Source organism: Dietzia papillomatosis NBRC 105045, assembly GCF_001570845.1.
Classification (GTDB): domain Bacteria; phylum Actinomycetota; class Actinomycetes; order Mycobacteriales; family Mycobacteriaceae; genus Dietzia; species Dietzia cinnamea.
The window spans coordinates 1-57,671 of sequence record NZ_BCSL01000017.1; the positions used below are offsets into that span (position 1 = coordinate 1).

Annotated in this window: 51 protein-coding genes, 2 tRNA genes and 1 other RNA gene (1 of these 54 running past the window's edge); 18 read left to right on the top strand and 36 right to left on the bottom strand. The window is 72.3% G+C overall.

Going from position 1 to position 57,671, the window contains the following annotated elements:
- On the top strand, positions 1-640 hold a 640-nt coding region (locus DPA01S_RS16980), incomplete at its 5' end, for an HNH endonuclease (RefSeq protein WP_198150725.1).
- Positions 641-760: 120 nt separating this feature from the next.
- On the opposite strand, the gene ssrA is transcribed toward DPA01S_RS16980, so the two are convergent.
- The 8 genes from ssrA to prfB form a co-directional block, all read right to left on the bottom strand.
- Positions 761-1,134, bottom strand: a transfer-messenger RNA (tmRNA) gene (gene ssrA / locus DPA01S_RS07720).
- An 82-nt stretch (positions 1,135-1,216) separates the two neighbouring features.
- Positions 1,217-2,062 (bottom strand): DMT family transporter, encoded by an 846-nt coding sequence (locus DPA01S_RS07725; protein ID WP_061229891.1) that lies wholly within the window; start codon positions 2,060-2,062, stop codon positions 1,217-1,219.
- On the bottom strand, positions 2,062-2,571 hold the full coding sequence (gene smpB / locus DPA01S_RS07730; RefSeq protein WP_007633865.1) for an SsrA-binding protein SmpB: 510 nt from the start codon (positions 2,569-2,571) through the stop codon (positions 2,062-2,064). Before smpB ends, DPA01S_RS07725 begins: the two co-directional genes overlap by 1 nt.
- Before the next feature lie 97 nt (positions 2,572-2,668).
- Complete coding sequence (gene ftsX / locus DPA01S_RS07735; protein WP_007633868.1) at positions 2,669-3,571, bottom strand: permease-like cell division protein FtsX; 903 nt, start codon at positions 3,569-3,571, stop codon at positions 2,669-2,671.
- A complete protein-coding gene (gene ftsE, locus DPA01S_RS07740) occupies positions 3,571-4,260 on the bottom strand; it encodes a cell division ATP-binding protein FtsE (protein ID WP_061915206.1) in 690 nt (229 codons plus the stop codon). The genes ftsX and ftsE overlap by 1 nt, the downstream gene beginning before the upstream one ends.
- Before the next feature lie 105 nt (positions 4,261-4,365).
- Positions 4,366-5,115, bottom strand: a complete 750-nt coding sequence (locus tag DPA01S_RS07745) for a hypothetical protein (RefSeq protein ID WP_061915209.1) — start codon at positions 5,113-5,115, stop codon at positions 4,366-4,368.
- Complete coding sequence (locus DPA01S_RS07750; protein WP_061915212.1) at positions 5,115-6,011, bottom strand: mechanosensitive ion channel family protein; 897 nt, start codon at positions 6,009-6,011, stop codon at positions 5,115-5,117. Before DPA01S_RS07750 ends, DPA01S_RS07745 begins: the two co-directional genes overlap by 1 nt.
- A complete protein-coding gene (gene prfB, locus DPA01S_RS07755) occupies positions 6,011-7,117 on the bottom strand; it encodes a peptide chain release factor 2 (RefSeq protein WP_061915215.1) in 1,107 nt (368 codons plus the stop codon). Before prfB ends, DPA01S_RS07750 begins: the two co-directional genes overlap by 1 nt.
- A gap of 164 nt (positions 7,118-7,281) precedes the next feature.
- On the opposite strand from prfB, the gene DPA01S_RS07760 reads away from it, so the two are divergent.
- From DPA01S_RS07760 to DPA01S_RS07770, 3 genes are all read left to right on the top strand, one after another.
- Positions 7,282-8,091, top strand: a complete 810-nt coding sequence (locus DPA01S_RS07760; protein ID WP_061229887.1) for an inositol monophosphatase family protein — start codon at positions 7,282-7,284, stop codon at positions 8,089-8,091.
- Positions 8,092-8,212: 121 nt separating this feature from the next.
- Positions 8,213-9,619 (top strand): acyl-CoA dehydrogenase family protein, encoded by a 1,407-nt coding sequence (locus DPA01S_RS07765; RefSeq protein ID WP_061915217.1) that lies wholly within the window; start codon positions 8,213-8,215, stop codon positions 9,617-9,619.
- Positions 9,620-9,668: 49 nt separating this feature from the next.
- Positions 9,669-10,874 (top strand): acyl-CoA dehydrogenase family protein, encoded by a 1,206-nt coding sequence (locus DPA01S_RS07770; protein WP_061915221.1) that lies wholly within the window; start codon positions 9,669-9,671, stop codon positions 10,872-10,874.
- A gap of 119 nt (positions 10,875-10,993) precedes the next feature.
- Here the strand turns inward: DPA01S_RS07770 and DPA01S_RS07775 are convergent, their stop codons facing one another.
- Both DPA01S_RS07775 and DPA01S_RS07780 read right to left on the bottom strand, forming a co-directional pair.
- Positions 10,994-11,704, bottom strand: coding sequence for a chymotrypsin family serine protease (locus DPA01S_RS07775; protein ID WP_061915224.1), 711 nt, complete (start codon positions 11,702-11,704; stop codon positions 10,994-10,996).
- A gap of 151 nt (positions 11,705-11,855) precedes the next feature.
- Positions 11,856-12,500, bottom strand: coding sequence for a TetR/AcrR family transcriptional regulator (locus DPA01S_RS07780; RefSeq protein ID WP_007633883.1), 645 nt, complete (start codon positions 12,498-12,500; stop codon positions 11,856-11,858).
- 169 nt (positions 12,501-12,669) lie between these two features.
- Between DPA01S_RS07780 and DPA01S_RS07785 the strand changes: the two genes are divergently transcribed.
- Complete coding sequence (locus DPA01S_RS07785) at positions 12,670-13,797, top strand: acyl-CoA dehydrogenase family protein (protein ID WP_061915274.1); 1,128 nt, start codon at positions 12,670-12,672, stop codon at positions 13,795-13,797.
- Here DPA01S_RS07785 and DPA01S_RS07790 read toward each other — a convergent pair.
- From DPA01S_RS07790 to DPA01S_RS07810, 5 genes are all read right to left on the bottom strand, one after another.
- Positions 13,794-14,987, bottom strand: coding sequence for an FAD-dependent oxidoreductase (locus DPA01S_RS07790; protein WP_061915277.1), 1,194 nt, complete (start codon positions 14,985-14,987; stop codon positions 13,794-13,796). The two genes, DPA01S_RS07785 and DPA01S_RS07790, sit on opposite strands and share 4 nt — an antisense overlap.
- A gap of 220 nt (positions 14,988-15,207) precedes the next feature.
- Positions 15,208-15,284: transfer RNA gene (locus DPA01S_RS07795), tRNA-Met, on the bottom strand.
- Between the two features lie 206 nt (positions 15,285-15,490).
- A tRNA-Met gene (locus DPA01S_RS07800) sits at positions 15,491-15,567 on the bottom strand.
- A gap of 117 nt (positions 15,568-15,684) precedes the next feature.
- The gene (locus tag DPA01S_RS07805) at positions 15,685-18,762 is read right to left on the bottom strand and encodes a UPF0182 family protein (RefSeq protein ID WP_083961811.1); all 3,078 of its coding nucleotides are present in this window, start codon (positions 18,760-18,762) and stop codon (positions 15,685-15,687) included.
- A gap of 65 nt (positions 18,763-18,827) precedes the next feature.
- Positions 18,828-19,889, bottom strand: a complete 1,062-nt coding sequence (locus tag DPA01S_RS07810; RefSeq protein ID WP_061915227.1) for a YlbL family protein — start codon at positions 19,887-19,889, stop codon at positions 18,828-18,830.
- Positions 19,890-19,968: 79 nt separating this feature from the next.
- Between DPA01S_RS07810 and DPA01S_RS07815 the strand changes: the two genes are divergently transcribed.
- The gene (locus tag DPA01S_RS07815) at positions 19,969-21,357 is read left to right on the top strand and encodes a zinc-dependent metalloprotease (protein ID WP_061915230.1); all 1,389 of its coding nucleotides are present in this window, start codon (positions 19,969-19,971) and stop codon (positions 21,355-21,357) included.
- Between the two features lie 29 nt (positions 21,358-21,386).
- On the opposite strand, the gene DPA01S_RS07820 is transcribed toward DPA01S_RS07815, so the two are convergent.
- A complete protein-coding gene (locus DPA01S_RS07820) occupies positions 21,387-22,082 on the bottom strand; it encodes a M48 metallopeptidase family protein (RefSeq protein ID WP_232303062.1) in 696 nt (231 codons plus the stop codon).
- 134 nt (positions 22,083-22,216) lie between these two features.
- Here DPA01S_RS07820 and DPA01S_RS07825 point away from each other — a divergent pair, with 134 nt between their 5' ends.
- Both DPA01S_RS07825 and DPA01S_RS07830 read left to right on the top strand, forming a co-directional pair.
- Positions 22,217-23,266 carry a hypothetical protein gene (locus DPA01S_RS07825; protein WP_232303063.1) on the top strand — a complete coding sequence of 350 codons (1,050 nt, stop codon included), beginning with the start codon at positions 22,217-22,219 and terminating at the stop codon, positions 23,264-23,266.
- Between the two features lie 7 nt (positions 23,267-23,273).
- Entirely contained in the window at positions 23,274-24,590 is a 1,317-nt protein-coding gene (locus DPA01S_RS07830) for an ABC1 kinase family protein (protein ID WP_061228023.1), read from the top strand.
- 12 nt (positions 24,591-24,602) lie between these two features.
- On the opposite strand, the gene DPA01S_RS07835 is transcribed toward DPA01S_RS07830, so the two are convergent.
- Positions 24,603-26,747, bottom strand: coding sequence for an ATP-dependent DNA helicase UvrD2 (locus DPA01S_RS07835; RefSeq protein WP_174521517.1), 2,145 nt, complete (start codon positions 26,745-26,747; stop codon positions 24,603-24,605).
- Between the two features lie 138 nt (positions 26,748-26,885).
- On the opposite strand from DPA01S_RS07835, the gene DPA01S_RS07840 reads away from it, so the two are divergent.
- Positions 26,886-27,155: a mycoredoxin gene (locus DPA01S_RS07840; protein WP_043567235.1), complete on the top strand. Its 270-nt coding sequence runs from the start codon at positions 26,886-26,888 to the stop codon at positions 27,153-27,155.
- A gap of 65 nt (positions 27,156-27,220) precedes the next feature.
- Here DPA01S_RS07840 and nudC read toward each other — a convergent pair whose 3' ends face one another.
- The 8 genes from nudC to DPA01S_RS07880 form a co-directional block, all read right to left on the bottom strand.
- On the bottom strand, positions 27,221-28,147 hold the full coding sequence (nudC, locus tag DPA01S_RS07845; RefSeq protein WP_061228024.1) for an NAD(+) diphosphatase: 927 nt from the start codon (positions 28,145-28,147) through the stop codon (positions 27,221-27,223).
- 82 nt (positions 28,148-28,229) lie between these two features.
- Positions 28,230-29,309, bottom strand: coding sequence for a potassium channel family protein (locus DPA01S_RS07850; protein WP_061228025.1), 1,080 nt, complete (start codon positions 29,307-29,309; stop codon positions 28,230-28,232).
- 60 nt (positions 29,310-29,369) lie between these two features.
- On the bottom strand, positions 29,370-32,696 hold the full coding sequence (locus tag DPA01S_RS07855) for an ATP-dependent helicase (protein ID WP_061915237.1): 3,327 nt from the start codon (positions 32,694-32,696) through the stop codon (positions 29,370-29,372).
- Positions 32,693-35,956: a UrvD/REP family ATP-dependent DNA helicase gene (locus DPA01S_RS07860; RefSeq protein WP_232303064.1), complete on the bottom strand. Its 3,264-nt coding sequence runs from the start codon at positions 35,954-35,956 to the stop codon at positions 32,693-32,695. Before DPA01S_RS07860 ends, DPA01S_RS07855 begins: the two co-directional genes overlap by 4 nt.
- Positions 35,957-36,029: 73 nt before the next feature.
- Complete coding sequence (locus DPA01S_RS07865) at positions 36,030-37,325, bottom strand: MFS transporter (RefSeq protein ID WP_061915243.1); 1,296 nt, start codon at positions 37,323-37,325, stop codon at positions 36,030-36,032.
- Positions 37,322-38,212 (bottom strand): TIGR02569 family protein, encoded by an 891-nt coding sequence (locus DPA01S_RS07870; protein WP_063935684.1) that lies wholly within the window; start codon positions 38,210-38,212, stop codon positions 37,322-37,324. The genes DPA01S_RS07865 and DPA01S_RS07870 overlap by 4 nt, the downstream gene beginning before the upstream one ends.
- Positions 38,213-38,238: 26 nt before the next feature.
- Entirely contained in the window at positions 38,239-39,486 is a 1,248-nt protein-coding gene (moeB, locus tag DPA01S_RS07875) for a molybdopterin-synthase adenylyltransferase MoeB (protein WP_061915286.1), read from the bottom strand.
- The gene (locus DPA01S_RS07880; protein ID WP_083961812.1) at positions 39,483-40,493 is read right to left on the bottom strand and encodes a DUF3152 domain-containing protein; all 1,011 of its coding nucleotides are present in this window, start codon (positions 40,491-40,493) and stop codon (positions 39,483-39,485) included. The genes moeB and DPA01S_RS07880 overlap by 4 nt, the downstream gene beginning before the upstream one ends.
- A gap of 163 nt (positions 40,494-40,656) precedes the next feature.
- Here DPA01S_RS07880 and DPA01S_RS07885 point away from each other — a divergent pair, with 163 nt between their 5' ends.
- Positions 40,657-41,316, top strand: a complete 660-nt coding sequence (locus tag DPA01S_RS07885; protein WP_061228030.1) for a TetR/AcrR family transcriptional regulator — start codon at positions 40,657-40,659, stop codon at positions 41,314-41,316.
- A gap of 77 nt (positions 41,317-41,393) precedes the next feature.
- Here the strand turns inward: DPA01S_RS07885 and DPA01S_RS07890 are convergent, their stop codons facing one another.
- Positions 41,394-41,621 carry a DUF3107 domain-containing protein gene (locus tag DPA01S_RS07890; RefSeq protein ID WP_061228031.1) on the bottom strand — a complete coding sequence of 76 codons (228 nt, stop codon included), beginning with the start codon at positions 41,619-41,621 and terminating at the stop codon, positions 41,394-41,396.
- A gap of 217 nt (positions 41,622-41,838) precedes the next feature.
- Between DPA01S_RS07890 and DPA01S_RS07895 the strand changes: the two genes are divergently transcribed.
- Positions 41,839-43,452 carry a DEAD/DEAH box helicase gene (locus DPA01S_RS07895; protein ID WP_061915291.1) on the top strand — a complete coding sequence of 538 codons (1,614 nt, stop codon included), beginning with the start codon at positions 41,839-41,841 and terminating at the stop codon, positions 43,450-43,452.
- A gap of 29 nt (positions 43,453-43,481) precedes the next feature.
- The gene (locus tag DPA01S_RS07900) at positions 43,482-44,825 is read left to right on the top strand and encodes an Rv3212 family protein (RefSeq protein ID WP_061915248.1); all 1,344 of its coding nucleotides are present in this window, start codon (positions 43,482-43,484) and stop codon (positions 44,823-44,825) included.
- Between the two features lie 25 nt (positions 44,826-44,850).
- Here the strand turns inward: DPA01S_RS07900 and DPA01S_RS07905 are convergent, their stop codons facing one another.
- Positions 44,851-45,279, bottom strand: coding sequence for a hypothetical protein (locus DPA01S_RS07905; protein ID WP_153038751.1), 429 nt, complete (start codon positions 45,277-45,279; stop codon positions 44,851-44,853).
- A gap of 386 nt (positions 45,280-45,665) precedes the next feature.
- Here DPA01S_RS07905 and DPA01S_RS07910 point away from each other — a divergent pair, with 386 nt between their 5' ends.
- On the top strand, positions 45,666-45,914 hold the full coding sequence (locus DPA01S_RS07910) for a WhiB family transcriptional regulator (protein WP_007630625.1): 249 nt from the start codon (positions 45,666-45,668) through the stop codon (positions 45,912-45,914).
- Between the two features lie 78 nt (positions 45,915-45,992).
- Here DPA01S_RS07910 and DPA01S_RS07915 read toward each other — a convergent pair whose 3' ends face one another.
- Entirely contained in the window at positions 45,993-46,208 is a 216-nt protein-coding gene (locus DPA01S_RS07915; RefSeq protein WP_061915251.1) for a biotin/lipoyl-binding carrier protein, read from the bottom strand.
- A gap of 104 nt (positions 46,209-46,312) precedes the next feature.
- Here DPA01S_RS07915 and DPA01S_RS17660 point away from each other — a divergent pair, with 104 nt between their 5' ends.
- Positions 46,313-46,387 carry a 50S ribosomal protein bL37 gene (locus DPA01S_RS17660; protein WP_370650909.1) on the top strand — a complete coding sequence of 25 codons (75 nt, stop codon included), beginning with the start codon at positions 46,313-46,315 and terminating at the stop codon, positions 46,385-46,387.
- A 98-nt stretch (positions 46,388-46,485) separates the two neighbouring features.
- Here the strand turns inward: DPA01S_RS17660 and DPA01S_RS07920 are convergent, their stop codons facing one another.
- Both DPA01S_RS07920 and DPA01S_RS07925 read right to left on the bottom strand, forming a co-directional pair.
- A complete protein-coding gene (locus DPA01S_RS07920) occupies positions 46,486-46,812 on the bottom strand; it encodes a zf-HC2 domain-containing protein (RefSeq protein WP_061228034.1) in 327 nt (108 codons plus the stop codon).
- Positions 46,812-47,489 (bottom strand): sigma-70 family RNA polymerase sigma factor, encoded by a 678-nt coding sequence (locus DPA01S_RS07925; RefSeq protein WP_061228035.1) that lies wholly within the window; start codon positions 47,487-47,489, stop codon positions 46,812-46,814. Before DPA01S_RS07925 ends, DPA01S_RS07920 begins: the two co-directional genes overlap by 1 nt.
- A gap of 105 nt (positions 47,490-47,594) precedes the next feature.
- Here DPA01S_RS07925 and DPA01S_RS07930 point away from each other — a divergent pair, with 105 nt between their 5' ends.
- On the top strand, positions 47,595-48,149 hold the full coding sequence (locus DPA01S_RS07930; RefSeq protein WP_061915254.1) for an aminoacyl-tRNA deacylase: 555 nt from the start codon (positions 47,595-47,597) through the stop codon (positions 48,147-48,149).
- Here DPA01S_RS07930 and DPA01S_RS07935 read toward each other — a convergent pair.
- Complete coding sequence (locus DPA01S_RS07935) at positions 48,146-48,949, bottom strand: SOS response-associated peptidase (protein ID WP_061228036.1); 804 nt, start codon at positions 48,947-48,949, stop codon at positions 48,146-48,148. The genes DPA01S_RS07930 and DPA01S_RS07935 overlap by 4 nt on opposite strands.
- Before the next feature lie 40 nt (positions 48,950-48,989).
- Here DPA01S_RS07935 and aroA point away from each other — a divergent pair, with 40 nt between their 5' ends.
- Both aroA and rsgA read left to right on the top strand, forming a co-directional pair.
- On the top strand, positions 48,990-50,309 hold the full coding sequence (gene aroA / locus DPA01S_RS07940; RefSeq protein WP_061228037.1) for a 3-phosphoshikimate 1-carboxyvinyltransferase: 1,320 nt from the start codon (positions 48,990-48,992) through the stop codon (positions 50,307-50,309).
- Positions 50,310-50,318: 9 nt separating this feature from the next.
- Entirely contained in the window at positions 50,319-51,368 is a 1,050-nt protein-coding gene (gene rsgA / locus DPA01S_RS07945; RefSeq protein WP_061915257.1) for a ribosome small subunit-dependent GTPase A, read from the top strand.
- Positions 51,369-51,429: 61 nt separating this feature from the next.
- On the opposite strand, the gene DPA01S_RS07950 is transcribed toward rsgA, so the two are convergent.
- The 4 genes from DPA01S_RS07950 to DPA01S_RS07965 all read right to left on the bottom strand — a co-directional run bounded on the left by DPA01S_RS07950 (position 51,430) and on the right by DPA01S_RS07965 (position 55,056).
- Entirely contained in the window at positions 51,430-52,548 is a 1,119-nt protein-coding gene (locus tag DPA01S_RS07950; RefSeq protein ID WP_061915259.1) for a ferredoxin reductase, read from the bottom strand.
- Between the two features lie 108 nt (positions 52,549-52,656).
- The gene (locus DPA01S_RS07955) at positions 52,657-53,178 is read right to left on the bottom strand and encodes a DUF6912 family protein (RefSeq protein WP_007630255.1); all 522 of its coding nucleotides are present in this window, start codon (positions 53,176-53,178) and stop codon (positions 52,657-52,659) included.
- Positions 53,179-53,243: 65 nt separating this feature from the next.
- Positions 53,244-54,641, bottom strand: a complete 1,398-nt coding sequence (locus DPA01S_RS07960) for a wax ester/triacylglycerol synthase family O-acyltransferase (protein ID WP_007630257.1) — start codon at positions 54,639-54,641, stop codon at positions 53,244-53,246.
- Between the two features lie 4 nt (positions 54,642-54,645).
- The gene (locus DPA01S_RS07965; RefSeq protein ID WP_061228039.1) at positions 54,646-55,056 is read right to left on the bottom strand and encodes an HAD family hydrolase; all 411 of its coding nucleotides are present in this window, start codon (positions 55,054-55,056) and stop codon (positions 54,646-54,648) included.
- A 128-nt stretch (positions 55,057-55,184) separates the two neighbouring features.
- Between DPA01S_RS07965 and DPA01S_RS07970 the strand changes: the two genes are divergently transcribed.
- A complete protein-coding gene (locus DPA01S_RS07970) occupies positions 55,185-55,751 on the top strand; it encodes an Rv3235 family protein (protein ID WP_232303065.1) in 567 nt (188 codons plus the stop codon).
- A gap of 31 nt (positions 55,752-55,782) precedes the next feature.
- Here the strand turns inward: DPA01S_RS07970 and secA are convergent, their stop codons facing one another.
- On the bottom strand, positions 55,783-57,671 hold the 3' portion of the coding sequence (gene secA, locus DPA01S_RS07975; protein ID WP_061228040.1) for a preprotein translocase subunit SecA. Its footprint extends 889 nt past the window's final position; only the last 1,889 of its 2,778 coding nucleotides appear in the window; its start codon lies off the right edge, out of view; it ends in the stop codon at positions 55,783-55,785.

The window sequence follows — 57,671 nt, forward strand, 5'->3', positions numbered from 1 at the left end:
TGACCTGGATCATGTGGTGCCGTTCAACCACGCCGACCCCGCCGCCGGTGGCCTGACCATCGAGGCGAACCTGGTGGCCCAATGCCGGCGCCACCACCGGTTCAAAACGTTCTCCGACTGGACCTACAAGCTGGAGCCCGACGGCACGCTGATCGTGACGACCCCCGACGGCACCGTCATGCTCACCCGGCCCGACGGGCCGCTGGCCCAGTACCGGCGCGAGCAACAACGTAGCGAGGCCGAGGCCTGGGCGCGTCAGCAACGCCGCAATCCCAGCCCCGTCTACGGGGCCGGGGTCCTGGACGAGGCCACCTACTTCGCCCGCCGCGCACAACGCCTGGCCCGCGAACGCGCCCGCACCGCCGCCCGCAACGCCACCGAGGCCCGCGCCGCGACCTCGCCGCCACCTGAGACCGCGGAGACGCCCACCGGCAGCGCACCCGCACCCGAATCCACCGCCAACACCACCCCGGACGCGAACGCGACGCCGGACTCGGGATCGCGTGAGCGCATGACCCCCGCCGCGGCCAGCCGCTGGTGGCAACGCAACAAACCCACCGACAGCGCCCAGGAAAAAGCCATCCTCCACGCCCTCCACGAGCACCTCGACGAACTCCTCCAACCACCACCACCCTTCTGAGGCAGGAGGGGGCCAGCGCCGGCGGCCGGCGCGCGGACGGGCTCTGCATCGATGGTTCCGAGCAGCACTATGAAATGCGCTGAACCCCCGGTCGTCGAGACGACCGGGGGTTCAGCCCGATTGTGGAGCTGCCGGGAATTGAACCCGGGTCCTCCGCAGCATCGGCAGGACTTCTCCGTGCGCAGTCCGCGTTGGCCTCTACTCGGATCTCGCCCTCATGCGGACGTGTTGGCGATGACGATCCCAGTCACTGTGAGTTGTCCCGACCCACCCCGTGACCGGGTGAGCCGGTGATCCCTCTAGATGATGCCGGGTTCCGGGGCGAGAGCGACCCCGGGCCGACAGACTACGGGCTCGCTATCAGGCAGCGAGGGCGTAGTCGCGCTGATTGGTATCGGCGCGTAATTGGTTGCCACGACGCTTACGGTGGTCTCTGGCCTGCACCGGCACGCTTCCCCTGCGTCAGCTCACGTAGTCGAAACCACATCAGCCCCTCAGGAGCCGCCGACTTCCGCCGACGGACCTCCAACCATACCCCCGGGGACCGTCGAATACCAGGGTGACGTCCGTCTCCGGTCAGCCAAGCGTGAGGAGGACGATCGCGACGCCGGCCAGGCCCAGCCCGGCCAGTTGGACCGCGCGCATCCGCTCGCCCCCATGCGTGACCGCCAGCGCGACGGTGAAGGCGGGGTACAGGGCGGCGATGACGCTGACGAGGGAGAGCATCCCTGCCTGGGAGGCGAAGTAGAACGCACCATTCGCGATCGCGTCGAACACGGCGATCACCACCCCGATCGCGATGAGACGGCGCGGGAAGCGGAACGACTCACGCGCGGCCACGGCAGCGGCGAGCAACATCACCGTCGCGCCTACCCGCGACGCCGCGACCGGCCAGAGCCCCTCGCCCGCGGGCACCCGCGACAACAGGACGAAGAAGGCGGCGAACGCCGAGCCCGACACCACCGACATCACCAGGAGCGACGCCGTCAACCGCCCGTGCGCGGCGGACGAGCCGTCCGCGCCCTCCAGGGACACGAGGACGGTGGCCACGAGCGCCACCGCCATCCCCGCCATCGCCGCGGACCCGGGCCGCTCCCCCGCCGCCAACCCGAAGGCCAGAGGTCCGGCGGCGGCCAGGACCGCCGTGATCGGCGAGATGACGCTCATCGGCCCCCGGGACAGCGCCACATAGAACGTCCACACCGCGGCGCCGGATGCGAGCCCGGACGCCAACCCCCACCCCAGGCCCGCCGGAGTAGGTGACCCGCCCGCGACGAGGGCCGCGACCCCCACGAGCACGATCGAGACAGGGTAGGCCACGCTGACGACGCGCAACGCCCGCGCGCGGCGGGACGCCACGCCACCGAGATAGTCACTGATGCCGTACGCCACCGCCGAGGTCGACGCCAGCGCGACCGGCATCACGCCCGCATGCCCTTGATCTTCCTGCCCAGCTCGCGGACCGCTTCGCGCTCGGCCGTCCGCCGGGCGATGTCCTGCCGCTTGTCGTGGGCCTGCTTACCCCGCGCGACGGCCAGTTCGACCTTGACGCGACCGTTCACGAAGTAGAGCGACAACGGGACGAGCGTCGCGTTCCCGTCGCGCACCTTGCCCACGAGCGAGTCGATCTCCCGGCGGTGTAGCAGGAGCTTCCGCGCCCGCTTGGGGGCATGATTCGTCCAGCTCCCGTGCGAATACTCGGGGATGTGGAGCCCGCGGAGCCACACCTCGCCGTCGTCGACCGTCGCGAACGCGTCGACCAGCGAGGCCTTACCCTCCCGCATGCTCTTGATCTCGGTGCCCACGAGGGCGATCCCGGCCTCGTAGGTGTCCAGGATGTGGAAATCGTGCCTGGCCTTGCGGTTACTCGCGACGATGCTCCCGTCGGAGCCGAGGGAGGACGCGCCCTTCTTCTTGTTTTTCTTGGCCACGTCGGTTCACCTCCTCGTTGCTGTTGCGCAGCCCCCAGAGTCTAGACGAGCCGGAAGGGGCGGCGGCCGTCAGTGCCGGGCCATCAGTACCGGGCCATCAGTGCCGGACCGTCAGCCTCAGGGTCACCCACGCCGTCAACGCGGAGGCCACCGCGCCGGCGACGACGAGCCCCGGGGCGAGAACCAGAATGTCGGAGGTCGTGATCCTCTCGACGAGATTCGCCCGGTACGCCTCGTCCAGCACCCTGTCGAGGAACACGCTCTTGGCCACCAACAGACCCCCCACCGCAAGGACGGCGCCGGTGATCGCCGCGATCACCGCTTCGAGCACGAACGGCAACTCGGTGTACCACCGGCTCGCGCCCACCAGGCGCATGATCCCGACCGCGGTGCGTCGCGTGAACGCCGCGATCTGGGTCATGTTGGCGATGAGCAGGACGGTCGCCACGAGCTGAACCACCGCTATGGCGAACGCCGCGTTGCGGATGCCGCCGAGAACCGAGAAGACGCGCTCGACCAGCTCACCCTGCCCCTGCACGACCTCGATCCCGGACACGTCCGCCAGATCCACCGCGACCTCCTCCGCCCGCGTCGGATCGGACAGAGTGAGGGTGAACCGCGAGCCGAGAGCGTCCGGCGACGTCGACTCCACCAGAACCGGGTCGGTCGAGGCGAACAGCTCGACGAACTCGGAGTAGGTCTCCTGCGGGTTCTTGTACTCCACCGACGCCACGCCCGGCGTCTCCTCGAGCTGCTCGCGAATTCCCGCGCACTCCGCCGCACACTCCGGGTCCTCGACGGAGATCGAGCGGTCCACGTAGACGCGGAACTCGTTGAGGTAGTCGTACTTGGCCTGGCTCGCGGACGCGGTCATCGCCACCAGCAGCCCGGCGCCCAGCATCCCCAGCGCGACGGCCGTGGTGATGATCATGGCCAGCGTCATGGAGAGGTTCCGGCGTAGTCCCTGCGCGACCTCCGACGCGATGAACCTGACGGCCATCAGCGATCCACCCCGTAGGTCCCGCGTGCGTCATCCCGCACGACCGCACCGTCGACCAGTTCCACGACCCGGCGGCGCGACCGATCCACGATGTGGCGGTCGTGCGTAGCCATGAGCACCGTGGTGCCCGTCCTGTTGATCCGGTCGAGCAGCAACATGATGTCCTCACTGGTCTCCGGGTCGAGATTGCCCGTCGGCTCGTCCGCGAGCAGCAGCACGGGACGGTTCACGAACGCCCGGGCGATGGCGACTCGCTGCTGCTCTCCCCCGGACAACTCGTGCGGCCGACGATCCGCCTTGGTACCCAGTCCGACCATGTCGAGCGTCTCCGGGACGAGCTTCTCGATGGTCCGGCGGGACTTGCCGATGACCTGGAGCGCGAACGCCACGTTCTCCGCGACCGTCTTGCCCGGCAGGAGGCGGAAATCCTGGAACACGCAGCCGAGCGAACGCCGCAGCCCGGGCACATCCGAGTTCTTCATGCGTGTGAGATCGTGGCCGGCCACGACGAGCCGACCCGAGTCCGGCCGCTCCTCCCTCAACAGCAGCCGCAGGAAGGTCGACTTACCGGAGCCGGAGGCACCGATGAGAAAGGCGAACTCGCCGTCGTCGATCTCCACGCTCACATCGGACAGAGCCGGACGCGTCACGGACGCGTACGACTTGGTCACACGGTCAGCACTGATCACGCCAGTAGCCTAGCGCCACACCCGTCACTGTCGGCGCTGCTGGCCGAACACCGTGGTCCGCCGGCGGGACCGCCGAAGCGCCACCCGGTGCCCGAGCGATAGGCGTCACCCCTCGAGGGCGCCGCCGCTCGGAACAGAGGTCGGAACGCCCTCGGGTGCCTGCTGACCAGTCTGCTGTTGCGACTGCTGCTGAGGCTGCTCCTGCGGCACCTGTTGCTGCGGTGCCTGCTGCTGCGGCGCCTGCGTCTGCTCCTGCCGGGTGGGAGTCGATCCCGCCGTTCCGCGCAAGCCACCCGGGCCCGGGCTGGTGCTGGCGGTGCCCTCGGGGCCGGTGGTCGTCGTCCCGGTCGTCGCGGTCCCCGTCTGATCCGGCCCTGTCGTGGGAGTGGGATCGGTGGTGCCCGTAAGCTCCGACGGCCCGGTCTGCTCGGACGATGACTCAGCCGGCTCGGTCGGCGCACTGGTCGCGGGCGGGGCCGGCGGACCGAAGGCGACGACCGGCTGCTCACGGACGAGCAGATACAGCACCCCGGCGACGACGAACGCACCGAGAAGGATCGCGGTCGTCCGCGACATCGACAGGAACTCCCCGATCAGCGCCACGATCGCGGGCTTCGGCCGGCGTGAGGGCGCGTCGGGCGGTGGCGTGCCGCCGAGGCCCAGCGGATCGGGCTGTTCACGGGCGGACGGGTCCTGGCGCAGCACGGGCTCCTGACGCGTGGCGTCATCCTCCCGGGTCGTGCCGGCGTCGGGGGTCGCGTCGGCGCCCCGGGCCACGTCACCGTCGCGGGTCGTGTCGTCGTTCCGGATCGTGTCGTCGTTCCGGGTCGTGTCGTCGTCACTGTGCCGTGCCATCAGACGCTCCCCTCTCCGGTCTGCGGGCGGAGCATCCCCGCCCGGATGGCCGCGAGCGCCTCCGGCTCCAGGACGATGCCCTCCTGCCTGAACCGGCGCAGGATCACCGCGCGCATGCGCCGGCCGACCTCCCACTGCATCCCCGGCTTGGTGCGGGCGAGCAGGCGGATGATGGTCTGCTCCAGCTTGATGGACTGCACGCCCATCACGGATGGCTCGTCGAGCACGTACTCACCCACACGGTCGTCGTCGACGATGTCCCGACACACCTCGGCGAGCACCTCGTGCGCCTTGTCCATGTCGGCGTTGTTGGGTACCGGCACGTCGATGATGGCGCGCGCCCAGTCCTGCGACTGGTTGACCGCGGTGACGATCTGACCGTTGGGAACGATCACGGCCTCACCGTCCAGCGTGCGCAGCCGGGTGACGCGGAGAGTGACGTCCTCGATCGTGCCGGCGGCGACGCCGGTCGCGGTCGTGAGCTCCACGATGTCGCCGTACCCGTACTGCCTCTCGGCGAGGACGAAGAACCCCGCCAGGAAGTCCTGGACGACCTTCTGCGCGCCGAAGCCGAGCGCCGCGCCGAGGACGGTCGCCGGCGCGACCAGGGCGACGAGGTTCACACCGAAGCGCAGGAGAATCTGGATCCCGAAGAGGACGTACAGGACGGCGACGGCGACATAGGAGAGCACCTGGATCAGCGAGTGCAGGTGCTTTGACTCCTCGGACCACAGCTCCTTGTCCGCGTTCTTTGCGTCGATCCGGCCGGTCCACATCCGGGCGATCTTGCCGATCACGCGGGTCAGCAGGGCCGCCCCCAGGACGAGGAGGACGACCTCCAGACCCTCGTTGCTCAGCCAACGGAGAATTCCGCTGAAGTCGGTCTGGACCCTCACTAGGCGTCGGCCCCCTCCCGCATCCGCCACCGGATGCCGGCCTCGATGAATCCGTCGATGTCACCGTCGAGCACCACCGACGGGTTGTTGACCTCGTGCTCGGTCCGGAGGTCCTTGACCATCTGGTACGGGTGCAGCACGTAGGAGCGCATCTGGTTGCCCCACGACGCGTTGCCGCCCGAACCGAGGGCGTCCATCGCGGCCCGTTCCTCCTGCCGCTTGCGCTCGAGCAGCTTGGCCTGCAGCACCTTCATGGCCGCGACCTTGTTCTGCAGCTGCGACTTCTCGTTCTGACACGTCACGACGATCCCCGTGGGGATGTGCGTGAGGCGCACCGCGGAGTCGGTGGTGTTGACCGACTGCCCACCGGGACCCGACGAGCGGTACACGTCGACGCGGACCTCGTTCTCCGGGACCTCGATCGAGTCGACCGTCTCGACCACGGGAAGCACCTCGACCTCGGCGAAGGAGGTCTGGCGGCGCCCCTGGTTGTCGAACGGCGAGATGCGCACGAGGCGGTGGGTGCCCTGCTCGACCGAGAGGGTGCCGTACATGTACGGGTCCTTGACGATGAAGGTGGCGGACTTGATGCCGGCCTCCTCCGCGTACGAGGTGTCGTAGACCTCGACCTTGTGGCCGTTCTTCTCCGCCCAGCGCACGTACATCCGCATGAGCATCTCCGCGAAGTCCGCGGCGTCGACACCGCCGGCGCCCGCGCGGATGTTCACGACGGCCTCACGCTGGTCGTACTCACCGCTGAGCATCGTCTTGACCTCCATGGCCTCGACGTCCTCACGCAGGCTCGCCCGCTCGGCATCCGCCTCCTCGACGGCGTCGCCGCCTTCCTCCTCCGCGAGCTCGTACATCAGCGGCAGATCCTCGATCCGCTGCCGCAGTTCGCGGCAGCGACGTAGGTCCGCCTGGATGTACGACAGCTCGCTGGTGACCTTCTGAGCCCGGTCCTGGTCGTTCCACAGGTCCGGGTCGGCGGCCATCTGCTCGAGCTCGTCGACGCGGCGGGCGAGCTCGTCGATGTCGAGAACCTTCTCGACGGTGGTCATGGTCGCGTCGAGGGCTGCGATGTCGGCGGAGACTTCAGGGTGCACGAGATCCGAGTCTACGCGGCCCGGGCGTCGCCCACCGTTTCCCCGCCCGTCGCCCCGACGTGACCCGCCACATCACCCGTGGTCGCCCGCCGCGGGTAGCGTCGAGAGCCGCGGACCCGCTGCCGCCCGTGGTCAGCGCGCCGCGACCCCAGCGGAGGAAGTGCATGTCCATCGACACCGGCCACCCGCGCCCCCCGTCCGACGAGCTCACCGGGCGACTGTCCGACGTCGACCTGGCCGCCCGCCTCGTCGTCGACGCCGGCACCCTGGCGCGCCGCCTGCGCGAGGACGGACTCGACGTCCGGCGCAAGACGTCCGTCTCGGACGTCGTCACCGAGGCGGACGACGCCGCCGAACGACACATCACCGCGCTTCTCGCCGCCCACCGGCCGGACGACGGCGTCCTCGGCGAAGAGGGAACCCTGGTCGCCGGCGGCCACGACCGGCGGTGGGTCGTGGACCCCGTCGACGGCACCTACAACTTCGTCTCCGGCTCCGACTACTGGTGCTCGGCAGTGGCACTCAGCGGCCCCGACGACTACCTGCTCGGCGCGGTCCACCGCCCCGCCACCGGCGAGACCTTCGTCGGCGGCTCCGAGACGCCCACCCGCCGCAACGGCGTCCCCGTGACCCCGCTGTCCCCCGGCGACCTCGCCGCCGGCAGTCTCGCCACCTACCTCCACCCGCCGTTCCTCACCGACCCCGATCTGGCCGAGCCGTTCCACCGCGTGAGCCGGGGCGCGGCGACCATCCGGATGCTCGGATCCGGATCGGTCGACCTGGCCTCGGTCGCCTGCGGGATCCACACCGTGTGGTGCCAGCACTCCTGCCCGGAGTGGGACTGGCTGCCCGGCCGCGCACTCGTCGAGGGCGCGGGCGGGGTCTGCGCGACCGTGGAGGTCAACGGCTACGACTGGTTCGTGGCGGGCCGCCAGGGTGCCGTCGACCAGGCGGTCGCCCTGCTCCGCGGCTGAACCAACCCCCGCCGAACAACGGTGCCGAGAACTTCAGGGGAAAGTGTGGCGCTCGGAACTTACTCCGAAGTAAGGTGTTGGCGACCACACCGCCCACCGTCCGTCACGAGAACAGCTGGTGATGATGAGTAAGAACCCCACGACCCCGCCCACGACGGGACGCGCGAAGACCTCCACACCGGGCAAGAACCCCACACGCATCGACGCCATCGGCGCCGCGATGCGTGCGCTGACCACGATCACCGGGTCGGAGTTCGCCGAGCGGTTCGGACTGCGCCAGACGGTCGACCGGGTGACCTACGAGGCCACCAAGACCGGATTCAAGACCCTCGGGGCCGCGACCAAATCGTTCAAGAAGGTCTCCGGAGGCGGCGCGCCCAAGCGCCTACCCGACGCCGACACCGAGGCGCGGCCAGACCTGTTCGACCTCACGCTGGACGAGGACCAGCAGATGATCTCCCAGACCGTGCGCGAATTCGCCACAGAGGTCATCCGCCCGGCCGCCCACGACGCCGACGCCGCCGCTGAGGCCCCCGCCTCGCTTCTCGAGCGGTCCGCCGAGATCGGCGCCACCATGCTCAACGTCCCCGAGGAGTTCGAGGGCATCGCCTCCGAGCGCGGCGTGGTGACCAACTCCCTCGTCGCCGAGGCCCTGGCCTACGGAGACATGGGCCTGGCCCTGCCTATCCTCGCGCCATCCGGCGTGGCAACCACGCTGACACAGTTCGGCTCCGACGCCCAGCAGAAGTCCTACCTGCCGGCGTTCGCCTCCGAGAAGGTCCCGGCCGCCGCCGTGGCGGTGGCCGAACCTCGCCCGCTGTTCGACCCGTTCGACCTGAAGACGACCGCCGTACGCACCCCCGGGGGCTTCACGCTCAACGGCGTCAAGTCGATGGTGCCCACCGCCGGCACCGCCGAGCTCTTCGTCGTCGCCGCCATGCTCGACGGCGCGCCGACCTACTTCGTCGTGGAATCCGACACCGAGGGCCTCGTGGTCGAGGCCGATCCGTCCATGGGCCTGCGCGCCGCCGGCCTGGGCCGGCTCGTCCTCACCGACGTGACCGTGCACGCCGACGCGATCCTCGGCGGCCCGGACGTCTCCCCCGACGACCGCGCCGCCGCCTACGCCGACGTGATCCGTCTGTCGCGCCTCGGCTGGGCGTCGCTGGCCGTGGGCACCTCCCACGCCGTCCTCGACTACGTCACGCCCTACGTCAAGGAGCGCCACGCGTTCGGCGAGCCCATCGCCCACCGACAGGCTGTCGCCTTCGCCGTGGCCGACATGGCCACCGAGCTCGACGGCATGCGCCTGGTCACCTGGCGTGGCGCCTCCCGCGCCGAGCAGGGCCTGTCGTTCGCCCGGGAGGCCGCCCTGGCCCGCAAGATCGCCGCGGACAAGGGCATGAAGATCGGCCTCGACGGTGTCCAGCTGCTGGGCGGGCACGGCTTCACCAAGGAGCACCCGGTCGAGCGCTGGTACCGCGACCTGCGCGCCGTGGGCGTGGCCGAGGGCGTGGTGGTCCTGTGACCCCCGCCCGCGCCGCCACCCTCCCGAACCGGACCAAGGACACCCAGCGATGATCAACCTCGAACTACCCAAGAAGCTCCAGGCGGGTGCGAACCAGGCCCGCCAGGTAGCCACCCAGATCTTCCGGCCCATCTCCCGCAAGTACGACCTCGCCGAGCACGAGTACCCCGTCGAGCTCGACACCCTCAAGGCCATGATGGAGGCCATGGAGGACGCCGGCCAGGCCGCCTCCGGCGCCACCATGGGGTCCGGCGGCGCACCCAAGCGCGAGGGCGTGGCCAACGGCGGCAACATGAAGTCGCTGCTCAACATCATCGAGACCTGCTGGGGCGACGTCGGCCTGACCCTGTCCATCCCCCGCCAGGGCCTGGGCAACTCCGCCATCGCCGCCGTGGCCAACGACGAGCAGATGGAGAAGTTCGGCCGCGTGTGGGCCTCCATGGCCATCACCGAGCCCGACTTCGGCTCCGACTCCGCCGCCGTGTCGGCCACCGCGCGCCTCGACGGCGACGAGTACGTCCTCAACGGCACCAAGATCTTCGTCACCTCCGGTGCCCGCGCCGACCACATCGTGGTGTGGGCGACCCTCGACAAGAGCAAGGGCCGCGCCGCCATCAAGTCCTTCGTCGTGCCGCGCGACCATCCCGGCGTGTCCGTTGACCGGCTCGAGCACAAGCTCGGCATCCGCGCGTCCGATACCGCGCAGATCACCTTCACCGACTGCCGCGTCCCCAAGGAGAACCTCCTGGGCGACCCGGAGATCCGCGTGGACAAGGGCTTCGCCGGCGCCATGCAGACGTTCGACAACACCCGCCCGCTGGTCGCCGGCATGGCGGTGGGCGTCGCACGCGCCGCGCTCGAGGAGATCCGCACGCTCCTCGAGGAGGCCGGTATGGAGATCGACTACGACCGGCCCGCCACCAGCCAGCCGGCCGCCGTGGCCAAGTACCTCGAGCTCGAGGCCGACTGGGAGGCCGCGTACCTGCTCACGCTGCGCGCGGCGTGGATGGCCGACAACAAGATGCCCAACACCAAGGAAGCGTCGATGTGCAAGGCCAAGGCCGGGCGCACCGGCTCTGCCGTGACACTGGGCGCCGTCGAACTCGCGGGCAGCTACGGCTACTCCGAGCGCAGCTTCCTCGAGAAGTGGTCGCGCGATTCCAAGATCCTCGACATCTTCGAGGGCACCCAGCAGATCCAGCAGCTGGTCATCGCCCGGCGCATCCTCGACCTGTCGAGCGCCGAGCTGAAGTGAGCTGACCCGCCGGACGGGGCGACGAGACCCGTCGGATCAACGAGAAGAGCGTTCCGCACACCACGCCGAGCGGGTGTGCGGAACGCTCCTCTCGATGGATCCCGGGGCCGGCCGGGCCGTCAGGCCATCCGGAAGCCGCTTCCGGGCCAGTTGCGCGCGGTGGCGTCGGCGACGATCGCGTCGAACGAGTACCCCAGCGCGGGCAGGAAGAACGGCGACTGGGCCGGGTGCAGGCACGAGGGCAGAACAGGGCCGAGGCTGCCGGCCGCCCCGGCCGCCGGCGGCATGTGGCCGCCCGAGACCAGGCCCACGAGCCGGCCGTCGCGGGTGATGGGCCCGCCGGAATCCCCGTACCCGGCACAGGCGTGGCTCCAGAACCTGTCACCCTCGCGCTGCCAGGTGATGCCGCACGTGTGGCCGGTCGACAGGCCGTCCTTGCAGACGACGTCGCCGAACTCCGGCGCCGGCCCGCGGCCGACCACGCCGGCCTGGCGGACGGGGACCGCGACGCCCGGGTCCAGGCGGATGACCGAGTAGTCGAGGATCTCGTTGCGGGTGGCGACCGTGCCGATCACGCCCGCGCCCTGGTTGTCGCGGAGGATGACCGGGACGTTTATCCGATCGCTGCAGTGGGCGGCCGTGAACGCGACCGGGGTGCCCGCCGCGTCGTAACCGGCGGCGGTGATGGTGCATCCCGCCACTCCCCCGACGAGCACGGGGGTCGCGCCGCCGACGGGCACCGCCGCCTGGGCGGCTGCGGGCACCATCAGCGTGGCGGCGCCGACCATCACGGCCGTCGCGGCGAGTTTCGCCAGACGGGTGAACCTCATGAGCGTGTCCTTCCCACCCCTGGCGGAATGCCCGGGTCTACGCTCCGTCAGACTAGCGGCTGGGGCCCCGCCGTGCACGACGCACGCGCGCGTCACCGGCGCGCCTCCCGAATCCGGGTGCGGCGCCACCGCCCCAGCGGCACACCGCCGGTCAGTGCTCCCCGACCGTGATCCGGATGGTGGGACGTCGGTCGTCGGCACCGCCGATCCGACACCAGATCGCGGCCACGATCGGTTCGAGGAACAGTTCGCCGACCTGCCCCATGAGGGTGCGCACCACCTGGACCTTCTCCGAGGAGCGCGTGGAGGCGTGGCCGCCGCGGCGCAGACTCTCGACCTCCCTGGTGGTGAGGTCGACGATCGCCGCGAGCAGCGGAGCGCCCCGGCCGTCGGGCTCGATGAGGGCGCGGTTAATGTACTTCACCACCATCGGGTTGCGCTCGAGCATGTCGCGCACGGCGGCGTCGCGGGCCGCGACCACCTCCGCCGGGGACCCGGTGTGCTCGACGGTCGCCAGCGCGTCGACGACGTGCTCCACCACGAGGTCGTCCACCGCGCGGCGCAGCCCCTCCTTGGTGCCGAAGTGATGCTGGATCAGCCCGATGGTCACGCCGACCTCGGCGGCGACGCGGCGCATGGAGACCCGGTCCTCGCCGTGGTCCGAGTACAGCTCCAGCGCGGCGTACCGGATCCGCGCGCGGGCGGTGAGGTCGCCGTCGGCGGAGCGCCGCGGGCCGGAGTCGCCCGCCTCTGCGCCGCCGCCGGACCCGGGGCCATCTGAACCCACCTCGCCCATCACGCACACCTCTCGCCGCGACGTGCGGCGCCCGAGGCGACCGCCGGAATGATGACCATACACCTGTATGCCATGCGGTTGTATGGTGGTGCTCGACAAGGCCACGCCGGCCCCCACCTCACTCTGGAGTCGCCCCGTGTTAGAGCCCGCCCCCTTCCGCTCCCCCTGGATGACCGACGACCTGGACGCTCTCCGAGCGCACACCCGCGCCTTCCTCGAGAAGGAGACCGCCCCGCACCTCGAGCGGTGGGCCGAGCAGGGCGCGGTGGACCGCGAGTTCTGGAACAAGGCCGGCGATGCGGGCTTGCTGTGCATCTCGATCCCCGAGGAATACGGGGGCGGCGGCGGCTCGTTCGCCCACGAGGCCGTCATCGCGGAGGAGCAGACCCGGGCGCTGGACGACGGCTGGGGCAACTCGGTCCACAGCACGATCGTCGCCCACTACATCCTCCAGTACGGCACCCAGGAGCAGAAGCAGCGTTGGCTGCCGAAGCTCGCGACCGGCGAGATGGTGGGCGCCATCGCCATGACCGAGCCCGGCGCCGGGTCGGACCTGCAGGCACTGCGCACCACGGCCACGCGCGACGGCGACGACTTCGTGGTCAACGGCTCCAAGACGTTCATCTCCAACGGCATGCACTGCGACCTGCTCGTCATCGTGGCGCGCACGGGCGGCGAGGGCGCGCAGGGTCTGTCACTGCTGGTGGCCGAGACGCCGGGGCTGGAGGGCTTCAACCGCGGCCGCAAGCTCGACAAGATCGGCCTGAAGTACCAGGACACCATGGAGTTGTTCTTCGACGACATGCGCGTCCCGGCGGGCAACATCCTGGGCGGCGAGGGCCAGGAGGGGCAGGGCTTCATCCAGCTGATGCAGCAGCTCCCGCAGGAGCGCCTCATCATCGCGGTGACCGCGGTCGCCGCCGCCGAGACCGCCGTGCGCCTGGCGACCGACTACGCCAAGGAGCGCGAGGCGTTCGGCAAGCCGATCCTCAAGTTCCAGAACCTGCGCTTCGAGCTGGCCGAATGTAAGACCGAGGCGCTGGCCGCCCGCACTCTGCTGGACCACTGCATCTCGCTGCATCTCAAGGGCGAGCTCGACCCGGCGACGGCGTCCATGGCCAAGTACTTCTGCACGGACAAGCAGTGCGAGATCATCGACCGCTGCCTGCAGGTCTTCGGCGGCTACGGCTTCATGACCGAGTACCCGATCGCCCGCATGTACGCCTCGGCGCGCGTGCAGAAGATCTACGGCGGGACCAACGAGATCATGAAGGAGCTGATCTCCCGGACGCTCTAGAGTCGCGAGCCCTCCCGCAGGTCCGCGACGATCTGGCGCACGGCGTCACGGCCCGCCCGGTTGGCCCCCACGGTCGACTGGGACGGGCCGTAGCCGATGAGGAACAGTCTCGGCTCGTCGAGCGCCCGTCCGTCGGCGACGCGGATCCCGCCCTCGGCCGTCCGCAGCCCGAGCGGGGCGAGATGGGCGATCGCGGGCCGGAACCCGGTGGCCCAGAGGATGACGTCCGCCGGCTCGAGCCGCCCGTCGGGCATCCGCACTCCGTCGGGCTCGATGCGGGTGAACATCGGGTGGCGCACGAGGACGCCGCGCGCGTCGGCGCGGTCGATCCACGGCGCGCGGTACATGCCGGTGACGCGGATGACACTCTCCGGCGGCAGCCCCCTCGCCGTGCGCTCGGCGACGCGGTCGATTGCGGCGGAGAAGTTGTCCGGCGGCGGGCCCGTCTCCCACTCGATCTCCCGCCGCGTCACCCACAGGGTGTCGGCGACGAGGGAGATGTCCTCGAGCAGCTGTGTCGCCGAGATGCCGCCGCCGACGATCACGACGCGCTGTCCGGCGAACTCTTGGGCCGAGACGTAGTCGTGGACGTGGAGCTGTCGTCCGCGGAAGGTCTCCTGACCTGGGTAGTACGGCCAGAACGGCCGGGTCCAGGTGCCGGTGGCGTTGATGACGTAGCGGGCCGCCCATGTCCGTGGGTCTCCGGGGCGAAAGGTGCCGCGGCGGGGCGCACCGGTCGGTTCGGTGACGACGACGAGGTGGTCTCCGGCCGGGTCGACCCTCCCAGGGACCGGTCTGCGTACCGAGCGGACACGGACCGGTCGCCGGACGTCGAGGCCGTGGCGGATCTCGTAGTCGGCGAAGTAGCGGGGCAGGATCTCGCGGCTGGGCGTGTCCGGGTCGACGTCGGGGACCGGGTGGTCCGGGAGGGCGAAGATCCCGTTGACCGTGCGCATGGTGAGCGACTCCCAGCGGTGCTGCCACGCGCCGCCCGGGGCCTCGTCGGCGTCGAGCATGACGAAGGTGCGGTCGCTCCGGGCCTCTCCGGCTGCCCGACCTGCCGGGACGAAGCCACGGCGTCGCAGGTGGTGTCCGGCCGACAGGCCGGCCTGCCCGGCCCCGATGACGAGCACGTCGACGGGCGCGGCGGGTGTCCCGGGTTCGAGTGTCACGCCCCCATGGTCGGTCATCCGGGCCGTCCGAGTCGACGAGGGCCCTTCGTCGATGGCGGCGCGGGTCTTCATACCGGTGTCCTCCAGGGTCCGCAGCAGGTCCCCGGGGGGTTCGACGCCGGCGGGCGTGCGGTGGTCGCCGACGCGGATCGGAAACCGACCCAGCGACCGCCCCCGACGGGGTTCCTCCCGAAATGGGCTCGGGCCCGGCTCCCTGAGGGAACCGGGCCCGAGGGCGTGGTAGCGGGGACAGGATTTGAACCTGCGACCTCTGGGTTATGAGCCCAGCGAGCTACCGAGCTGCTCCACCCCGCGTCGATCATCCGGGTGGTACCGGGTGATATCGGACCGTCCGAAGGTCGAGTGGTCTCCCCCTCGGCTCCGCTTCGGTCTGCTTGAACCTTAGCAAAGAGCAACCGAGAACCACGAATCGGTGCGGCGCTAGACGGCGGCGGCGCCGGAATCGGCGCCCGGGAACGACGAAGGGCCCCTCCGTGAGGAAGGGCCCTTCGTCGTGCACGTGGTAGCGGGGACAGGATTTGAACCTGCGACCTCTGGGTTATGAGCCCAGCGAGCTACCGAGCTGCTCCACCCCGCGTCGATTGCATCTATGACACTACGTGCCACTGAACCGACAAGGCAAATCGGCCGGCCGTACGACGACGCCCGGGCCGGTCACACGGGGAGACCGGCCCGGGCGGACGGAGTCGGGTCGTCAGTTGCCGTTGCCGAGCGCCTGGTAGGCGTCGACGGCGGCCTGCAGGTCCTCGAGCGCCTGCCCGAGATCGGAGAGGTCTCCCCCGCTCTGGGCCGAACGGACGGCGTTCAACGCCTCGTTGAGCTCGCGCACCGCGGCTTCACGGGAGGCCTCGTCGCCGCCACCACCGCCACCGCCGGCCGCGGGTGCGGACGGGCGGGGGGCCGTGCCCTCGGCGGGCCGCGACGTGCCGCCCTCCGCCTGGGCCTCGGCCTGACCGGTCTCGTCGATCCGCACGGTGTCGGGATCCGTCTCGATACCGACCTGCTGCAGCGCCTCGTACAGGGTGGGCGCGTACCCGACCGCGCGGTCGTAGCTCACCATCACGCGCAGCAGACGCGGGAACGCGGAGTCCTGGTCCTTGCGCTGCGTGTAGATCGGCTCGACGTACAGCACCGAGTCCCCGGCCAGCGGCAGCGCCAGAAGGTTGCCCTCGGTGATCTCCGCCGTCTCACCCCACAGGCGACGGTCCTGGGCGATCGCCGGCGAGGCGATCATGATGTCCTGCGCCTGGTTCGGGCCCTGCGCCAGCGGCTCGGTGCGCCGCTGCACGCGCACGGTGATCTCGCCGTACGTCTCCGGGTCCGAGCTCGCCGACATGTGCGCGGCGAGGAACTCGCGCTCGTACCCGCGGAACGCGGAGATGAGCTGGAACGAGGGCTCGTCGGACTCCGGGTCCGTCGGGTCCGAGACCACCACGTAGTACGGCGGCTGGCTCGGGCCGTCGCGGTCCACGGTCTGTGCCCCGGCCGGGCCACCCGCGGTCCCGGGAGCGGGGGCGGTGCCGGGCCCGGCCGCCGGCGGGGTCTGCGGGTTCTGGATGGACGAGGTCACCGTCGGGTCGGACGGCACCGACCAGAAGGCGTCGTTCGTGAAGAACTGACCCGGATCGTCGACCTGGTACTTGGCGAGCAGCTCGCGCTGCACCTTGAACAGGTCCTCGGGGTAGCGCAGGTGCTCGGAGAGCTCCTCGGAGATCGCGTCACGCGGCTGCACGATGCCCGGCAGGGCCTTCATCCACGTCTGCAGCACCGGGTCGGACTCGTCGAACGCGTACAGGTCCACCGTGCCGTCATAGGCGTCGACGGTGGCCTTGACCGAGTTGCGGATGTAGGAGACCTCCTCGTCCGGCAACACGCGGCCGCTGCCGTCGCTCAGGGAGTCCGAGGTCATGGCCTCCAGCGAGCTGAGCTCGGCGTACGGGTAGGTTTTGAGCGTCGTGTAGCCGTCGACGATCCACTTGATGCGCCCGTCGATCACCGCCGGGTACGTGTTGGTGTCCGTGGTCAGCCACGGGGCGACCTTCTGCACGCGGTCACGCGGGTCGCGGTCATAGAGGATCTTCGAATCGTCACCGATGAGGCTCGACAACAGGATGTTCCGCTCGGCGAACTTCAGCGCGTACGCAATTCGGTTGACCCACCCGCCGATCGGCACGCCGCCGGAGCCGGTGTATGTGTACTGCTCGGCATCGGTGTCGTACTCACGGGGGCCGTCGCCGTTGTCGCCGACGATCGCGTAGTCGGGATCCGACTGGGCGATGAGCTCGCCGAAGTAGATCCGCGGCTGCGTGACCGGGATCATCATGTCCTCGCCGTTGTTGATCGCGTCGAGGTCCGAGACCTGGTAGTTGGGCAGGCCACCGCGGTCCGAGCCCGCGTCGTCGGCGATCTCGTTGACGCGGTTCGCGGGAGCGGCCACGAAGCCGTTGCCGTGGGTGAAGACGGTGTGGCGGTTGATCCAGTCGCGCTGGTTGGCCTGCAACGACGCCGGGTTGAGCTCGCGCGCGGCCACGAGGAAGTCCTGCATCTCGCCGTCGATCGTGTACCGGTCGATGCTCAGGGTCTCGGGGAAACCGTAGAAGTTGCGCAGCTGCTGCTGCTGGGTGAAGGTCGGCGCCAGGACGTTGGGATCCAGAACGCGGACGTTGGACAGCGTGGTGATGTCCGAGGCGGCCTCGCGGGGGTTCGGGTCGGCCGAACCCCAGTTGTCGATGTAGGTCACCCGGTCGTCACCGATATCGTATGCGGCACGCGTCGCCTCGATGTTGCGGGCGATGTACTCCCGCTCCTTCTCGGCGCGGTTGGGGTTGACCGAGAACTGCTCGACGGCCAGCGGCCACGCCGACCCCACCACGAGGGCGGAGAACAGGAGCAGGACCGTGGCCAGCGCGGGGATCCGCAGGTCCCGGATGACGATGGCGGAGAAGAACGCGACAGCACACACCAGGGCCACCGAGAACATGAAGATCTTGGCCGGCATGAGGGCGTTGACGTCGGTGTAGCTGGCGCCCGTGAACGTGGCGTTCTCGCTGAACAGCAACTCGTACCGGTCGAGCCAGTACGCCGCCGCCTTGGCGAGGACGAACAGGCCCGCGAGGCTCACCAGCTGAATGCGGGCCGCCCGGGTCAGCGCACCCTCTCGGGCGCCGGGCCGGAGGCCACCGAAGATGTAGTGCGTGAAGAGGTTGGCCATGAACGCCAGAACGATGGCGATCATCAGCCAGGTCACGAGCGCGCGCCACATCGGCAGCTCGAACGCGTAGAAGGAGATGTCGAGCCCGAACTGGGGGTCCGTCTCACCGAACGGCGTCGAGTTGAAGAACGCGAGCACCGTCTGCCAACCGGTCTGCGCGACCGAGCCGGCCAGGATCGCGAGCACGGCCGGGATCCAGAACACCGTCCGACCGGGCGAGGAACCCATGGCCGCGCGGTACCGGGCCAGCGCGTCCGGCATGCCCGGCTGCGAGAGGAACACGGGGCGGGCGCGGTAGGCCAGCATGATGCCGGCGGTCACCGCCAGCCCCACCAGGAGCGCCACCACGACGAACACCCCGAGCCGCGTGAGCAGTTCGGTGCGGAACACGCTCGAGGCGTCGACGCTGCCGAACCAGAGCCAGTCCGTATAGGCCGTGTTCAGCCTCGGCAGGACCTGGATCAGGAGGATGAGGACGACGACGGCGACGGCGACGGCCCGACCGCGACGCGAGATCGCGATTGGCCGACCGGGGGGGTTACCGGGTGGGCGGACGGACACCTGGGATGCTCCTGCACTGCTGGGGCGGACATGCTCGTGGGCCCCACCTTACGGAAAACCCCGCCTCAGCCGCAGGTCGGTGGCCGCCCCCCGGAAGCGGCCGTCTCCAGCGCCTCCACCGCGCCGCCCAGTGTCGACACCTCGATGAGCCGGATGCCCTCGGGAGGGTCCTGCACAGCCTCCGCACAGTTGGCGGCGGGAACGAGGAACTCGCTCGCCCCGGCCTCGTGGGCGGCCCGGATCTTGTGCCGGATGCCGCCGATCGACCCGACCGTCCCGTCGGGCAGGATCGTCCCCGAGCCCGCGACCCGCGCCCCCCCGGTCGTCTCCCCCGGTGACAGCTTGTCCACGATCGCCAGCGCCAGCACCAGGCCCGCCGAGGGGCCGCCCACACCCGGATCCACCGTGATGTCCACGTCGGTGCCGTCCGCCGGGGAGTCACCGACCAGGATGCCCAGCCGGCCCTGGTCTGGATCGCCGTCCGGCCCGGCTGACTGCAACCTCGTCGTCGTCGACCCCTCCCGGCCGTCCCGGGTGTACCCGATCGTGATCTCGTCCCCCGCGCGGCGCTCGCCGACCCGCTCGACCACGGACGTGGCGTCCTCGACCGGCTCCCCGTCGATCGACGTCAGCACGTCGCCCTCCTCCAGACGCCCGGCGACCGCGCCGTCGGGCTCCACACCCTCGACGCGGGGCTGCATCGGGATCCCCAGGTGGCGGTAGGCGGCCGCCTCGGCCGAGTTCTCCGACCCCACCATCTGCGCGGCGTTGGACTCACGCACCTCGTCGCGCGACCGGTCCGGCGGGAACACCTGGTCCCGCGGCACCACGACCTGCGCCGGATCCAGCCAGAAGCGCGCCGCGTCGACCAGGGTGAGACGATCCCGCACCGCCACCGTCGTCATGAGCAGCGATCCCGCGGTCTCGTCGGCCGGCCTGCCGACCACGTCGATCACCGGGACCCGCTCGACCTCACCGTTCCCGGTCTCCACCTCAGCCGTCCCGAATGTGTCATACGTGGGCCCCGGGCCCATCGACACCAGCGGGACGGTGGCCGATGTCGCCAGGACGAGCAGCAGGACCGCCGGGACCAGCGCGGCGAGGACGGTGAAGAGGCGGCGGCTCACGGGGGCAAGGGTAGTCCGCGCCCCGCCGCCACCGCGTCGCGGCCGGGCCCCGCACCCCTGCACGCTGTACCGTTGTGGCATGAACCAGCCCTTCGGTTTCTCCGCCTCCGACGACGACGGGCGCGACGACGACCGGGACCGTAACCCCGGCGGATCGGGCGGCCCCGGTGGCCCCGGCGGATTCGACCCCTCGCAGTTCGGCAACCTCGGCCAGATGCTCTCCCAGTTCGGGCAGATGCTCGGGTCCATGGGATCGGCCATGTCCGGCCCCGGCAGCTCCGGCCCCGTCAACTACCAGCTGGCGCGGACGGTCGCCCTGCAGGCGCTCGGCCGCACGCCCGTGATCACCGACTCCTCGCGCGCGGCCGCCCAGGAGTCCGTCCGCCTCGCCGAACTGTGGCTCGACGACACCACCCTGTTCCCGTCCGGCGTCCACCGCACCGAGGCGTGGACCCCCCAGCAGTGGGTCGAGCAATCCCTGCCCACCTGGGAGAAGATCTGCACCCCGGTCGCCGAGCAGATGAACGCGGCCACCAGGGGCGCCATGCCCGAGGAGGCCCGCCAGCTCGCAGGCCCGCTCCTCGGCATGCTCGACCAGATGGGCGGCATGGGCTTCGGCATGCAACTCGGCCAGGGGCTGGGCAAGCTCGCCCCGGCGGTCCTCTTCTCCTCCGAGGTGGGCATCCCGTTCGGCGCCGACGGGGTGGCCGCCCTCTCACCGGCCGCGATCGACGCGTTCGCCGACGAGCTGGAGCTGCCGCGCCAGGAGGTCGTCGTGTTCCTCGCCGCGCGCGAGGCCGCCCACCTGCGGCTGTTCAACGGCGCCCCCTGGCTGCGCGCCCGCTTCCTCGCCACGGTCGACGAGTACGCGCGCGGCATTCGCGTGGACACCTCCGGACTCGACGACCTCGCCTCCGGGCTGGACCCGTCGATGCTGCAGGACCCGGCCAAGCTGCAGGAACTGCTCTCGGGCGGCGCCGGCGCGATCGGCCCCAAGGTCACGAACGTCAACGAGGCGGCCCTCGGCCGCCTCGAGACACTCCTCGCCCTCGTCGAGGGCTGGGTCGACGCCGTGGTCACTGCCGCCGTCGGCGACCGGCTCCCCAGCGCCGACAGACTCCGCGAGATGTGGCTGCGCCGCCGCGCCACCGGCGGGGCCGCCGAACAGGCGTTCGCCAGCCTCGTCGGGCTCGAACTGCGCCCGCGGCTCGCCCGCGAGGCGTCCGAACTGTGGCGCCGGGTCGGCGAGGCCGTAGGCATCGAACGCCGCGACGGTCTGTGGAGCCACCCCGACCTGCTGCCCGTCGGCGAGGACCTCGAGAACCCGGCCGCCGTGATCGATCGCCTCCTCGACGAATCGACCGGCGACTCCGGCGGCGTCGACGAGATCGAGCGGTTCCTCCGCGAGTCCGGCGGCGGGGACGGTGGGGACGACACCGGCTCCGAGGGGCCGCGCGACGCGGACTGACCCGTCTGACCGACCCCGGGCGGGGCCGGTCAGGGCGCGTCGACCTCGTCGTCGTCACCCTCGATCAGGTCACCCACTCCCTCGCCGGCCCCGTCGCCGCGAGCGTTTTCCGCACCCCCTGGCGCCCCCGCCGCGCCACGGAGGACCCGCGAGTACGCCTCGAGATAACCCATCGCGCGCTCGGCGCGCGGGAAGCGGCGCACCACCTCCCAGAACTCCGGCGGATGCCCGCCCGACACCACGAGGTGGGCCAGTTCGTGAACGAGGACGTAGTCCAGCACGTACGCCGGGACGTCCCGCAGCGCCTCGCTGATCCGGATCTCCCCCGACGCCGGAGAGCACGATGCCCACCGCGTGGTCATCGACGGCACCCACCGCACCGACGACGGCCGCGGGCACCCCTCCACCCACCGGTCCGACAACCCGGAGGCCCGCCGCATCAGATCCTCGTCCGAGGCCATCGGGCCCCGACGGCGGCCCGAGCGCGCCAGACGGCCCAGCATGTCCGAGACCAGGCGCCGCTCCTCGGTCCGGGGCAGACCCGCCGGCATGAGCACCACCACCGTCTCCCCCTCCACCCGCGCGGACACCGTCCGCTTGCGACGCCTCGACCGCCGGATCTCGATCCGCGGGTCGTCGGGGTCCGTGGGCAGTGCCGTCCGCGGGGCCGGGCCGCCGGGGGCGGTGTCCTCGGATCGGCCGGCGGGGCGAGGGGCTGACGGCACGCCGACCACGGTAGACCACCCGACGGCGCGGCCTCCCGGGCCGCCGTCCACACACCCGGCCCGCCCTCGCGAGCCTGTGGATAACCCCGCCGACGGGGCCGGGGCCCCGGTGATCGCGTGCCACGATGACACCTGTGACCCCGCCGACCCCACTCACCGCGCCCGCCGACGCACCCCGGCGCGCCACGGAGCCGCCGCGCGCCGTCGTCATCGCCGCGCCCGCCGAGGTCGAGGCCACCGCGCCAGGGCCCGCCCGTCCCGGTACCTCGTCGATCCGCGCGGCGCTGAGTCCGGGCACCGTCGTCGTCGCCCGAGACGGCCGCACCGTGCAGGTCGGACTCGCGCCGGACAGGGCGGTGGTCGTCGACGCGCCGGCCACCGTCGACGCCCGCAGCCTCGCCGCCCTGCTCGCCGGGCTCGAGGGCGGGGCCGATCTCGACTCGGCCGCCAGCCGCGCCGGGATCGACGCCGCCGGGCGGGCCGCCGTCGCACGGATCCTCGTCCGCCTGGCAGACCTCGGGCACGTCCGCCTCGAGGCCCCCGGCCCGGGCGCACCCGCTCTCGCGCCATCCACACCCGCTCGGGCGCGGCCCGCCCCCGTCCGCCGGGTCCACATCCTGGGTTCCGGTCAGGTCTCCGAGGTCCTGCGCGGACCACTGTCCGTCAACGGATGCCGGGTGAGCACCGGCCCCACCCCCGGATTGGCGCTCGACGCCGAACGGCCACCCTGGCACCGCCGGGGGCAGCCACCCGACCTCGTGATCCTCACCGGCACCGTCTCCGTGGACCCCGTCATCACGACCGCCCTGGGCCGCGCCGGGCAGACGCACATGCACGTGTACTGCCGCGACGGCCGGGTCGTGGTCGGACCGACCGTCGTGCCGGGACACAGCACCTGCCTGCGGTGCACCGACATGTTCCGTGCCCGCAGGGACCCACGCTGGCCGTTCGTCGCCGCCCAGCTCATAGGACACTCCCCCGACGCCGGCGTGCCCGCCCTCACCGCCGCGGCCGCGCTCGTGCTGGCCGAGGTCTCCGCGACCCGCGATCCGGCCGGCCGGGTACAGACGATCGGCGCCACCGTCGAGATCAACCCGGCCGAAGGACTATGGCGTCGACTCGAATGGCCGGCCGTCGAGGGCTGCGACTGTGGCGCCGCCCCGGGGGCCCGTCCTCTGTCATGATTGGGGCGTGTCCGATCTACCCCGTACCTCGTCCCGCCGCGCAGCGCGCCTCGCGGGACTACCACTGGGCATCGCCGGCCGCGCTGCCGGATCGCTCGGCCGCCGCGCCTTCGGGCGGGGCGAGGGGGATCTGACGGAGGAACTCGCCGACCAGGCCGCCGAGCAGGTCTTCGCCGTCCTCGGAGAGCTCAAGGGCGGCGCCATGAAGGTCGGGCAGGCCCTGAGCGTGTTCGAGGCCGGCATGCCGGACAAGTACGCCGAGCCCTTCCGCGAGGCGCTCACCAAGCTCCAGTCCGAGGCCCCGCCCATGCCCGCCGCCGAGGTGGAACGCGTCCTGGACGCCCAGCTCGGGCTGCGGTGGCGGGAGCGGTTCTCGGAGTTCGACGGCGAGGCCGCCGCGGCGGCCTCGATCGGCCAGGTGCATCGCGCCGTCTGGTCCGACGGCCGCGAGGTGGCCGTCAAGGTGCAGTACCCGGGGGCCGACGAGGCCCTGCGCTCGGACCTGCGCCAGCTCCGCAGACTGGCCCCGCTGTTGCGCCCGCTCAACCCGGGGACCGACATCAGGGGCATCATCGACGAGCTGTACGACAGCACGGTGAGCGAACTCGACTACCGCACCGAGGCCGACACCCAGCGCATCTTCTCGGCCGCGTTCCGCGACGACCGCCAGTTCCACGTCCCCTCCGTGCTGGCCTCCGCGCCCAAGGTGCTGGTCACCGAGTGGGCGGACGGCCGCGCGCTGAGTCGGATCTCCGCCGACGGCAGTCCCGAGGAGCGTAATCTCGCCGGGGAACTACTGACCGAGTTCCAGTTCAGCTCCCCCGTGCGGGCGCGGTTGATGCACGGCGATCCGCATCCGGGCAACTTCCTGCTGGCCGACGACGGTCGCCTGGTGGTGCTGGACTTCGGCGCGTCCATCCCGCTCCCCGAGGGCATACCGACCGTGCTGACCTCGATGATGCGGCACGCGCTGGCCGATGACGCGGATGAGCTCGTGAGGGTGATGACCCGCGCGGGCTACGTGGGGCGGGGCGGGCTGGATCCCGCCGACGCGATGGCGTTCCTCAACCCGTTCATCGAGCCGATGCGCGAGCCGGTGTTCCACTTCGACCGCGCGTGGATGCAGGGCATTATGGCCGTCTACGGGGACGTCTCGGGTCGGGAGTTCCGGACCTCGCGCTCGTTCGCGCTGCCCCGGGAGTTCGTGCTGATCCACCGGGTGCTGTCGGCGTCGGTCGGCATGCTGTGCCAACTCCAGGCGTCCGCGCCCTACCGGGAGATCGTGCGGCGCTGGATGCCCGAAATCTTCCCCGACGAGGACTGAGGCCGCCGGTCGTCAGGTCCCGCGGACCAGCTTCAGCACGTCGTCGCCGTACTCGCCGAGTTTGTGCGCGCCGATTCCGCCGATCCGGCCCAGGGCCCTCGTGTCGGCGGGACGGTCGCGGGCGATCTGCGCGAGGGTCTCGTTGGTGAACACCGTGTAGGCGGGCTTGCCGATCCGCTCCGAGGTCTCGCGACGCCACTCGCGTAGCCGCTCGAACAGTTCGGTGTCTATCTCCATCGAGCACTCGGGGCACAGCCCGAGCGCCCGGTGCATGGGCCCGTTGAGCCTCTCCCCGCAGCCGCGGCAACGTCCCTTGTCGGACGAGTCGGTGGACCGCCGGGCGGCTGCCGGGGCCTGCGCCGGACGGACGGGATCGAGAAAGCGACTCGGCCGCCGGGTGGCTCGCCCCCCGGCGCGGCGGCTGCGACTCCACGAGAGCGACAGGTGCTCGCGGGCGCGGGTGATGCCCACGTAGAGAAGGCGGCGTTCCTCCTCGATCGCGTCGGGCCCGGCGTTGATCGCGTGGCTGATCGGCAGGCTGCCCTCGTGCACGCCGATGAGGAACACCGCGTCCCATTCGAGGCCCTTGGCGGCGTGGATCGACGCCAGCGTCACCCCCCGCTCGTCCGGCGCGTGCCGAGCGGCAGCGCGTTCCCTCAGGCCGGCCACGACCGGGAGCAGTCCCGGGCGGCTCTCGGCGGTGGCGATCTCCTCCGCCAGTCCCACCAGCGCGCTCAGGGAGTTCCACGTCTCGCGGGCCTGGGTGCCGGAGGGTTCCGCGGCGGTCAGGCCGAGGGGCTCGAGCGCCTGCCGGATGACCGCGACGATGTCCGCCGGGTCGGTCAACCCGGCGTGGGCGCCGGCCATCGCCTCGTCCGAGCCGTCGACGAGGCGGTCGATCGCCGACATGGCCCGGCGCACGACGGGGCGTTCGAAGAAGCCCTCGCCACCCTTGAGCCGGTACCCGATGCCGGCTTCGTCCAGAGCCGCCTCGATCCTCTCCGACTGGGCGTTGACCCGGTACAGCACGGCGATCTCCGCGGGATCGGTCCCGCCGTGCACTAGGTCGGCGACGGCCGCCGCGACGGCGTCGGCCTCCGAATCCTCGTCCGCGTACTCGGCGAGCACCGGCTCGGGCCCGGGCGGCCGCATACCGCGCAGCGTGAGGCCGGCGCTGCGGAACCGACCGGCTCCGGCGCCGATCACCGCGTTCGCCAGGTCCACGACCTGCGGGGTCGAACGGTAGTCGGACTCCAGCTTCACGACGGTCGCGCCGGGGTAGCGGTCGGCGAAGCCGAGGAGGAAGTCGGGCTCGGCGCCGGCGAAGGAGTAGATCGTCTGGTTGACGTCGCCCACCACCGTGAGGTCGTCGCGATTACCCAGCCATGCGGTGAGCAGCCGCTGCTGGGCCGGCGTGACGTCCTGGAACTCGTCCACGACGAAGCAGCGGTACCGGTCCCGGAACTCCTCCGCGATGGCCGGCACCTCCTCCACGAGCTCCGCCATGTGCGACAGGAGATCGTCGAAGTCGAGCATCCGGACCGGGCCGGAGACCTTGAGGTCCTCGTACGCCCGGAACGCCCGCGCCACCTCGGGCGCGGGAACCGGCAGGTCCCGTCCCAGAGCGACCGCCTGCTCCGCGTAGCTGTCGGGGGTGAGCAGGCTCGACTTGGCCCACCCGATCTCGGTCAGCACGTCGCGGATCGTCTCGGTGGCGGGATCGAGTCCGGCTCGCCTGACCGCCTGGGCGACCGCACGGAACTGACCGTCCAACAGCTGCCACGGCTCCTCGCCGTAGACCCGGGGCCAGAAGTAGGACAGGTTGCGCAGGGCAGCCGAGTGGAAGGTCCGCGCCTGGACCGGCCCGGTCCCGGCGTCCGCGACGCCGAGGCTCGCCAGGCGCATGCGCAGCTCCCCCGCGGCGCGGGCGGTGAACGTCACCGCCAGCACCTGGTCCCCGCGGACGTGTCCGGTGGTGACCAGGTGTGCGATGCGTCTGGTGATGGTGCGGGTCTTGCCCGTTCCCGCACCCGCGAGGATGCAGACGGGTCCGCGGGGCGCCAGCACGGCGCGACGCTGCTGCGGGTCCAGGCCCTCCAGAGCCGACTCCGCACCGCCTCGGCGCCCGACTCCCCGTCCGCCGACCTGGCCGCCCATCCGGCCGCCTTCCTGGCCACTCTCCCGGCCGCCGCGCCCCGTCTCACTCACGCCCCCATCGTGGCATCCGGGTCGGACACCGCGCCGGGGGCCTCCCCCCGGGGATGATTCCCACCGGCGTGGGCGTTACACCCCGTCATGAGCGATGTGACGACCAACGACGCCCTGACCCTGTACACCACCTCGTGGTGCCCGTTCTGCACGCGGCTGAAGAAGCTGCTGGACGAGAAGGAGATCGGCTACACGGAGATCGATGTGGACGCCGACGCCGAGGCGGCGGCGTTCGTCGAGAGCGTCAACGGCGGCAACCGGGTCGTGCCCACGGCCCTGTACTCCGACGGCACCACGGCCACCAACCCCCCGGCCTCCCAGGTTCGCGCGAAGCTCGCCGAGCTCGCCGGCGCCTGAGGCGCGATAGGCCCGGCACACGGGGCGCCGCCGGCCCGGGACAGGGCCGACGGCGCCCCCTCGCGTCAGGCGCCGCCGTCGCGGTCGACGGCCGCGACCCAGGAGCGCAGCATGACGTGCGCGATGGACACCGGCGGGGCCACCATGAGGTCACCGCGACCGGCCAGCGCATCCCGAACCCGGTCGACATCGAACCAGGCGGCCTCACTGATCTCCTCGTCCTCGAGCAGGATCGGCGCCTCCGGGTCGGCGACGGCCTGGAACCCCACCATGAGTGAGCGCGGGAACGGCCACGGCTGACTGCCCAGGTAGCGGACGCGGTCCACGACCACACCGACCTCCTCGGCGACCTCGCGGCGCACGCACCCCTCGAGGGACTCGCCCGCTTCGACGAAACCGGCCACGTGCGAGTACATCCCCGCCGGCCACACGGGTTGCCGCGCGAGGAGGACCTGCCGGCCGCCGTCGTGGACGAGGCAGATCACGGCGGGATCGGTCCGCGGGTACTCGAGTCCGCCGTGGAAGGGGTCCTCGATGGCCCACCCCGCCTCCTTCCGGCGCGGGTGGTGGTCCGGCTGCCGGCCCCTGACGTTGTCGCGGTGCCACCCCAGCAGCGCCATGGCCTGCGCGGCCAATGATCCGTCGCCCTCGACCAGATCCGCCCCGCACGCGCGGAGGTTACTCACGGCGGGGCTGTCGGGCAGCTCGTCGACGAGCACGGCCCAGATGTGCCGGGCGTCGTCGGTGCGCCCGAGGAAGACCGCGTCCTCGGGCAGGCGATCGGCGTGGTCGCGGGCCGGCTCGAGCCGGATCCGCTTGCGGTCCCCCGCGGTCGGTTCGGTCGCGAACCGGTTCCGCCGGTCGACCCTCATGATCCGCGCCGAGGCCCATCCCGCCGCGAGTCCCTCCGCGTCCCGCCGGAGCGGGGCGGCCCTGTCGGGCGCGGCCACAGACAGCACAGGGTCGGAGTCCAGGGTGAAGTCCAGCGGCATTGTGAGGGGTCCGTTTCGCCGGTCGTGAGGGGCGCCGATCAGCGTAGTCCCGCGGGCCGATCGAACCGCGCCGACCCGGTGATCAGCCGGAGACCATCCGGATGTAGAGCAACCGGTCGCCGGCCTCCAACGCGTCCGCCTCCGGCTCATTGACCTTGATCAGCTGGCCCTTGCGCACCACGCCCAGCACGAGCTCGGCCAGGTGCCGCGGCGAGCCGCCGACCTCGGACTCCTCCACGCGGCGCTCGGCGATCGAGAAACCTTCATCGGGCGTGAGCAGGTCCTCCATCATTCCCACGACTGTCGGGGTGATGGTGGCCAGGCCCAGTAGCCGGCCGGTGGTCTCGGCGGAGACCACGACCGAGTCGGCGCCGGACTGCTTGAGCAGGTGCTTGTTGTCGCTCTCACGGACAGTCGCGACGATCTTGGCATGGGGTGCCAGTTCGCGGGCGGTGAGCGTGACCAGCACCGCGGTGTCGTCGGAATTGGTGGCGACCACCACCGCCGAGGCGCGGGTGAGCCCGGCCAGTTTGAGCACGTCGGACCGGGTCGCCGACCCGTGGACGGTGACGAGTCCGTGCGCGGCTGCGGCTTTGATCGCCTGCGGGTCGGTGTCCACGACGACGATGTCGTCGGGAGCGATCTCGTCGGCGAGCATGGCGGCGACGGCCGACCTGCCCTTGGTGCCGTAGCCGACGACGACGGTGTGGTTGCGCACGACGCTCCTCCAACGCTGGATCTTCAGGGCCTGACGGGATTGTTCGGTGAGGACGGCGAGGGTGGTGCCGACGAGCAGGATGAGGAACACCAGGCGCAGGGGCGTGACGACGAGAGTGTTGATCAGACGTGCCTGCTGCGTGATCGGGGTGATGTCCCCGTAGCCGGTCGTGGAGAGCGAGACGGTGGCGTAGTAGAAGCAGTCGATCAGCGTCATCTCACCGTTCGGACCACCGCCTCCGGTGTAGCCGCCGCGGTCGGTCCACACGACGAGCACTCCCAGACAGAGCGCGACGAGGGCCATGAGGACGCGCTTGCCGATCAGCCGCCACGGGCTTCCGGCGTTCTCGGGGATGCTGACGACACCCACCAGGGCGTGGTCGGGGCTCTCGTCCAGTGGATCGTTGCCACGGAACCGGGACGCCAGTGCGCGCTTCTCGACCATGGGACTCCGTTTCCGCTGAGGACCCCCGCTGGGCCCGCCGTCATCGAGGAGAATCGTCGCCTATCGATCGCTGTCGGACAACAACCGACCCCGGCCGGGGCCCTCGGAGAGGATACGCAGCAATTCCTCGGCGTCGGGCAGGTCCGCCGGTTCGATGGTCCGGCCGGAGCGCACGTAGTGGAACGCGGCGCGGACGGAGCCCAGCTCGACGGTCCTTCCCAGGCGGGCCCCCACGACCTGCGCCCACGCGTACCGGTAGACCGCCAACTGGAGGGCGACGGCGGGCATGTCCCGCTCCGCGGGCACGCGCCCGGTCTTCCAGTCCACGACGATCCATCCGTCGCCGTCGGCGAACACGGCGTCCATCCGGCCGCGCAGGAGGTGTCCGCCCAGGCCGACCTCGAAGGGCACCTCGACGGCCTCGGGCGTCATCCGCGCCCACCGCGACGCCTCGAACGCCTCCTGGAGGGCGGTGAGGTCCGCCTCGGACAATCCGTCGACGGCACCCTGGTCACCGGCGCCGGGCAGGTCGTCGATGTCGAGCAGGTGGGTGGCGCCGTAGCGGTGCTCGAGCCAGGCGTGGAACCTGGTGCCGCGCCGCGCGAACCGGTCCGGGCGGAACGGCACGGGCCTGCGGAGGCGGTCGGCGAACTCGGCGGGGTCGGTCGCCATGGCGACGATCTCCCCGGCGGTGAGACGGCGCGGGAGGTGGACCTCGTCGCGGCGCTGCGCGGCCCGCCGCGCGTCGGCGAGGAGGGACGCCGCGGCCAGGTGCCAGCGCCGGGCGGGCCCCGACTCCGGTGGCGCCTGGGCCTCCGGGTCCACGGGTGTGGCCGCCTCCACCGCCCGCGCGGCGGCGAGGCGGTCGGGCGCGGCCTCGCGGGGCCACGTCGCCTCGACGGTGCCCGCGGTGGCCGGATTCGTGGGAGAGGGTTTGACGACGAGGTGGTCGATCACCCCGAGCGGTGGTTCTCCCCCGCACGCGTCGAGCACGTCCTTCAGGAATTCCGACGGCCCCTTGGGCGTGGTGGCCGATCCCAGCCAGTGCGATCCGGACAGCAGCAGTGTCTGCTCGGCCCGGGTGACCGCGACGTAGAACAGTCGGCGGTCCTCGTCGAGCGAGCGCCGCTCGACGCGCTTGATGTGTTTCCCCAGCGCCTCTTCCAGCAGCTTGCGGTCGGTCACGCCGTCGAGTCGCGGGACCGGCACCCCTCCGGGGTTGTCCTCGGTCTCGCGGTCCCCCCGCAGCTGCTCGGGCAGCTGGGTCGCGGCGCGGACGGAGGTCTGCGGTGGCTGGCCGGAGGGGAAGACGCCCTCTGCCAGGTGCGGCACGGCGACGATCTCCCATTCGAGGCCCTTGGCGGAGTGGACGGTGAGGATCTGCACCCGGCCGGGTGTGGAGGCGACCTCTCCGCGGGCGAGCCCGCCGTCGATGGAGCGGGCGAGGTCGAGGTACCCCAGAAACGCGTCCAGCCCGGTTCCGCGCTCGGGCCGGAAGCCGGCGGCCACCTCCTGGAGCGCGTCGAGTTGTTCGCGGGCCTCGCCACCGCCGGCGCGTTGGCGCAGGCGGACCTCGGCGTCGAGCCCGAGGGCCTGTTCGGCGGCCGCGACGAGCCGCGCGGGCGGCGCGGACGCGCGGGCGCGGAGCCCGGAGATGATGGCCGCGAGTTCGCTGATCCGCTGGGCGCCGGCGGGGCTGTACTGGTCCTCCGGGCCCGGATCGGCGAGCGCGTCGGCCAGTCCGGCCGAGTCCGTCTCCTCGCCGCGGGCGAGGGCGTCGAGGAGGTCGTCGAGTTCGAGGGGGTCGGAGACGGCCCCGGTGGCCGTCGGGGGCCTGCGCAGGGACAGCCGGGACGCGCGTCGGGCGAGGGCGGCGAGGTCGGCCGCGCCGAGCGCGAACCGGGAGCCGCTGAGCAGTCGCAGCAGACCGGGTCCGGCGCCCGGGCGTGCGACCACGGTGAGCAGGGCGACGACGTCGGCGACCTCGGGCACGTCGAGCAGCCCGCCGACGCCGACGATCTCCACCGGCAGGCCGCGGGCCTCCAGTGCCTCGGCGATGGCGGCGGAGTCGCCGTTGCGACGCACGAGGACCGCCGCGGTCGGCACGCGACCGGCCTGTTCCGCCGCGCGGTACCGGTCGGCGAGGGTGTCGGCGAGCCACTCGCGCTCGTCCTCGGCCGTATCGAGCAGCGCGACCCTGAGGTCGCCGGGCGCGGCTCCGTGCCGGGCCCGAAGTTCGGGCACCGGGACGGATCCGGGTCGGTCGCGCAGCGGCGCGGTGATCCGGTTGGCCAACGCGAGGACCTCCGGTGGGTTGCGCCACGAGGTCGTGAGTTCCCGCAGGTGCGAGGGCCGCCCCCCTTGCAGCGGGAAATCCTCGCGGAAGCGGTCGAGGTTGGACGCCGACGCCCCCCGCCACCCGTAGATGGACTGCATGGGGTCACCGACGGCGGTCACGGCCGGGGCCGGGTCGGCCCCCGCGCCGAAGAGGGACGACAGAAGGACCCGCTGGGAATGCCCGGTGTCCTGGTACTCGTCGAGCAGCACCACGCGGAACGCGCGGCGCTCGGCGAGCCCGACCTGGGGGTGGTCTCGGGCGACGGTGGCGGCCAGGGCCATCTGGGAGGCGTGGTCGAGCGCCGTCTCGGCTCGCATGCGGGTGGCGACCGCGTCCACCAGGTCAGCGAGTTCCTCCCGGTGACCCTGGATCTCGGCAGTCCTCCCGAGCCACGCGGTGGGAGTCGCCTTCTGCCGCGGCCCGGGCGGGAGGGTCGCGATGAGGGTCGTGATCAGGTCGGGGTGCGAGCGCAGGTCGTCGGTGGTGACGAGGTGGTCGGACAACTGCCCGGCCAGCGCCAGCACGTCGCGGGTCACGGTGCCGGGGTTGGATGCGGTGGTCAGCGGGCTCTCCCACCTCGACACGACGTCGTGGGCGAGCTGGAAAGCGGCGGTGGGGGTGAGCAGCCTCGAGTCCGGTTCGACCGGTACGAGCAGTCCGTAGGTGCCGAGCAGCGTGCCGGCGAAGGCGTGATAGGTGGAGATCTGCGGGTCCTCGGTGCGGATCGCCTCGGCGATCGCGGGGTCCGCGCCGGGCCCGGAGCACAGCGCGCTGCGGGCCAGCGCGTCCAGGCGGCGGCGTATCCGTCTGGACAGCTGCTGGGCGGCCTTGCGGGTGAAGGTCAGGCCGAGGATCTCCCCCGGTCGCGCGTATCCGTTGGCCACCAACCACACGACCCTGGCTGCCATGGTCTCGGTCTTACCGGCGCCCGCCCCGGCCAGCACGAGAGTGGGTTCGGTCGGCCCGGCGATCACCTCGGCCTGCTCGGGGGTGGGTCGATGAATGCCGAGCGCGTCGGCGATGGCGGCGGGGTCTATCGACGCGGTCACCCGCTCACCTGCTTCCCCTCGGACTGCGCGGGGCAGCTGGACCTGACGCTGCAGTGCTCGCACCACCGGCCCACGCGCGCGGTGTAACCGGGGCCGACGGTCGCGCGGCCGGCCTCCTGAACGCGATCGACCAGGGCCTCGGCGCCGTCGGTCCCGAGGGGGTCCTGCACCCGCTCGGTCGGCATCCGGCCCTCGCGGCCGGCCAGGTAGAGCAGGAGCCCGCCTCCGGGTTCGCGACCGCCCGCGGCGGCCACCGCCCCCCGGGCGACCGCGAGCTGGTACAGGGCCAGCTGCGGATTGACCGCGGCGTCCTTCTTGCTGGCCGCCGCGGCCGAGGTCTTCACGTCGACGGGGACGACCTGCCCCGCGGAGGTCGCCTCGAGCCTGTCGATCCGCCCGCGGACGCGCACCCCGCCGCCGGCGTCGAACTCGAACGGCTCCTCGACCGCGGCGGTCGTGTACTCGTCGCGGGTGGACGAGCGCCACCTGCGGAACGTCTCGGCCATCTCCACCATCGTCTCGGCCCCGCGCTCGGCGAACCACCCGCGGGACAGGGTCAGCGCCTCGGCCCGCCGGCGGACGGTCGAGCGGATCGTGTCCTCGTCGATACCGCCCTCCACGGCCTGGGTCAGGGCGTGCACGGCCGATCCCCGCACGAGCGGGGCGGCCGATCCGGCGTCGGAGGAGTCTCCCCCGACCGACTGCAGGAACCACCGCAGCGGGCACTCCTCGAGGGCCCCGAATCCGGACGGCGAGAGCACCGCGACCGGCCGGTCGGGGGTGTCGGGCGTGAGCGGCGCGTCCGTGGAGGGTTCGGTGGCGCCGAACCACGTGCGGGGGTCCGCCTCCCCCACCCCGGCGTCGCGGAGGCCGGCGAGCAGGCCGGCCGCATGGCGCGCGTCGGCGGGGTCTGTCGACGGGTCGTGAAGCGCGGCCCGGAGATCCACCGCCAGATGCGGCAGGGAGAACACGGTGGGCGCGTGGCGGGACGGACCCACCGGGGCGCCGGGGGACGCGACCGCCGTGGCGGTGGTCGCCAGGTCGGCGATCTCGTCGATGAAGCGGGAGGGGGCGACGTCGCCCTCCTCGGGCGACTCCACGGCGGTGACGAGCAGGTGCTCGCTGGCGCGGGAGCACGCGACGTAGAACAGGCGGCGCTCCTCGGCCGACCGGGCGGCCGCGGAGGACACGGCCCGCTCCGCCTCTGACGGCACCGGTCCGTCCCCGGCGATCTCCGTCAGGTCGACCAGCTCGTCGACTCCCAGCAGGCCGGACCGGCGGCGGGGCGCAGGCCAGACACCGTCCTGGACGCCGCACACCGCGACCGCACGCCACTGACGGCCCACCGCGGCGTGCGCGGACAGCACGCTCACCGCGCCCCCCCGTGCGCGTGTGTCGGCGCGCCGGGGCGCGGGCAGGTCCTCGCCGGAGACGACGTCGCAGAACAGTCCCACGGAGCCTCCGGGGACCCGGTCCACGAAGTCGGCGGCGTGGTCGAACAGGGACACGACCGCGTCGAGCGACCGGTCCGCGGATCGCGACCAGGGATCGGCGGCCACCGCCTGCCGGACGAGGCGGCGCTCCAGCCGGGAGGCCGTCCACGCGGCCCAGAGGACCTCCTCGGCGGTCCCTCCCGCCCGCAGCTCGGCCTGCACGGCCCGGCGCGCGCGGCGGACCCGGGTGACGGGGGCGAGCTCGACGGCGGTGAGCCCGGGCGGGAGATCGTCCTCGTCCGCCAGGACGAGACGCCGCAGGGTCTCGGCGCTGGGTTCTGTCCCGCCGATCCCCGAGCGGCGCAGTCCGCGACGGAGACGACGCATGGCCACGGCGTCCGCGCGGCCGATCGGCCCCGACAGGAGCGCCAGGACCCGCTCGGCGTCGCTGCCGTCGGCGCCCTCGAGCGCCGAGCGCACCAACAGCAACAGAGCCGAGGCGACGGGGTCGTGGGCCGGCGGGATCTCGGCGCCGGCGTCGACCACCGGGACGCCGGCGGCGTCGAGCGCGGCCAGCAGGGCGTCGGCCACACGCGGCAGCGAGCGGGTCACCACTGCCATCTCGCCGTAGTCGATACCGTCCAGGACGTGCCGGCGGCGCAGGAAGTCGGCGACGACGGCGGCCTCCGAGGCGGCCGACCCGGCCACGCCGACGCCCACCTTCCCGTCCGGTCCACCGTGCGCCTCACTGGGGTGCGCCTCGCGGGGCCGGTGGCGGGCGGCCCCGGGCAGGCGGGAGGCGATCCGCGCGGCGACCGCCGTGACGGCCGGGGACATGCGGTGGCCGACCGGGAGGTCGACCGCGCGGCCGCCCTGCTCGATCACTGCGCGCGCCAGGCCGCCGTCGGCGCCGCGGAACCGGAAGACCGACTGGTCGCCGTCCTCCACGACGAGCAGGACGTCGGCGCCGCCGCCCACCGTCGCGACGAACTCCGCGACCAGCGGATCGAGGTGATGGGCGTCGTCCACGGCCACGAGGCGCCGGGAGCGGAAGATCTCGCGCAGCTCCGGGTCGGCCGTCAGCGCATCCAGCGCGGCGCCCACCAGCTCGGCGGCGTTGAGGGCCTCCGGCACGTCCGCCTGGGCGCCCCGCACGCCCGACCGCAGGGCCATCTGCTCCTCGTGCCGGCGGAAGAAGCCCGCGGCCGCCACCCACGCCGGCCGGCCCGCCGTGCGGCCGAGCCGCGCCAGCTCGCGGGGCCCGATCCCCCGCTCGAGCGACCTCAGCAGCAAGTCGCGCAGCTCGCGCGCGAACCCGACCGTGGACAGCGCGGGGCGCATCTGTTCGGGCCAGTGCGGCGCCCCGTCGGACAGCTCACCGAGCAGGGTCTCGCGCACCAGCGCGTCGTGTTCCGCACCGGTACGCAGCCTCGGCGGCGGGGCGTCGGCCCGGGCGGCGGCGAGCCGCACCACGGCGTGGGCGAGCGAGTGGACGGTCCGTACCGGCGCGTCGGTGCCCACCACGAGCTCCGGCGGCATCCCGCGGGTGGCCTCCTCGAGCAGCGCCGCGGACGCGGTGGCCGACCCCGTGAGCACGAGGACGCCGTCCATCCCCACACCGCCGGCCACCGCGGCGCGGACCACGTCGACGATCAGCGAGGTCTTGCCGCTGCCCGGGCCGCCGCGGACGACCCACCGGTCCTGCCGGCCGGCGCGGGCGGCGGTCCAGTCACGGCCGACGAGGTCGTCGAGACCGGCCGGCCAGGTCCGGCCGGGTCCGTTGGTGGGCTGGGTGGGGGCGGATGGAGTGGGGGCGGGCGCTGTCACGGCTCGATGAGACCACACGACTCCGACATCGCACCCCCGCCCGGAGTGACCGGTCCGGTACGACGGCCGACCGTCAGCGGAGGGTGTCCTCGAGCATGTTCGGCCGGCACGCGGTCCGCGACACGATCAGCATGAGGAGCAGCACGACGGTGAGGAACGCCAGCCCGGACGCCAGCCCGGGACCGTCGAACAGCACCCCGAACACGATGGGCCCGAGGCACGCGGCCGTGTACCCGACGCCCTGGGAGAAGCCGGACAGCGCGGCCGAGCCGGCCTGGGTGCGGGTGCGGAGGTTGATCAGGGTCAGGCAGAGCGGGAACGTGCTGGGCCCCACGCCGAGGAGGCAGATCCACAGCCACGGGGCGAGGTCGGGCGCCCAGAGCAGGCCGGCGAAGGCCCCCAGGTAGGACACGACGGAGACGACGACGACGGCGTACGGGTCCTCGAACCGGCCCGCGATGTAGGGGACGGCCAGCGCGGCGACGAGTCCGATCGCCGAGTACACCGCCAGGGCGAGGCCGCCCTCGGCGCGTGTCATGCCGATCGATTCCGCCACGGCCGGGAGCCACGTGAAGAACGCGTACGTGCACAGGGAATTCGTGCCGAAGAACAGGGCGAGCGCCACGCCGACGGGCGAGCGCCACGGGCGGATGCGGCGCGCCGGCGCGGTCGCGGTCGCCGCCCCGACGCCGCCCCCCGCGGACGCCTCGCCGGTGGCGGGCCGGGGATCGCCGGTCGGTGCGCCGGTGGCGGGCGCGCCGGCGTCGGTCGGTGTGCCCGGGCGCAGGATCTCGACGACCCACGGCACGGCAGCGATGACCGCCAGCACCGCCCACCAGCCGATGGAGACCCGCCACCCGGCGGCCTCCTCGACGGGCACGGCCGCGAGCGCCGGCACCACCGTGCCCAGCTGCAGTCCGGTGATGTAGGCCATGCTCACGGCCGCCACGTGCCGGGGGAAGTACTTCTTGACCAGGGGCGGGGCGACGACGTTGCCGATGCCCATCCCGGCCAGGGCGACGAGCGACCCCGCGCCCATCAGCCACGGGTCGTGCGCGAGGGCGCGGATCACCTGCCCCACCGCGGCGGCGATCATCGCCAGCACGGTGAGCACCTCGAGGCCCACCCGCCTGAGGACCATCGGCGTGAGCACACCCCAGACCGCGAACATGAGGGTGGGGATCATCCCGAGCAGGCCCATGCCGGCGGCACCGAGGCCGATCTCGGCGTCGATCACCCCGAGCAGCGGGCTGAGCGAGGTGACGGCGGTGCGCAGGTTCAGCGAGACGAGGACGACGCCGACGAACGCGACGAGCGGGAACGTGACGGCGCCACGGCGGGATCCAGCCCGCGGGGAGCGGGCGTTCACGCGGCGGTGTCCGCCACGAACTCGCCGACCTGCCGGGCCATGGCCTGGAGCCCGTCCATCGCCGCGGGCCTCGATCCCGGGTGCAGCGCGTGCACCGCGAGACGGAAGACCGCCGCCCGCAGGACCATCTGGGGCCAGTGCTCGAGGTGCCGCCACCGTGTGAGGACGCCGGCGTCGACCGTTCCCCAGGATAGGTGGTCCACGGCGACGACCGCCGCCGACCACGACGCCGGCCGTGCGTAGGGCACGACGTCGGACAGCGCCGGCTCGGCGGAGGCGTCGAAGAGCAGGCCCCGGGCGAGGTCACCGTGCACCACGCCCGCGCCGGGGACCGTGACCGGGCGCCGGTGCCGGATGAGTCCGGTGGCCCCGAGCAGGGCGGCCGCGCGATGCGTGGCGAAGGGGGTGCCCCGGTCCTCCATCCCGGGCGCCAGATCGTGTTCGGGATCGCCGTCCCAGGCGGCGGCCTCGGCGAACGAGAACAGGTCGGTCTCGGACCACGGTCGCGTGGCGGGCCGACGAACCAGCCGGGGTCGCTCGACCTCGGTGAGGGCGGCGTTGATCCTGGCCGACCACGCGATGGTCTCGTCCGCCCGTGCCTCGGGCCGACCGGACACGGCCCGGTCGGCGCGCCACCCGCTGACAACGTGCCGGCCGTCGCGCGACCGCACCGGCAGCGAGACACGCAGCCCGGTCACGTCGAGCTCCTCCCGCACCCGGGCGGACCAGTTGGCCAGTGCCGTGTCCGCGACGGGGCGCAGCACCACGGCGCCGCCCGGCGCGGGGATCAGCCAGCCCGTGCCGGAACCGGCGACCACGGGGGAGGCCGTGCCGTCCGCCACGCCGAAGGCGCCGCGGACGTGCTCGGGGACGGTCACGTCGTTCACGCCGACCACGGTACCCACCCCGGTCGTCAGTACCCGGGCAGGGACGGGTCCACGTCGCGTGTCCACGCTTCGATGCCGCCCGCGAGCGACCGGACGCCGGGGAAACCGGCGGCGGACAGGGTCGCCGCCGCACGCGCCGACCGGACCCCGGACTTGCAGTACACGACCAGCGGACCGCGCTCGGCCGCCCGGCCGAGGACGCCCGTCGGGTCCCCGGCGACCTCGGCGACCGAGTCCAGCGGCACCCACACGGACGGGTCGATCCTCGCGATCGACCTCTCGCCGGCGCCACGGACGTCCACCAGGACCGGGGCCGGCGCGTCGGGACGCCCGGGCGACCCTGTCGGGCCCGACGCGGCCAGCTCCGCCGCGAGGTCGGTCGCGGATACGGTCGGCACCTCCGGCAGCCCGGGATCCGGGAGCTCGCAGGAGACGTCCCCGGCGCCGTCCGGCAGCTCGGTGACCGGCTCGCGCGACGGGTCCGGGCGGACCGTGACCGTCCGGTTGGTGGACTCGAGCAGGTCCATGAGGACGAGACGACCGAGCAGGGGCCGCCCCGCCCCGGTGACGAGCTTGACGGCTTCCATCGCCATCATCGACCCGACCGTGCCGCAGAGCGCACCCACGACCCCGGCCTCGGCGCAGCTGGGCACCGAGCCCGCGGGCGGCGGCGCCGGGTACAGGTCCCGCAGGGTCACCGCCTCGGCCGGTGCGGGCGGGCGGGACCAGAACACGGCGAGCTGTGCCCGGAACCGGTCGATCGTCCCCCAGATGAGCGGGATCCCGGCGATCTCGCACGCGTCGGAGACCAGGTAGCGGGTCGCGAAGTTGTCACTGCCGTCGATCACCAGGTGGTGTCCCTCGAGCAGAGAGCCGATGTTCAGCGCGTCCAGCCTGGCGTGCACCGCGTCGACCCGGACCTCCGGGGCCAACTCGGCCAGCCGGTCCCGCGCCGAGTCCACCTTCGGCCGGCCGACCGCCGCCACGGAGTGGATCACCTGCCGGTGCAGGTTGCCGAGGTCCACCTCGTCGTCGTCGACGACCGTGATCCGCCCGACGCCGGCCGCGGCGAGGTACATGAGCACCGGCGCGCCCAGGCCACCCGCGCCCACGACGAACACCGACGCGGCGCGCAGACGCCGCTGCCCCTCGTCGCCGATCGCCCCGAGCAACAGGTGCCGCGAGTACCGCGCCCTCTCCTCCGCGCTCAGCTCGGACACCGGGTCCACCAGCGGCGGCAGCGACCGGTCCGCCGACCCGCCCACGCCGCTCATCCCGCCACCGGCGCGCCGTCGGGGAACGGCCACGCGTTGTACCGGCACGTGTCGTCGTTGTCCGGGACCACGCCCTCGGGATCCAACCGGTGGATCTCCCTGTTGTTCACCCCGAACGTCTGCTGCATCATGATCGGCGCCAGGGCGCCGTCCGCGGGGCACGGCTCGTGCGCCGGGAAGCCGATCGCGTGCCCGACCTCGTGATTGACGAGGTACTGCCGGTAGGAGCCGATGTCGCCCTCGAACGACCGCGCGCCCCGCACCCAGCGCGCGAGGTTGAGGTACACGCGCCCCGTCGCCGAGTTGTAGCAGCTCGCCTCGAGCTCGATGTCGTACCCGCAGTTCTCGCGGACCGTCATGGGGCTGGTCAGCGAGACGCGGAACGCGGGCTCGCCGCGGGTGATGCGCTGGAAGGCGACGGCCCCGTCGGCCGTCCAGCTCTTCGGGTTGGCCAGGGTCGCGTCGATCATCCGGGCGACCGAGTCGTCCCCGCCGAAGTCGACCGTGTCGATCCCGTCCTCGACCTCCACCGTGTAGGTGAACTGCTCCGCCGTCGGCCGCCCGACCGGGTCGGTCCCGCCGGGCACGAGCCGGAACTCCCCACCGGCCGCCTCGACGAACGGGCCGCCCTCGGGCAGCTCGCCGCTGGGCGGCACCTCGCCGGCCGCGGGCGCACCGACGATCGCCGGCGTCTCCCGGGCCCGCACGGCCCCGTCGTCCGGCTGCGCGTCCGGCGAGACGACGGCGTCGGCGATGACGAGCGCGGTGAGCACCACGAGCACCGGGATCGCGTACGCGCGCCAGCCCCACGTGGCGAAGAACCGCCCGACCGGCGTCTGCTTGCGCAGGTGGTCCCGGGACCCGGGCACCGACCGGCGGCGCCCCGGGGTCGACTCCTCCGGGTCCCACGGCGCGCGCAGCGGCTCACCGTGTGGCGGGTAGTACGGTGCCCGCTGACGCGCGCCGGGTTCCGCACCGGCCGGCGTCCGACGACGGCCGTCGCTCATCCGTACACCTCCACGTCCGCTGACGATCGGCCACTGCCGATCACGGTCTCCACGATCCCACATACCGGGTGAGGCGCGTCCCGCCGCACTCCACAGGTGCAGGTATTGTCCGTCTGACCCGGTCGGCTGTCGACTCTCGCCCGGGCGGAGAAGGAGCCACCAGATGACGAGCCCGGACGGACCGGCCCCGGCCGCCCCGGGACGCGCCCGAGCGGCCCGGCTCCCCCGCGGCGCGCGGCGAAGCCAGCTGATCGACGCCGCCGGAACGGTGTTCGTCGAGCAGGGCTTCCACGCCTCCGGGATGGACGACATCGCCGTCCTCGCCGGGGTGTCCAAACCGGTGCTGTACCAGCACTTCGACTCCAAGCGGGACCTGTACATCGAGGTCCTGCGCCACCACGTGGACGCGCTGCTCGGCCGGATCCGGGCCGCGCTCGACTCGACCTCCGACAACCGCCGCCGCGTCGAGGCGGCCGTCGACACGTTCTTCGCCTACGCCGACAACGACACCCGGGGCTTCCGACTGGTCTTCTACTCGGAGTCCGGGGACGAGGACGTCCGCCGCGAACTCGACCGGGCCACCGAGGGGTGCATCGACGCGGTGCACGACCTGGTGCGGGGGGACTCCGGCCTCGACGTGCACCGATCGCGCCTGCTCGCCGTCGGGCTGGTCGGCGCCAGCCGGGTCAGCGCCGGCCACTGGCTCGACGCCGGTCGGCCGATCCCACGCGAGGACGCGGTCTCGACCACGGTCACCCTGTGCTGGGGCGGCCTGTCGAAGATCCCGCGCCACGGCGGTGACCGGCCCGCACCCGAGGCCTGACCCCGAGCCGCGCGCGGCCCGCCCGCCCGGGAGCGCGGACGCTCGGCGGACGGTCGGCGGACGGACGGTCGCCGGCGTCAGGACAAAAAGCCCACCGGTCGCCGGGCGGACTCGCCGATCTCCACATACGCCACCCGGTCGGTCGACACAAGGTAGCGACGGCCCTTCTCGTCCTCGAGCTCGAGGATCCCCTTGGCGTCCGCGGTCAGGGCCGCCTCGACGCGCTTGTGCACGTCGTCGGGCTCCATCCCGGTCTTGAACACGAGCTCACGGTTGCTGTCGGCGATGCCGATCTTGACCTCCACGGTGCCTGCCCTTCTCGTCGTAGGCGCATGTCACGCCGTCATCGATGATGCGTGCGACCCAGGCTAGCCCGAGCCCCGCCCGGGGCGGCGGCACGGGATAGGATGGGCGCACGTGGACCACTCTCCGCGCCCGGCCACACCGGCGTCGGGTACGGCGGGTCCCGTGGAAATGTGCGCGCGCCCCGCTCGCGAGGCCGAACTCCGACGGCCCGACACCATCCGCGCGCGAGACGAGAAAGGCACCGCCCTGTCCACCACAGATGTCACCACAGAAGACGTAGACGGCATGGCCACGACGACCGCGGTCGTCGACGCCCCGTCCTCCGACTCCTCCCCCAGCTTCGCCGAGCTCGGCGTCCGACCCGAGATCGTCACCGCCCTCGCCGAGCGCGGCATCACCCACACGTTCGCCATCCAGGAACTCACCCTGCCGCTCGCCCTGGCCGGCTCGGACCTCATCGGTCAGGCCCGCACCGGGATGGGCAAGACCTACGGGTTCGGCGTGCCGCTCCTGCACCGCATCTCCACCGGCGAGGCCACCCGTGAGCTCGACGGCACGCCCCGCGCGCTGGTGATCGTGCCCACCCGCGAGCTGTGCATCCAGGTCACCCAGGACCTCAAGATCGCCGCCACCGGGCTCACCGCGTCCACCGATTCGGGCACCCGCCCCCTCAAGGTCCTCGCGATCTACGGCGGCACCCCGTACGAGCAGCAGACCGAGGCTCTCGAAAAGGGCGTCGACGTGGTCGTGGGCACCCCCGGGCGCCTGCTCGACCTGGCCAACCAGTCCAAGCTCGTGCTCGGCAAGGTCGAGGCCCTGGTCTTGGACGAGGCCGACGAGATGCTCGACCTGGGCTTCCTGCCGGACATCGAGAAGCTGCTGCGTATGGTGCCCGAGAAGCGGCAGACCATGCTCTTCTCCGCCACCATGCCGGGGCCGATCATCACCCTGGCCCGCACGTTCCTCACCAAGCCCACGCACATCCGCGCCGAGGCCGCCGACTCCGGCGCGACCCACGAGAACACGACCCAGCACGTCTACCGGGCACACTCGCTGGACAAGCCCGAGGTCGTGGCGCGCATCCTGCAGGCCGAGGGCCGCGGGGCCACCATGATCTTCTGCCGCACCAAGCGCACCGCCCAGAAGCTCGCCGACGACCTCGCCGAGCGCGGCTTCCGCGTGGGCGCGATCCACGGCGACCTCGGACAGGGTGCGCGCGAGAAATCGCTCAAAGCGTTCCGCACCGGTGACGTCGACGTCCTCGTCGCCACCGACGTCGCGGCCCGCGGCATCGACGTCGACGACGTCACCCACGTCATCAACTACCAGTGCCCCGAGGACGAGAAGACCTACGTCCACCGCATCGGCCGCACCGGCCGCGCGGGGCGCACCGGCGTCGCGGTCACGCTCGTCGACTGGGACGACCTGCCCCGGTGGGGACTGATCGACAAGGCCCTCGGGCTGGACTTCGGCGAGCCGGCGGAGACCTACTCCACCTCCGCCCACCTGCGGAGCGACCTCGGGATCCCCGAGAGCGCCGGAGGGCGGATCGGCGCCCCCACCGGCACCGGGTCCGGCCGCCGCACCGAGGACCGTGGCACGCGCGGGTCCGGCCGCGAGTCGGGCTCCGGATCGCGGCCCGCGCGCCGGCGCACCCGCGGCGGCAGGTCCGGAGAGGACGGGCCCTCGACGCCGGCCCCCGCCGCCGACTCCCCCACCGCGTCCGGTGACGCGGACTCCCCCGCCCCCTCGGGGGACGCCCCCGCGCGGCGCCGCCGTCGCCGTCGCCGGCCCTCGTCGTCGTCGCCGGATCAGGACGGCCGGGACTGACCCGCCCGTCCGCACCACGTAGGCCACACGTGCGCGCATCCGACGACGCCCCCGCCGGCCGCCGCCGGCCGCGCCGGGGCGTGCCCTCCGAACGCCGGACCCGGCGCGACCTGGTCACCGCGGCCGTCATCACCGTCGCCATGGCGGTGGCGGCCGGGGTCGTCCTCCTCACCGGGAGCGCCGCCCGCTCGGACTTCTCCGCCGCCGACGCCGGGCAGCCCGTCTACGGACCCGCCACCGCGCCCCCCACGTCGCTCCGGGCCCTGTGGTCGCACCCGTCGGCGGATTCGGGCGCGCCCCTGACCACCAAGGGCAACCTCGTCACCGTCACCGACGACGGCACGCTCGTCGGCCGGGACGCCGGCTCCGGAGAGCAGGCGTGGTCCTACTCCCACGCCGGGCCCCTCTGCGCGGCGACGTTCTACGCCGACATCCTCGCCGCCGCCTTCGACGGCGCGGCCGGGTGCAGCGACGTCACCGCGCTCGACCCGACCAGCCAGCAATACAGCAGTACCCGCCAGAGCGCCTTCCCCGACACCATGCAACTCACCTCGACCTGGCGGCACGCCCTCGCGTCCAGCCCCGAACGGCTCGAGATCTGGCGCGACGACCTCGTCCGCACCGTCGAGTACGGGGCCGTCGCGGCGCCGCAGGAGGCGGGCATGCAGCCGCGCACCGGCTGCACCCTCGGGACCGCCGACCTCACGGACGAGCGCTTCGCCGTGGCCGAACGCTGCCCCGGCGACGACTCCGCCCGGCTGACCCTGTCCGAGACGGTGCCCGAGGACAGTCGCAAGCCCGAGGAGATCGCCTCCGACACCACGGGCGCCGACGGGCTGTGGATCATCGACGTCAGCGACGACGGCGTCCTCGCCCTCACGGATCGGGGCGGCGCCTGGGCGGTCGAGTGGTTCACCAGCCCCCGCGACTACGCCCCGGTCCTGCCGCTGCCAGCCGAGCCCGCCGTCAAGCCCGACCCGCGGACCGTGGCCCGCGACGACACGCAGGCGCGCTGGTTCGACGGCACCGGCACACACGCCTTCTCCGCCGTCACCGGCGCGCACTCCTGGACGACCCCGGTGACCACCGGACCCGGCCTGACCGGGGGCTGGTCGCCCGACCCCGACGTCGCCACCGCGCGCGACTGGGTCCTGATGCCCGTCGCCGGTGGCTTCCGCGTCCTCGAGCACGACACGGGGGCCGGGACCGCGGAGGTGCCCATCACGCCCGGTGAGGGCGCGGGCGGAGAACCCTCTGTCGGGGGCGGACCCCCTGCCGGGGGCGGGGAGGACGTGACCGGCCTGTCCCAGATCGGCGACATCCTCTACGAGCGCCGGGACGGCGCGGTCCACGCCTACAAGATGCTGGCCTGACTCCGGGCGGGTCGCGCCGGGAGGGTCACACGGCGTACCACTCGACCGCGTCGCGTCGGAAGAGCGACACCAGCGCCGTCGCGCACATCACCGCCAGGACGATGCCGGCGAGGTACTGATCCGAGCCCACCCCGACGTACCAGGCGACGAACAGCAGCAGGAGCTCGGCGATCACGACGAGCCCACGGCCCCATCGCCGGCCGCGGAGCAACCCGACCCCCGCGGCCAACAACCCGCCGCCGAGGATCGCGAACCACACCGCGGTGCCGTAGCCGCTGATGACGACGGTCTCCTCGCGGTGTCCGCCCAACGCTCGGACGAACAGCACCACGGCCACACCGACACCGATCAGTCCCTGGGCCGAGGAGATCCACCCGGCGAGGCGGACCGGCGTGGGGATCGCCGTTCGGGGATCGGCCTGAACACCACGGTCATCTGGTCGTCTCACGTTCACCTCTCCAGATTAAGCGGGCCCCGCCACGCCACTGAAACCACCAGACGGACCGCGGTCTGATTAGGCCATCACCACCTCTGGTGTGCGGTTTTCCGGCGATTTGACAAGCCGCGTGACGTTTACCACATAGGCCAAAAACGTATTGACTTGTCATGAAATCGTGGGACGATCATTTGTAACAGCGCAGACACACCGTGTTTGCCTCGCCTTAACCGGGAGCCCCTCCGACAGGAGCGAGCCCGCGGAAAGGGTACAGATCCCCCAACACCCGCCGGGTGCCATCGAACACGCACGTCCGTCCGTGGACTCTACATGTCCACGCGTCGGTGGCGGTTGGTCGTGCTGCCCGGCGCACCCGATCACGGTCTCACATCAAAGGAGTTCCCATGGACTGGCGCCACAAGGCCATCTGCCGCGACGAGGATCCCGAGCTGTTCTTCCCCGTCGGTAATTCCGGGCCCGCCCTCGCGCAGATCGCCGAGGCGAAGATCGTCTGCAACCGCTGCCCCGTCACCGCCGAGTGCCTGTCCTGGGCACTCGAGTCCGGCCAGGACGCAGGCGTCTGGGGCGGCATGAGCGAGGACGAGCGTCGTGCCCTCAAGCGTCGCCGCGCCCGCACCCGCACCGCCGTCTGACACGGACCACATACGCCGAAGGCCGGCCCCCTCCCCCACGGGGACGGGCCGGCCTTCGGCGTGAGAGCATCCGCCCCGTCAGTCGATGACCGCGATGAGGTCACCCGCCTGGATGACGTCCCCCGGCTTCACCGCGACCTCGGTCACGCTGCCGGAGGTCTCACACAGCACCGGGATCTCCATCTTCATCGACTCGAGGAGCACGATCGTGTCGCCCTCGGCGACCTCGGTACCGACCGCCGCGACGACCTCCATGACGTTCGCGACCATCTCGGCACGGACCTGTTCAGCCATACGGATTGTTCCTCTACTTCCTCGAAGGCGGCCCCCGGACACCTCCAATGCAACCACACGGGCCCGCGCATGGAAGACTTGTACACCGACGAAAGGAGGCGACCATGGGCAAGCGTGGCCGCAAGAGGCGGGATCGCCGCAAGAAGAACGCTAACCACGGCAAGCGTCCGAACAGCTGAGTTCAGGAACGCACGAACGACGAAGGGGCGGGCACCGAACAGGTGCCCGCCCCTTCGTCTGTGTCCGGCGCGGCCGTGACGTCGACCGCCCGGCCGGTCTAGGTGAGGTCGCGCCGCTCCACCGTCGTGCGCTGGTGCACCACGGTCGTGCCGTCGACGTCCGTCGTGGTCACCGTCGTACGCCGGATCTCCACCATGAGACGCTCCCGCAGGCCCGACGGCGCCTTCTCGCAACACGAACTCGAGAGCTTGGCCTTGAGACGCCGCTCCGACAGGAACATCTCCCGGCAGTCCGGGCAGCCGGCGAGATGGTGCTCGAGGCGCGAACGGCAAGCGTCGTCGCATTCGAGATCCACGAGCAGTGAGAGGTCGCGCATCGCGGCGCGACAGTCGATCTCGTCGAGGCGCGGATCGTGCTCCTTCATCACTTCGCCCCCTCCTCACGGTCACGGCCGAAGCCGCGCTCGGTGGCCACGTCGCGCAGGAGTTCCCGCAACTGCTTGCGGCCGCGGTGTAGACGCGACATCACGGTCCCCAGGGGGGTGTCCATGATCTCGGCGATCTCCTTGTACGGCAGGTCCTGGACGTCGGCGTAGTAGACCGCCATCCGGAACTCCTCGGGGAGCTCGGCCAGCGCCGCACGGATCTCGTCGTCCGGCAGCAGCTCCATGGCCTCGACCTCCGCCGAACGCAGCCCCGTCGAGGTGTGCTCGGCCGCCGCGGCGAGCTGCCAGTCGGTGATCTCGTCGGTCGGGTACTGCGCGGGCTGCCGCTGCCGCTTGCGGTAGTGGTTGATGTAAGCGTTGGTGAGGATGCGGTGCATCCAGGCCCGGAAGTTGGTCCCCGGCTTGAACGAGTGGAACCCGGCGAACGCCTTGGCGTAGGCCTCCTGCACCAGGTCCTCGGCATCGGCGGGATTCCTGGTCATCCGCAAGGCGGCGCCGTACAGCTGGTCGAGCAGTGGCATGGCCAGCTCCTCGAACTGCTCGGCGCGCTGGTCGGCCTCGTCGGGCTGCAACTCGGTCGGCAACCGGAACTCCTCACCTGTCGATGTCCCGGAGTCTAACCGCACATCCGGGGCGTCGAGGACCGCGGTCCGCATCGCACCCTCCTTCCCGTCCCCGGACCATCCCGGGGCACTCGCCCAGGAACAACGCGGGCCGCCGCACCCGTATTCCGGAGCGTGAGGGAACTACGCTGGTCGACCGTGGGCAGGAAGAGCGGTCGCGGTGCCGCGGCGGGTGGACGCGGCGGTGCCGCGGCGACCCCCGCGATCGCCGCGCTGCGGGCCGCCGGGGTCGCCCACGAGGTCCACATCTACGACGCGAGCGGCGAGACCGCATACGGCGACGAGGCCGCCCGCGTGATGGGCGAGCGCCTGGGGGTGGATGCCGACCGGGTGTTCAAGACCCTGGTCCTGGCGACAGCGCGTCCGCCGGCGGGTTCCCGCGTCGCGCTGGCGGTGGCGGTGCTGCCGGTGACCTCTTCGCTCGACCTCAAGGCCGCGGCCGCCGCCCTCGGGTGCGGCAGGGCCACGCTCGCGCCGGTCGACGTCGCAGAGAAGACCACCGGCTACGTGGTGGGTGGCGTCTCCCCCATCGGCCAGAAGCGTCCCCTGGCCACGGTGGTCGACGCCTCCGCGCTCGGTCACCGCACGGTCCTGTGCAGCGCCGGGCGGCGCGGCTGGGAGATCGAACTCGACCCCGCGGAGCTGGTCCGGCTCACCGGCGCGGTGACGGCCCCGGTCACGACGTCCCGCTAGAACAACATCCCCTCGGTGGGGTCGACGGGCCGGACGAGCTCCGGCCCCTCGTTGCGGACGTTCGACACCGCCCGGGAGACCGGGCGGATCTCGACGGACTCCGCCCACTCCCCGAGATCCCCGCCCGCGCCGTCGACCAGCGCGCGGGGGTCGCCGATCACGGCGGGATCGAGCCAGTCCGCCACCAGGTCCGGGTGGACGGCCAGCGGCATCCGGTCGTGGACGCGCCGGAGCGGGCCCAGCGCCTCGGTGGTGAGGATCGTGCACGACAACTGGGAGACGGACGGGTCGACCGGGTCGCGCCGCGCCTCCCACAGTCCGGCCATCAACAGGCCGCGGTCGCCCGGCAGGCTCATGAAGTACGGCTGCTTGGGCCCCGCCTTAGCACCCGGGGAGGCGGGGTCACCGGGCACCCACTCGTACCAGCCGTCCATCGGCACCACGCAGTGCCGGCGGGCGACGGCGGCGCGGAACGCCGGCTTGGAGGCCGCGGTCTCCACGCGGGCGTTGAACAGAGTGGGCAGGCGCTGGGACTCCTTGGTCCACGACGGGACCAGCCCCCACCGCATGGCCCGGAGCACCCGTCGCGGGGCGGCGGGGCCGACGGCCTCGTCGAGGCTCTCGCGCGGCACGTCCAGCGTGAGGACCGGGACGGTGGTGGTGGGCGCGATGTTGAACCGCGGCGTCGGCGGCGCGGTGTCCGGGTGAAGGCCGACGGGCGGGGCGGACGCCTCGTCGACCGCGTCCAGTTCCAGCGCGAGCTGCGCCGGGGCGGAAGAGAGCGAGAACCGTCCACACATGCCGACATCCTCGCACCCGAGTCCGCCGGGAGCGCCCGCGATGGGCGACAATGGCCGGGTGAGTCATTGGAGCGCCCCCGTCGCCGCAGCCCCCGTGGACGCCGACGTCGTAGTCCCCGGATCCAAGTCGCTGACCAACCGCGCCCTCCCCCTCGCCGCCCTGGCCGACGGCCCCTCCCGCCTGACCGGCACCCTGCGCAGCCGGGACACCGACCTCATGATCGGCGCCCTGCGGTCCCTGGGCGCCCGGATCGAGGGCCCCGCCGGCGATCTCCGCCCCGACGACACCGACCTGCTCATCACCCCGGGGCCGCTGCGCGGCGGGGAGATCGAGTGCGGGCTGGCCGGGACGGTCATGCGCTTCGTCCCGCCGATCGCCGCTCTCGCCACCGGCCCCTCGACCTTCGACGGCGACCCCGCCGCGAGGATCCGCCCGCAGTCCACGGTGCTCGACGCGCTGCGGGCCCTCGGAGCCGAGATCGACGGCGAGCGCCTGCCCTTCACCGTCTCGGGCGCTGGGTCTCTGCGCGGGGGCCGCGTCGAGATGGACGCCTCGGCCTCCTCGCAGTTCGTCTCCGGCCTCCTGCTCTCGGCCGCCCGCTTCGACGAGGGCGTCGACCTCGTCCACGTGGGGGCCTCGCCCGTCCCGTCCGGACCGCACATCGAGATGACACTGGCGATGCTCCGCGAGTCCGGCGTCACCGTCGAACAGCCGACCCCGTCGTCATGGCGGGTCGCCCCCGGCCCGATCGCGGCCGTCGACCGTGTCGTCGAGCCCGACCTGTCCAACGCCACCCCGTTCCTGGCCGCCGCGGCGGTCACCGGCGGAACCGTCCGCGTCCCGCACTGGCCCGCCACCACGACCCAGCCCGGCGACGCCATCCGCGACATCCTGCGGGCCATGGGCGCGTCCGTGACCCTCGAGATCGCCGACGGTGCGGACCACGGCACCCTCGTCGTCGTCGGCCCCTCCCGCCTCTCCCCCGTCGACCGGGACCTGTCCGCCGTCGGCGAGCTCACCCCCACCGTCGCCGCGCTGTGCGCCCTGGCCGACGGCCCGTCGCGCCTCACGGGGATCGCGCACCTGCGCGGCCACGAGACCGACCGCCTCGCCGCGCTGGCCGCCGAGCTGGGCGCCGTCGGTTGCGGCGTCACCGAGCTCGACGACGGCCTCGAGATCTCCCCCGCGCCCCTGCGCGGCGCCCCGTGGCGCGCCTACGCCGACCACCGCATGGCCACCGCCGGCGCCATCGTCGGACTGGTCGTGCCGGGTGTCGAGGTCGACGACATCGGGTGCACCTCCAAGACCCTGCCCGGCTTCACCACCCTGTGGGCCGACATGCTCGCCGGACGGGGCTGACGGACCGCCATGCCGAGCGGACGGGGCGCGGGCGGCGCACGCGGGTGGGACGAATCCGACGTCCGGATCAGGCCCGGCAAGGGGTCGCGCCCGCGCACCAAGCGCCGGCCCAGCCACGACGACGCGGCCGCCGCGATGGTCGTCGCCGTCGACCGCGGCCGGTGGGGGTGCGTGCTGCTCGACGACGGACCCGGGCACAGCGCCGGAACCCGCGTCGTCGCCATGCGTGCGCGCGAACTGGGCCGCACGCCCGTGGTGGTGGGTGACCGTGTGGGCGTGGTCGGTGACCTGTCCGGCGCGCGCGACACCCTCACCCGCATCGTGCGCGTCGAGGACCGCTCCACCGTGTTGCGTCGCACCGCCGACGACTCCGACCCCTACGAGCGCGTCGTGGTGGCCAACGCCGAACTGCTGCTCATCGTGGTCGCCGTGGCCGACCCGCCGCCCCGCGCCGGATTCGTCGCCCGCGCGCTCGTGGCCGCCTACACCGGCGGGCTGGAACCGGTCCTGTGCCTGACCAAGGGCGACCTCGACGACCCGTCCGCGTTCGCCGCCGAGTTCGCCGCCCTCGACGTGCCGGTCCTGCGGGTGGGGGTCGACGACGAGCTGGACGATCTCCACGCCGTGATCGACGGCCGGATCTCCGCGATGATCGGGCACTCCGGGGTCGGGAAATCGACCCTGGTCAACCGCCTGGTCCCCGATGCGGACAGGGCGACGGGCGTGGTCTCCGGCGTCGGGAAGGGCCGGCACACGTCCACCCAGTCGGTCGCGCTCGAACTGGCCGCCGGCGGCTGGGTGGTGGACACGCCGGGCATCCGCAGTTTCGGACTGGCGCACGTCTCGCCCGACGACGTGGTGGCCGCGTTCTCCGACCTCGACGAGATCGCGGCGGACTGCCCGCGCGGGTGCACCCACCAGGGACCGCCGGCCGACCCCGAGTGCGCGTTCGACGCCATCGACGATCCGGCCGTGCACCGACGGGCGATGGCCGTGCGCGAGCTGCTCGGGGCGCTGCAGTCCAACGACCCCTGGGCGCTGGGACTGGACCAGGACTGACGCGCCGCCACGGGCACGCGGGCGGCGGGCGGCGCGGGCCCGCGGCGGGCGCCGGGCGGCGTCAGAGCTTGAGCTCGACGTCCCCCAGCGCGACCGACACGCACGTCTGGATCCGCTCGCCCGGGCCGTGATCGGTGCCGTTGCGCAGGTCACGCACGTGCCCCTCGTCCAGGCCCACGACGCAGGTCTGGCAGATGCCCATGCGACACCCGAACGGCATCTGCACGCCGACGCTCTCCCCGCCCTCGAGGATCGTCGTGGCCCCGTCGAGTTCGACGGTCTTGCCGGTGGAGCCGTACTTGACCGTCCCGCCCGACGCGCCGGCGTTGCGGTCCACGGTGAACCTCTCGACGTGCAGGTCGTCGCGCCCCGAGGCCTCGAAGTGCTCGGTCAGTTCGTCGAGCATCGCCGACGGACCGCAGGCCCACGTGGGCCGCTCGGACCAGTCCGGCACCAGCGCCGCCATCTGCTCGGCGTTGATGCGGCCCTCCTCGCTGGTCGCCCGCAGGTGGAGGGTGTACCCGGGCTGGGTGCGCTCCAACGCGAGCAGCTCGTCGTGGAACAGCGCGTCCTCACGGTCGCGGATGGAGTGGACGTGGACCACGTCGGGGAACCGCTCGTCGGCCGAGCGCCGGTCAAGGGACCGCAGCATGCCCATCACGGGCGTGATGCCCGACCCGGCGGTGACGAACATCAGCTTGTCCGGAGTCGGGGAGGGCAGGTGGAAGTCACCTGCCGGGGCCTGCAACCGGACGATGGTGCCCGGCTCGACGGTGCCGACGATGTGATTGCTCAGCAGGCCCTCCGGCATCGCCTTGACGGTCACCGAGTACTCGCCACGACCGCTCGTGGGCGCCGAGGTCAACGAGTACGACCGCCACGTCCAACGGCCGTTGAGCAGCACACCGATCCCCAGATACTGGCCCGGGCGGTACTCCGGGGTGGCGCCCCACCCCGGCTTGATGACGAGCGTCACCGCGTCGTCGGCCTCGCGACGCACGGAGACGATCTCGCCGCGCAGCTCCCGCGCGGACCACAGTGGGTAGATGAGCGACGAGTAGTCGTCCATGCGCAGTGGGTGCGTCAGACGGTTGAGGAACCGACGCGCGCCCCGGGGCTCGGGGACCCGCGCGGCCGCCGCCCGCATGATGCGACTGAGCCCGCTCTTCGACTCGGACATTGGTGCCTCCTCGCGTCCGGCCACCCGCGGCCCGGGGATCGGACCGACGCTGCCAGAAGATGAACCTACGGTAGCGTAGGTAAGCCGTCGACGCCCATACCGTCGCCCTCAGAGCAGGGTGAGCAGGAACGGCAGTTCCACGGCGTCGTACCACGCCAGATCCACGTCGAGGGCGTCCCCCACGGTGAGCTCCGCGTCCTCGTCCCCGAGATCGGCCCGATCGACCGCCTCGACGGCGTCTCGCACCAGGTCGACCGCTCCCGCGAGGTCCACGTGCACGGCCGCGATGTCGGCCATCGCGACCGTCCCACCGGTCAGGCGCACGACGGCCGTGTCGAGATCCGGGCGCGGCGTGACCTGCTCATCCGGCACGTCCGCGCTCACCACGACACGCCGGTACGGGTGGGCCTCGTGCGCCGTCCCCGAGTCGAGCTCGCCGCCGAGCAGGCGGAGGGAGGCGCGGGCGGCCTCGAGGAACGCCACGTGCTCGATCTCCTCCATGTCGCCCTCCGCGTACGACTCGATCAGGGCGGGGGTCGCCGCGAACGCGGTCCCGCTCCGCACGGGCATCTCGCCCGCATCCAGCAGGGTCTCGAGCATCGTCAGCGTGGCGGGGATGAACAGTCGCATCGGTGGGCCTTCCTGGGGCGGGTGACGGTTACTGGGGGGGGCGCCGGTGGATCGGCCGGTTCCGGTCAGCCAGCGGAACCGGCGAGCTCGTCCAGGGCCGACGCGATCAGCTCGCCGATCTCCTCGACGTCCGGGACGGCCTGGCGGTCGGAGGTGAAGCCGCAGTACACGGTGCCGGAGTAACTGCTCATGGACACGGCCAGCGCCTGGCCCTCGAGAAGCGCCGGGACGGGGTAGACCTCGACCAGCTCGCCGTCGCCCCAGAACACCTTGTGCTGCGGACCGGGGGCGTTGGTCACCACCAGGTCGTAGCTCTCCGACGGCAACATGATCGCCGCCCGGGACGCCAGCGCGTGCAAGGTGGGCGGGGCGAACCCGGAGAGCCGGGCCAGGGACTTGGCGCCGACCGCCTCCCGCGGGTACCGCTGGGTCGCGGCCTCGCGGGCGATCTGCGCCAACCGCATCCGGGGATTCGGCTCCCCCACCGGCATACCGATGAGCGCCGAGGCGATCTCCGCGGACGTGACGTCACCCGGCGCCTCGGCGCCGTCGGCCTCGGCGGTCACGGCCATCGGGACGATCGCGCGCAGGCTGTCCGATGTCGACAGTGGATGACCGCAGGACAAGATCCACGACCGCAGCGCCCCGCACAGGACAGCGAGCACCACGTCGTTGACCTTGCAGGAGTGCGCCCGGGCGATCTCCCTCGCCTCGGACAACGGGAACGACGCGAGCCCGACCCTGCTGCCCCGGGGGCGCGCGGTGCGGAACATCTCCGACAGACCCCCGCCGGGACGCAACACGGAGAGCGTGGCAGCCCCCACGAGACCACGAGTCGCGCGCTCCAGCGCGTTCGCCAGGCGTCCCGAACGCCGGACCAACTCCAGGGGGTCGGTCGCGATGGTCATGAGCGCGTCCAGCACCAGCACCCCGTCTCCGGGTGACGGCACGGGCGTCCAGGTGGCGACCTCGTCGACATCCGCGGAGACGCGCTCGTCGGTCATGAGCACCTGCGCCAGATCGACGGCGTTGGGCCCGCCCAGCAGGACGTGGTGGGTCTTGGTGAGGATCGCCAACCGGCCGTCGGGCAGGCCCTCGATGAGGTACAGTTCCCACAGCGGACGATCCGCCTCGAGGGGCCTGTCGACCAATCTGGCCACCAGGTCGGCCAGCTGCCGCATCCCGCCCGGCGCCGGCAGCGCCGACCGGCGGACGTGGAAGCTCAGGTCGAAGTCGGGGTCGTCGACCCAGACCGCCCTGGCCAGGCCGAACGGGACCTGGCGGATCCGCTGCCGGTAGCGGGGCGCGTCGGCCAGCCGCGTGTCGACGAATTCCATGACACGGTCGATGTCCCACGGCTCGTCGCGGGCGACCAGGGCCAACGAACACGAGTGCCGGCTCCGGGAACGCGCGGCGTCCCCGAGGAGCAGGTCCGCGTCCGCGGTGGCCAGCCTGGTCGCCACGGCGTCAGACCGCCTCGTCCAACCCGAGCAGACCGCGGATCTCCACGGCCGCCCGATCGAACACCTGGTAGAACACGCCGATCATGCCGGTCTGCACCGCGCCGAGGATGTTCTCGATCGCGTCGTCGACCATCACGCACTCCCTCGGCTCGAGCTCGAGGCGGCGGGCGGCCTCGAGGAAGGCCTCCGGCTCGGGCTTCTCGACGCCGATCGCGCCGCTGAGCACCACGTGGTCGATCCCGTACTCACGGGCGTCCTCGCGGACGCGGTCGGCGCCCGACCCCTCGGGTTCGTTGCTCAGCACGGCGAGGCGCACATCGTTGGCCCTCGCACCGGTCAGGATCGACCGCCAGTTCTCACGGTCCTCGTCCGTGCCGTCCAGCACGCCGAAGTAGTCGACTATCAGTCCACGCATGGGGACAGCCTAGGCAACACCCGTCCGGTGTGCAGTAGGCGAGGTGGAACCACGGCCGCGATCCGCGGCGTCAAGAGGGTAGAGGACGCGAGACCACCGAGGGTCGAGCGCGAGAGGAGCCCAGCCAGATGACACCGACACCCGTATCCGCACCGACGTCCGGCCGGCCGCCGCCGGCCGCCGTGATCGCCGCCGGAGGCGCCGCGGAGACGCACACGGCGGACGGCCGGATCCGACCCCTGCCGCCGACGGAACCCGAACCGGGTTCGCGGGGACGTGAGCGCGAGCGCGTCGTCCAACGCACCCCGGGAACCGCGCCCGCCCCGGACGAGGAGGTACCCGTGCCTGCACGACGGGCCGCCCACGCGCTCGTCGTCATGGCGCTGGAGGTCGTGGATCGTCGGCGCGCGCCGCAGAACACCCGTGGGGCGTTCCCGCCGCATCTCATGGAGATGCTGCGTTCCCTCGCGCGCACCGGTGTACCCGGACAGCACCTGGGGCCCGCCAGACTCCACCGCCTCCACATCCATGCCGCCGGCGCCGTGGCGACGGACGCGGGGCCGGACGGGGACCCCGGGTCCCGGGACTACGAGGTCTGCGCCACGTACGCGCGCGGACCGCGGCTGTTCGCCGTCGCGGCCCGCATCCGGGTGACACCCACGGGGGCCGGCTGCACGGCCCTGCGGTTGGTGTGAGCGCCCCGGCGCGGTGGCCGGGCGGGACCGATCAGTCCCGGCGACCGCGCGAGGCGGTCCGGGCGGCCCGCTCCCGGCGCTCGGCCCGCTGCTGACGCTCCTGCGAGCGGCGCTCGGCCCGGTTGGCGCTGGCGCCCTCGTCGACCATCTGGGCGTCGCCGCTCTCCGACGGGCCGGAGAACTGCATCTGCTCCTCGCTCACGTCCCGGCCGGTGCCGGCCGCCTGGAGGATGGGATTGCCACCCGCCAGCGCCGCGGCCTGCGCGGCCGACGGGCCGGCCATCGCCGCCTGCTGCCGGCCCGCCTGGACCTTGACGTTGAACAGGAACGCCACGGTCTCCTCGCGCACGCCGTCCATCATCGCCGAGAACATGTCGTAGCCCTCGCGCTGGTACTCGACCAACGGGTCGCGCTGGGCCATCGCCCGCAGACCGATGCCCTCCTTGAGGTAGTCCATCTCGTAGAGGTGCTCGCGCCACTTGCGGTCGAGGACCTGCAACATGACCGACCGCTCGAGCTGGCGCATCGCGCCCTCGCCGCCGATCCCCTCGATCTCGGCCTCGCGCTCGTCGTACCGGGCGAAGACGTCGTCGAGGACGGCGTCCTTGAGGTTCTTGGCGGACAGATCGCCGGGAGAGCCGTACTCGTCCCCGTCGATGATCTCCTGCGCGGTGATCGACACGGGGTACAGCTGCCGCAGCGCGTCCCACAGCTTCTCCAGGTCCCAGTCCTCGACGTACCCCTCGGCGGTGGCGCCGTCGACGTAGGCGCTGACCACCTGGTAGATCATCGACTCGACCTGGTCGGTGATGTCCTCGCCCTCGAGGATGCGCTTGCGCTCACGGTAGATGACCGTGCGCTGCTGGTTCATCACCTCGTCGTACTTGAGCACGTCCTTGCGGATCTCGAAGTTCTGCGACTCGACCTGCGTCTGAGCGTTCTTCACGGCGCGCGAGACCATGCCGGCCTCGATGGGCACGTCGTCGGGCAGGCTCAGCCTGTTCATGATCGCCTCGACGGCCGCGCCGTTGAAGCGCCTCATGAGCTCGTCACCCAGCGACAGGTAGAAGCGGGACTCCCCCGGGTCGCCCTGGCGGCCGGAACGACCGCGCAGCTGGTTGTCGATGCGGCGCGAGTCGTGCCGCTCGGTGCCCAGGACGTAGAGGCCACCGGCCTCGCGGACCCGCTCGCCCTCCTCCTTGGTGAGCTTGCGCATCCGCTCGATCTCGGCGTCCCACGCGGCCTCGTACTCCTCCGGGGTGGTCACCGGGTCGAGACCGCGCTCGCGGAGGTTGAGGTCTGCGATGATGTCGGGGTTACCGCCCAGCACGATGTCGGTACCGCGGCCGGCCATGTTGGTGGCGACCGTGACCGCGCCGGGCCGGCCGGCCTGGGCGATGATCTGGGCCTCCTGGGCGTGGAACTTCGCGTTGAGCACGTGGTGCTTGATGCCCTTGCGGGTGAGCAGCCGGGACAGGTGTTCACTGCGCTCGACGGAGGCGGTGCCCACGAGCACCGGCTGCTTCTTCTCGACCCGCTCGGCGATGTCCTCGACCACTGCGGCGAACTTGGCCTCCTCGGTCTTGTAGATGAGGTCGGGCTGGTCCGCGCGGGCCATGGGGCGGTTGGTCGGAATGGGCATGACCTCAAGCTTGTAGATCTGGTACAGCTCGGCCGCCTCCGTCTCGGCGGTGCCGGTCATGCCGGCCAGCTTCTCGTAGAGCCGGAAGTAGTTCTGGAGCGTGATGGTGGCCAGGGTCTGGTTCTCGGCCTTGATCTCCACGCGCTCCTTGGCCTCGATGGCCTGGTGCATGCCCTCGTTGTAGCGGCGACCGTCGAGGACGCGCCCGGTGAACTCGTCGACGATGATGACGTCGCCGTCGCGGACGATGTAGTCCTTGTCCTTGGTGAACAGCTCCT

Bases quoted from the DNA above. Each gene is read 5' to 3' on its own strand.
- DPA01S_RS07780 (WP_007633883.1), bottom strand. From the start codon at position 12,500: ATGGGCGAGGTGGGTTCAGATGGCCCCGGGTCCGGCGGCGGCGCAGAG.
- DPA01S_RS07970 (WP_232303065.1), top strand. From the start codon at position 55,185: ATGACACCGACACCCGTATCCGCACCGACGTCCGGCCGGCCGCCGCCG.
- DPA01S_RS07885 (WP_061228030.1), top strand. From the start codon at position 40,657: ATGACGAGCCCGGACGGACCGGCCCCGGCCGCCCCGGGACGCGCCCGA.
- DPA01S_RS07815 (WP_061915230.1), top strand. From the start codon at position 19,969: ATGAACCAGCCCTTCGGTTTCTCCGCCTCCGACGACGACGGGCGCGAC.
- DPA01S_RS07955 (WP_007630255.1), bottom strand. From the start codon at position 53,178: ATGCGACTGTTCATCCCCGCCACGCTGACGATGCTCGAGACCCTGCTG.
- rsgA (WP_061915257.1), top strand. From the start codon at position 50,319: ATGCCGAGCGGACGGGGCGCGGGCGGCGCACGCGGGTGGGACGAATCC.
- DPA01S_RS07920 (WP_061228034.1), bottom strand. From the start codon at position 46,812: ATGAAGGAGCACGATCCGCGCCTCGACGAGATCGACTGTCGCGCCGCG.
- aroA (WP_061228037.1), top strand. From the start codon at position 48,990: ATGGGCGACAATGGCCGGGTGAGTCATTGGAGCGCCCCCGTCGCCGCA.
- ftsX (WP_007633868.1), bottom strand. From the start codon at position 3,571: ATGGCCGTCAGGTTCATCGCGTCGGAGGTCGCGCAGGGACTACGCCGG.
- DPA01S_RS07935 (WP_061228036.1), bottom strand. From the start codon at position 48,949: ATGTGTGGACGGTTCTCGCTCTCTTCCGCCCCGGCGCAGCTCGCGCTG.
- DPA01S_RS07915 (WP_061915251.1), bottom strand. From the start codon at position 46,208: ATGGCTGAACAGGTCCGTGCCGAGATGGTCGCGAACGTCATGGAGGTC.
- DPA01S_RS07840 (WP_043567235.1), top strand. From the start codon at position 26,886: ATGAGCGATGTGACGACCAACGACGCCCTGACCCTGTACACCACCTCG.
- moeB (WP_061915286.1), bottom strand. From the start codon at position 39,486: ATGAGCGGCGTGGGCGGGTCGGCGGACCGGTCGCTGCCGCCGCTGGTG.
- DPA01S_RS07770 (WP_061915221.1), top strand. From the start codon at position 9,669: ATGATCAACCTCGAACTACCCAAGAAGCTCCAGGCGGGTGCGAACCAG.
- DPA01S_RS07910 (WP_007630625.1), top strand. From the start codon at position 45,666: ATGGACTGGCGCCACAAGGCCATCTGCCGCGACGAGGATCCCGAGCTG.
- DPA01S_RS07760 (WP_061229887.1), top strand. From the start codon at position 7,282: ATGTCCATCGACACCGGCCACCCGCGCCCCCCGTCCGACGAGCTCACC.
- DPA01S_RS07850 (WP_061228025.1), bottom strand. From the start codon at position 29,309: ATGGTCGAGAAGCGCGCACTGGCGTCCCGGTTCCGTGGCAACGATCCA.
- DPA01S_RS07725 (WP_061229891.1), bottom strand. From the start codon at position 2,062: ATGCCGGTCGCGCTGGCGTCGACCTCGGCGGTGGCGTACGGCATCAGT.
- DPA01S_RS07790 (WP_061915277.1), bottom strand. From the start codon at position 14,987: ATGACCGACCATGGGGGCGTGACACTCGAACCCGGGACACCCGCCGCG.
- DPA01S_RS07785 (WP_061915274.1), top strand. From the start codon at position 12,670: ATGACCGACGACCTGGACGCTCTCCGAGCGCACACCCGCGCCTTCCTC.
- DPA01S_RS07745 (WP_061915209.1), bottom strand. From the start codon at position 5,115: ATGGCACGGCACAGTGACGACGACACGACCCGGAACGACGACACGATC.
- nudC (WP_061228024.1), bottom strand. From the start codon at position 28,147: ATGCCGCTGGACTTCACCCTGGACTCCGACCCTGTGCTGTCTGTGGCC.
- DPA01S_RS07835 (WP_174521517.1), bottom strand. From the start codon at position 26,747: ATGGGCGGCCAGGTCGGCGGACGGGGAGTCGGGCGCCGAGGCGGTGCG.
- DPA01S_RS07880 (WP_083961812.1), bottom strand. From the start codon at position 40,493: ATGAGCGACGGCCGTCGTCGGACGCCGGCCGGTGCGGAACCCGGCGCG.
- DPA01S_RS07775 (WP_061915224.1), bottom strand. From the start codon at position 11,704: ATGAGGTTCACCCGTCTGGCGAAACTCGCCGCGACGGCCGTGATGGTC.
- DPA01S_RS07965 (WP_061228039.1), bottom strand. From the start codon at position 55,056: ATGCGTGGACTGATAGTCGACTACTTCGGCGTGCTGGACGGCACGGAC.
- DPA01S_RS07765 (WP_061915217.1), top strand. From the start codon at position 8,213: ATGATGAGTAAGAACCCCACGACCCCGCCCACGACGGGACGCGCGAAG.
- DPA01S_RS07950 (WP_061915259.1), bottom strand. From the start codon at position 52,548: ATGTCCGAGTCGAAGAGCGGGCTCAGTCGCATCATGCGGGCGGCGGCC.
- DPA01S_RS07925 (WP_061228035.1), bottom strand. From the start codon at position 47,489: ATGCGGACCGCGGTCCTCGACGCCCCGGATGTGCGGTTAGACTCCGGG.